This is a genomic window from Jeotgalicoccus meleagridis (genome assembly GCF_903994045.1).
Classification (GTDB): Bacteria; Bacillota; Bacilli; order Staphylococcales; family Salinicoccaceae; genus Jeotgalicoccus; species Jeotgalicoccus meleagridis.
In genome coordinates, this window is sequence record NZ_CAJEWD010000003.1 from 400,289 (window position 1) to 449,655 (window position 49,367).

Annotated in this window: 52 protein-coding genes and 1 other RNA gene (1 of these 53 cut by a window edge); 29 read left to right on the forward strand and 24 right to left on the reverse strand. The window is 36.0% G+C overall.

Going from position 1 to position 49,367, the window contains the following annotated elements; all coding sequences use genetic code 11:
• On the forward strand, positions 1 to 106 hold the 3' end of the coding sequence (locus JEOSCH030_RS02140) for a glycerate kinase family protein (protein ID WP_185124970.1). It extends 1,025 nt beyond the left edge of the window; the window shows 106 of its 1,131 coding nt (coding positions 1,026–1,131); the start codon falls outside the window, past its left edge; the stop codon is at positions 104 to 106.
• A gap of 46 nt (positions 107 to 152) precedes the next feature.
• On the opposite strand, the gene JEOSCH030_RS02145 is transcribed toward JEOSCH030_RS02140, so the two are convergent.
• From JEOSCH030_RS02145 to codB, 5 genes are all read right to left on the reverse strand, one after another.
• The gene (locus tag JEOSCH030_RS02145; RefSeq protein WP_185124971.1) at positions 153 to 992 is read right to left on the reverse strand and encodes a hypothetical protein; all 840 of its coding nucleotides are present in this window, start codon (positions 990 to 992) and stop codon (positions 153 to 155) included.
• Between the two features lie 180 nt (positions 993 to 1,172).
• Positions 1,173 to 1,817, reverse strand: a complete 645-nt coding sequence (locus JEOSCH030_RS02150) for a DsbA family oxidoreductase (protein ID WP_185124972.1) — start codon at positions 1,815 to 1,817, stop codon at positions 1,173 to 1,175.
• A 2-nt stretch (positions 1,818 to 1,819) separates the two neighbouring features.
• Complete coding sequence (locus tag JEOSCH030_RS02155; protein ID WP_185124973.1) at positions 1,820 to 1,975, reverse strand: hypothetical protein; 156 nt, start codon at positions 1,973 to 1,975, stop codon at positions 1,820 to 1,822.
• A gap of 96 nt (positions 1,976 to 2,071) precedes the next feature.
• Complete coding sequence (gene codA, locus JEOSCH030_RS02160; protein ID WP_185125033.1) at positions 2,072 to 3,331, reverse strand: cytosine deaminase; 1,260 nt, start codon at positions 3,329 to 3,331, stop codon at positions 2,072 to 2,074.
• Positions 3,321 to 4,601 (reverse strand): cytosine permease, encoded by a 1,281-nt coding sequence (gene codB / locus JEOSCH030_RS02165; protein ID WP_185124974.1) that lies wholly within the window; start codon positions 4,599 to 4,601, stop codon positions 3,321 to 3,323. Before codB ends, codA begins: the two co-directional genes overlap by 11 nt.
• A 358-nt stretch (positions 4,602 to 4,959) precedes the next feature.
• Between codB and JEOSCH030_RS02170 the strand changes: the two genes are divergently transcribed.
• The 3 genes from JEOSCH030_RS02170 to JEOSCH030_RS02180 are packed head-to-tail and all read left to right on the forward strand — an operon-like array spanning position 4,960 to position 7,723.
• Positions 4,960 to 6,348: a YfcC family protein gene (locus JEOSCH030_RS02170; RefSeq protein WP_185124975.1), complete on the forward strand. Its 1,389-nt coding sequence runs from the start codon at positions 4,960 to 4,962 to the stop codon at positions 6,346 to 6,348.
• A 30-nt stretch (positions 6,349 to 6,378) separates the two neighbouring features.
• Positions 6,379 to 6,825 carry an SRPBCC family protein gene (locus JEOSCH030_RS02175; protein WP_185124976.1) on the forward strand — a complete coding sequence of 149 codons (447 nt, stop codon included), beginning with the start codon at positions 6,379 to 6,381 and terminating at the stop codon, positions 6,823 to 6,825.
• A gap of 13 nt (positions 6,826 to 6,838) precedes the next feature.
• Positions 6,839 to 7,723, forward strand: a complete 885-nt coding sequence (locus JEOSCH030_RS02180) for an RluA family pseudouridine synthase (protein WP_185124977.1) — start codon at positions 6,839 to 6,841, stop codon at positions 7,721 to 7,723.
• A 28-nt stretch (positions 7,724 to 7,751) separates the two neighbouring features.
• Here JEOSCH030_RS02180 and JEOSCH030_RS02185 read toward each other — a convergent pair whose 3' ends face one another.
• Positions 7,752 to 8,222: a YbaK/EbsC family protein gene (locus tag JEOSCH030_RS02185; RefSeq protein WP_185124978.1), complete on the reverse strand. Its 471-nt coding sequence runs from the start codon at positions 8,220 to 8,222 to the stop codon at positions 7,752 to 7,754.
• A 304-nt stretch (positions 8,223 to 8,526) separates the two neighbouring features.
• Between JEOSCH030_RS02185 and JEOSCH030_RS02190 the strand changes: the two genes are divergently transcribed.
• Positions 8,527 to 10,179 (forward strand): BCCT family transporter, encoded by a 1,653-nt coding sequence (locus JEOSCH030_RS02190; protein WP_185124979.1) that lies wholly within the window; start codon positions 8,527 to 8,529, stop codon positions 10,177 to 10,179.
• Between the two features lie 104 nt (positions 10,180 to 10,283).
• Positions 10,284 to 10,679 (forward strand): hypothetical protein, encoded by a 396-nt coding sequence (locus JEOSCH030_RS02195; RefSeq protein WP_185124980.1) that lies wholly within the window; start codon positions 10,284 to 10,286, stop codon positions 10,677 to 10,679.
• Between the two features lie 126 nt (positions 10,680 to 10,805).
• Here JEOSCH030_RS02195 and JEOSCH030_RS02200 read toward each other — a convergent pair whose 3' ends face one another.
• The 4 genes from JEOSCH030_RS02200 to JEOSCH030_RS02215 form a co-directional block, all read right to left on the reverse strand.
• Positions 10,806 to 11,258 carry a hypothetical protein gene (locus tag JEOSCH030_RS02200; RefSeq protein WP_185124981.1) on the reverse strand — a complete coding sequence of 151 codons (453 nt, stop codon included), beginning with the start codon at positions 11,256 to 11,258 and terminating at the stop codon, positions 10,806 to 10,808.
• Positions 11,255 to 12,067: a DUF3100 domain-containing protein gene (locus JEOSCH030_RS02205; protein ID WP_185124982.1), complete on the reverse strand. Its 813-nt coding sequence runs from the start codon at positions 12,065 to 12,067 to the stop codon at positions 11,255 to 11,257. Before JEOSCH030_RS02205 ends, JEOSCH030_RS02200 begins: the two co-directional genes overlap by 4 nt.
• Before the next feature lie 13 nt (positions 12,068 to 12,080).
• Positions 12,081 to 13,259: a M20 metallopeptidase family protein gene (locus JEOSCH030_RS02210; protein WP_185124983.1), complete on the reverse strand. Its 1,179-nt coding sequence runs from the start codon at positions 13,257 to 13,259 to the stop codon at positions 12,081 to 12,083.
• A 132-nt stretch (positions 13,260 to 13,391) separates the two neighbouring features.
• The gene (locus JEOSCH030_RS02215; RefSeq protein ID WP_185124984.1) at positions 13,392 to 14,249 is read right to left on the reverse strand and encodes an SAP domain-containing protein; all 858 of its coding nucleotides are present in this window, start codon (positions 14,247 to 14,249) and stop codon (positions 13,392 to 13,394) included.
• Between the two features lie 69 nt (positions 14,250 to 14,318).
• Here JEOSCH030_RS02215 and JEOSCH030_RS02220 point away from each other — a divergent pair, with 69 nt between their 5' ends.
• From JEOSCH030_RS02220 to JEOSCH030_RS02255, 8 genes are all read left to right on the forward strand, one after another.
• Entirely contained in the window at positions 14,319 to 14,666 is a 348-nt protein-coding gene (locus tag JEOSCH030_RS02220) for a DUF2200 domain-containing protein (protein WP_185124985.1), read from the forward strand.
• 95 nt (positions 14,667 to 14,761) lie between these two features.
• Positions 14,762 to 15,856, forward strand: a complete 1,095-nt coding sequence (locus JEOSCH030_RS02225; protein WP_185124986.1) for an NAD/NADP octopine/nopaline dehydrogenase family protein — start codon at positions 14,762 to 14,764, stop codon at positions 15,854 to 15,856.
• A 27-nt stretch (positions 15,857 to 15,883) separates the two neighbouring features.
• Positions 15,884 to 17,287, forward strand: a complete 1,404-nt coding sequence (nhaC, locus tag JEOSCH030_RS02230; RefSeq protein ID WP_185124987.1) for a Na+/H+ antiporter NhaC — start codon at positions 15,884 to 15,886, stop codon at positions 17,285 to 17,287.
• Positions 17,288 to 17,331: 44 nt separating this feature from the next.
• A complete protein-coding gene (locus tag JEOSCH030_RS02235) occupies positions 17,332 to 17,802 on the forward strand; it encodes a nucleoside 2-deoxyribosyltransferase (protein WP_185124988.1) in 471 nt (156 codons plus the stop codon).
• Positions 17,803 to 17,940: 138 nt separating this feature from the next.
• Entirely contained in the window at positions 17,941 to 18,495 is a 555-nt protein-coding gene (locus tag JEOSCH030_RS02240; protein WP_235962193.1) for a helix-turn-helix domain-containing protein, read from the forward strand.
• Positions 18,496 to 18,512: 17 nt separating this feature from the next.
• Positions 18,513 to 19,220 carry an AzlC family ABC transporter permease gene (locus JEOSCH030_RS02245; RefSeq protein WP_185124989.1) on the forward strand — a complete coding sequence of 236 codons (708 nt, stop codon included), beginning with the start codon at positions 18,513 to 18,515 and terminating at the stop codon, positions 19,218 to 19,220.
• Complete coding sequence (locus tag JEOSCH030_RS02250) at positions 19,220 to 19,546, forward strand: branched-chain amino acid transporter permease (protein WP_185124990.1); 327 nt, start codon at positions 19,220 to 19,222, stop codon at positions 19,544 to 19,546. Before JEOSCH030_RS02245 ends, JEOSCH030_RS02250 begins: the two co-directional genes overlap by 1 nt.
• Before the next feature lie 376 nt (positions 19,547 to 19,922).
• Positions 19,923 to 21,815 carry an endonuclease MutS2 gene (locus JEOSCH030_RS02255; RefSeq protein WP_185124991.1) on the forward strand — a complete coding sequence of 631 codons (1,893 nt, stop codon included), beginning with the start codon at positions 19,923 to 19,925 and terminating at the stop codon, positions 21,813 to 21,815.
• Between the two features lie 74 nt (positions 21,816 to 21,889).
• On the opposite strand, the gene JEOSCH030_RS02260 is transcribed toward JEOSCH030_RS02255, so the two are convergent.
• From JEOSCH030_RS02260 to JEOSCH030_RS02285, 6 genes are read right to left on the reverse strand one after another with little or no spacing between them, the layout of a single operon-like run.
• A complete protein-coding gene (locus tag JEOSCH030_RS02260) occupies positions 21,890 to 22,558 on the reverse strand; it encodes a GntR family transcriptional regulator (RefSeq protein ID WP_185124992.1) in 669 nt (222 codons plus the stop codon).
• 24 nt (positions 22,559 to 22,582) lie between these two features.
• Positions 22,583 to 23,869 carry a TRAP transporter large permease gene (locus JEOSCH030_RS02265; RefSeq protein ID WP_185124993.1) on the reverse strand — a complete coding sequence of 429 codons (1,287 nt, stop codon included), beginning with the start codon at positions 23,867 to 23,869 and terminating at the stop codon, positions 22,583 to 22,585.
• Positions 23,851 to 24,324 carry a TRAP transporter small permease gene (locus JEOSCH030_RS02270; protein ID WP_185124994.1) on the reverse strand — a complete coding sequence of 158 codons (474 nt, stop codon included), beginning with the start codon at positions 24,322 to 24,324 and terminating at the stop codon, positions 23,851 to 23,853. The genes JEOSCH030_RS02265 and JEOSCH030_RS02270 overlap by 19 nt, the downstream gene beginning before the upstream one ends.
• 15 nt (positions 24,325 to 24,339) lie before the next feature.
• Positions 24,340 to 25,326 carry a DctP family TRAP transporter solute-binding subunit gene (locus JEOSCH030_RS02275; protein ID WP_185124995.1) on the reverse strand — a complete coding sequence of 329 codons (987 nt, stop codon included), beginning with the start codon at positions 25,324 to 25,326 and terminating at the stop codon, positions 24,340 to 24,342.
• A gap of 23 nt (positions 25,327 to 25,349) precedes the next feature.
• Positions 25,350 to 26,147 carry a carbon-nitrogen family hydrolase gene (locus JEOSCH030_RS02280; RefSeq protein WP_185124996.1) on the reverse strand — a complete coding sequence of 266 codons (798 nt, stop codon included), beginning with the start codon at positions 26,145 to 26,147 and terminating at the stop codon, positions 25,350 to 25,352.
• A 6-nt stretch (positions 26,148 to 26,153) separates the two neighbouring features.
• Positions 26,154 to 26,777 (reverse strand): DUF2848 family protein, encoded by a 624-nt coding sequence (locus tag JEOSCH030_RS02285; protein WP_185124997.1) that lies wholly within the window; start codon positions 26,775 to 26,777, stop codon positions 26,154 to 26,156.
• A gap of 220 nt (positions 26,778 to 26,997) precedes the next feature.
• Here JEOSCH030_RS02285 and JEOSCH030_RS02290 point away from each other — a divergent pair, with 220 nt between their 5' ends.
• The gene (locus JEOSCH030_RS02290) at positions 26,998 to 28,275 is read left to right on the forward strand and encodes an O-acetylhomoserine aminocarboxypropyltransferase/cysteine synthase family protein (RefSeq protein ID WP_185124998.1); all 1,278 of its coding nucleotides are present in this window, start codon (positions 26,998 to 27,000) and stop codon (positions 28,273 to 28,275) included.
• Positions 28,276 to 28,449: 174 nt separating this feature from the next.
• On the opposite strand, the gene JEOSCH030_RS02295 is transcribed toward JEOSCH030_RS02290, so the two are convergent.
• The gene (locus JEOSCH030_RS02295; RefSeq protein ID WP_185124999.1) at positions 28,450 to 29,217 is read right to left on the reverse strand and encodes an SDR family NAD(P)-dependent oxidoreductase; all 768 of its coding nucleotides are present in this window, start codon (positions 29,215 to 29,217) and stop codon (positions 28,450 to 28,452) included.
• 165 nt (positions 29,218 to 29,382) lie between these two features.
• On the opposite strand from JEOSCH030_RS02295, the gene JEOSCH030_RS02300 reads away from it, so the two are divergent.
• The 3 genes from JEOSCH030_RS02300 to JEOSCH030_RS02310 all read left to right on the forward strand — a co-directional run bounded on the left by JEOSCH030_RS02300 (position 29,383) and on the right by JEOSCH030_RS02310 (position 32,423).
• Complete coding sequence (locus tag JEOSCH030_RS02300) at positions 29,383 to 30,324, forward strand: agmatinase family protein (protein WP_185125000.1); 942 nt, start codon at positions 29,383 to 29,385, stop codon at positions 30,322 to 30,324.
• A 69-nt stretch (positions 30,325 to 30,393) separates the two neighbouring features.
• Positions 30,394 to 31,572 carry an Nramp family divalent metal transporter gene (locus JEOSCH030_RS02305; RefSeq protein WP_235962197.1) on the forward strand — a complete coding sequence of 393 codons (1,179 nt, stop codon included), beginning with the start codon at positions 30,394 to 30,396 and terminating at the stop codon, positions 31,570 to 31,572.
• Positions 31,573 to 31,655: 83 nt separating this feature from the next.
• Positions 31,656 to 32,423 carry an aspartate dehydrogenase gene (locus JEOSCH030_RS02310; protein ID WP_185125002.1) on the forward strand — a complete coding sequence of 256 codons (768 nt, stop codon included), beginning with the start codon at positions 31,656 to 31,658 and terminating at the stop codon, positions 32,421 to 32,423.
• Between the two features lie 36 nt (positions 32,424 to 32,459).
• On the opposite strand, the gene JEOSCH030_RS02315 is transcribed toward JEOSCH030_RS02310, so the two are convergent.
• The 3 genes from JEOSCH030_RS02315 to JEOSCH030_RS02325 are packed head-to-tail and all read right to left on the reverse strand — an operon-like array spanning position 32,460 to position 34,723.
• Positions 32,460 to 33,653: a CynX/NimT family MFS transporter gene (locus JEOSCH030_RS02315; protein ID WP_235962194.1), complete on the reverse strand. Its 1,194-nt coding sequence runs from the start codon at positions 33,651 to 33,653 to the stop codon at positions 32,460 to 32,462.
• 19 nt (positions 33,654 to 33,672) lie between these two features.
• The gene (locus JEOSCH030_RS02320; protein WP_185125003.1) at positions 33,673 to 34,191 is read right to left on the reverse strand and encodes a GNAT family N-acetyltransferase; all 519 of its coding nucleotides are present in this window, start codon (positions 34,189 to 34,191) and stop codon (positions 33,673 to 33,675) included.
• A gap of 10 nt (positions 34,192 to 34,201) precedes the next feature.
• Positions 34,202 to 34,723 carry a pyridoxamine 5'-phosphate oxidase family protein gene (locus JEOSCH030_RS02325; RefSeq protein WP_185125004.1) on the reverse strand — a complete coding sequence of 174 codons (522 nt, stop codon included), beginning with the start codon at positions 34,721 to 34,723 and terminating at the stop codon, positions 34,202 to 34,204.
• A gap of 91 nt (positions 34,724 to 34,814) precedes the next feature.
• Between JEOSCH030_RS02325 and JEOSCH030_RS02330 the strand changes: the two genes are divergently transcribed.
• From JEOSCH030_RS02330 to JEOSCH030_RS02340, 3 genes are all read left to right on the forward strand, one after another.
• Entirely contained in the window at positions 34,815 to 36,251 is a 1,437-nt protein-coding gene (locus JEOSCH030_RS02330) for an FAD/NAD(P)-binding protein (protein ID WP_185125005.1), read from the forward strand.
• Positions 36,252 to 36,314: 63 nt separating this feature from the next.
• Positions 36,315 to 37,502, forward strand: a complete 1,188-nt coding sequence (locus JEOSCH030_RS02335) for an MFS transporter (protein ID WP_235962195.1) — start codon at positions 36,315 to 36,317, stop codon at positions 37,500 to 37,502.
• A 93-nt stretch (positions 37,503 to 37,595) separates the two neighbouring features.
• On the forward strand, positions 37,596 to 38,387 hold the full coding sequence (locus tag JEOSCH030_RS02340) for a VLRF1 family aeRF1-type release factor (RefSeq protein ID WP_185125006.1): 792 nt from the start codon (positions 37,596 to 37,598) through the stop codon (positions 38,385 to 38,387).
• Between the two features lie 60 nt (positions 38,388 to 38,447).
• On the opposite strand, the gene JEOSCH030_RS02345 is transcribed toward JEOSCH030_RS02340, so the two are convergent.
• From JEOSCH030_RS02345 to JEOSCH030_RS02355, 3 genes are all read right to left on the reverse strand, one after another.
• Positions 38,448 to 39,725, reverse strand: a complete 1,278-nt coding sequence (locus tag JEOSCH030_RS02345; RefSeq protein WP_185125007.1) for a D-serine ammonia-lyase — start codon at positions 39,723 to 39,725, stop codon at positions 38,448 to 38,450.
• A gap of 108 nt (positions 39,726 to 39,833) precedes the next feature.
• Positions 39,834 to 40,235 carry a general stress protein gene (locus JEOSCH030_RS02350; RefSeq protein WP_185125008.1) on the reverse strand — a complete coding sequence of 134 codons (402 nt, stop codon included), beginning with the start codon at positions 40,233 to 40,235 and terminating at the stop codon, positions 39,834 to 39,836.
• A gap of 76 nt (positions 40,236 to 40,311) precedes the next feature.
• On the reverse strand, positions 40,312 to 40,743 hold the full coding sequence (locus JEOSCH030_RS02355) for a hypothetical protein (protein ID WP_185125009.1): 432 nt from the start codon (positions 40,741 to 40,743) through the stop codon (positions 40,312 to 40,314).
• A gap of 163 nt (positions 40,744 to 40,906) precedes the next feature.
• On the opposite strand from JEOSCH030_RS02355, the gene JEOSCH030_RS02360 reads away from it, so the two are divergent.
• On the forward strand, positions 40,907 to 41,695 hold the full coding sequence (locus JEOSCH030_RS02360; RefSeq protein WP_185125010.1) for a gluconate 2-dehydrogenase subunit 3 family protein: 789 nt from the start codon (positions 40,907 to 40,909) through the stop codon (positions 41,693 to 41,695).
• Positions 41,696 to 41,716: 21 nt separating this feature from the next.
• The gene (locus JEOSCH030_RS02365) at positions 41,717 to 43,453 is read left to right on the forward strand and encodes a GMC family oxidoreductase (RefSeq protein WP_185125011.1); all 1,737 of its coding nucleotides are present in this window, start codon (positions 41,717 to 41,719) and stop codon (positions 43,451 to 43,453) included.
• A 108-nt stretch (positions 43,454 to 43,561) separates the two neighbouring features.
• On the opposite strand, the gene JEOSCH030_RS02370 is transcribed toward JEOSCH030_RS02365, so the two are convergent.
• Positions 43,562 to 43,930, reverse strand: coding sequence for a DUF1801 domain-containing protein (locus tag JEOSCH030_RS02370; RefSeq protein ID WP_328794773.1), 369 nt, complete (start codon positions 43,928 to 43,930; stop codon positions 43,562 to 43,564).
• A gap of 138 nt (positions 43,931 to 44,068) precedes the next feature.
• Between JEOSCH030_RS02370 and JEOSCH030_RS02375 the strand changes: the two genes are divergently transcribed.
• From JEOSCH030_RS02375 to recR, 6 genes are all read left to right on the forward strand, one after another.
• Positions 44,069 to 44,878 (forward strand): ABC transporter ATP-binding protein, encoded by an 810-nt coding sequence (locus JEOSCH030_RS02375; RefSeq protein WP_185125012.1) that lies wholly within the window; start codon positions 44,069 to 44,071, stop codon positions 44,876 to 44,878.
• Entirely contained in the window at positions 44,862 to 45,896 is a 1,035-nt protein-coding gene (locus tag JEOSCH030_RS02380; protein WP_185125013.1) for a carboxypeptidase-like regulatory domain-containing protein, read from the forward strand. The genes JEOSCH030_RS02375 and JEOSCH030_RS02380 overlap by 17 nt, the downstream gene beginning before the upstream one ends.
• Positions 45,897 to 45,939: 43 nt before the next feature.
• Positions 45,940 to 46,206: signal recognition particle sRNA large type (ffs, locus tag JEOSCH030_RS02385), an RNA gene on the forward strand.
• Positions 46,207 to 46,318: 112 nt separating this feature from the next.
• Positions 46,319 to 47,950, forward strand: coding sequence for a DNA polymerase III subunit gamma/tau (dnaX, locus tag JEOSCH030_RS02390; RefSeq protein ID WP_185125014.1), 1,632 nt, complete (start codon positions 46,319 to 46,321; stop codon positions 47,948 to 47,950).
• A gap of 66 nt (positions 47,951 to 48,016) precedes the next feature.
• The gene (locus JEOSCH030_RS02395) at positions 48,017 to 48,340 is read left to right on the forward strand and encodes a YbaB/EbfC family nucleoid-associated protein (RefSeq protein WP_185125015.1); all 324 of its coding nucleotides are present in this window, start codon (positions 48,017 to 48,019) and stop codon (positions 48,338 to 48,340) included.
• Positions 48,341 to 48,937, forward strand: a complete 597-nt coding sequence (gene recR / locus JEOSCH030_RS02400; protein WP_185125016.1) for a recombination mediator RecR — start codon at positions 48,341 to 48,343, stop codon at positions 48,935 to 48,937.
• Positions 48,938 to 49,367: the final 430 nt, after the last annotated feature.

Consider the following 49,367-nt stretch of genomic DNA (forward strand, 5'->3'; position numbering starts at 1 on the left):
AGATCGACCAAGAGATATAGAAGCGGCTATGGATAATGATGTCACAGAAGATGGCATTGAAAAGCTAGCAGAACAAATTGCTAGAACCTTACACATAAATCTATAAAAAGAAGGGCTTGGATATCTATCCAAGCCCTTCTTAGTCTTAAATATTATTTATCATTGTAAGTCCAAGTCCAATTTTTTCCGTCAGATTCGAAGTGATAGACATACTTATCATCAGAGAAGGAAATATCATAGCTACCTTCTTTAACAGGTCGCTCGATTAGAACTTGTGGGTCATTATGAACGAGATTAATTAACTCTTCTTTTGATAATTCATCGTACTCATTTTCAAGTTCATCGTATGACCAAGTCCAATCTTGACCATCATAAGCAAAGTGGAATTCACGACCGTCATATTCAAAGTTGTAATCATAAGGTACGTTATGAAGCGGTGATTTATCCAATTTTTCTGGTGAGTTTAAAGCTAAGTCCGCCAGATATTCTTCACTTGGTGGATCTGTTAAAACGTCTTCATCACTAGTCTTATTTGCTTCTGCAGTATTTCCATCACTTTCATCATTACCATCATCTTCTAAAGATACTTGTTTATTATCCTGGAATTCTTCAGGTAGTGGTTGGTGTGGTCCGTCTGCATTAAATACTGTATCATCCGTCACTTTAACGGGACTGTTAACTAGAGCATCTTCTTCTGCAAAGATTTCAGCAACTTGTTCGTTATAATCCGCTTGTGATAATTGTCCACTGTCTTTTTGTTGTGAGAGTTCATCAATTTTATTTTTTTGATCTTGAGGTAACCATTCTGTAGAAAATCCACCGTCAGCCCAACCGTCTCCATCTAGGTCAAATTGAGGAGGTTCTAGAGTACCCCAAACTGTTTTAGCATAATCTTGATCAGCTGTTTCGTCCGCTTGTGCAGGCGTATTAAATCCGCTAAATGTAAGTGCACCGGCTACTAATGCTGTTGTGAATAAAGCTTTCTTTTTCATTAGAGAAGTCCCCTTCCTTAGATTTGAATCTTTATTCTACTGACACGGGAACACATGATTTATTATATTTCAAATATATTACAAAATAATAAGAAATCGAAATAAATCTGATAATTAAAGATGTCTATATAAAGCAAAAAGAATGAAACAGAGATTTCTGCTTCATTCTTTATAGTAGTTTTATTCAGCTTGTTCTTCAGCGTAAATTTTTCCTAAAGCTTCTTCAAATAGTTCGACTGGTTGTGCACCAGAGATTGAATATTTGTCATTGATTAAAAAGAATGGCACACCTTGCACACCAAGTTGTGATGCTTGAGAAATATCGACATTGACGTCTTGATCATAGTCTTTATTCTCTAGTATCTTTTTAACTTCTTCGGCATCTAGACCAACAGATTCAGATAAACGAATGATTGTATCGAAATCGTTTAAAACTTCACCATCTTTAAAGTGAGCTTGATAGAACGTTTTGAAGAAATCTACATCTTTGCCTTTTGTTTTAGCATATTGGAAAACTCTATGAGCATCTAGTGTACTTGTCAGCTTAGCATTATCATAATTGATTTCAACACCAGCATCTTTAGCTGTCTCTGTGACTTGTGACAACATACCTTGTGCTCTTTCTACAGGCATGCCTTTCATTTTAGAGAAAGTTTCTGCATATGCTTCTCCTGGTACATATTCAGCATCAGGCATCAAAAGGAAACTCTTATACTCTATGTTCACATCATCTTTATGCTCAAATTTACTTAAAGCATTGTCTAAATTAGCTTGCCCGATATAGCAAAACGGACATACGAAGTCTGACCAAATTGTAATTTTCATTATTACTTATCCTCATTTTCTGTTGTTTTATTATCATTGACTGGACCACAGATGCCGGTTTCAAAATCACAAACCATACCTGTTTGACCGCCAAAAGAAAGTGGCTCCACTTTTTGATCTTTTACATCTGTTTGCTTGGATTCTTTATTTTCGACCATCATGTGCACCTACCTATTACTTATATATTGTAAGTATATTTTAACAAGTAATTGATAATAATACGAAAAACTTGTCTGGATAAGCTATAGAATGTCTTAACGATCAAATGTAACATCTTCAATTTCTTCTAAGTTGATCGTAGTTTCGCTCGGTTTAGTACTTGCGATGAGTTTACCTTTTCTAAATGAATGCGTAACTACAGCTTGTTTACGGATAACTTCATATTCATTATTTGCATTTAAAATGATAAAATTCGCATCTTTTCCTACTTCTATTCCATACTTGTCTTCGATATGGAGTGTTTTTGCACTATTCTTAGTGACTAAATCTATTGAGTTAATAATTTCATCTTTCCCCATTAACTGTGCAGCATGAATACCCATATGAAGAACTTGCAGCATATTACCCGTACCTAACGGATACCATGGATCAAATATATCATCGTGACCAAAGCAGATGTTCATACCTGCAGCTTGAATTTCTTTTACTCTTGTTAGACCACGTCTTTTTGGATACGTATCAAAGCGACCTTGTAAATGAATGTTTATCAGTGGGTTTGAAACGAAATTAATATTTGATAATTTTAGGAGTCTGAACAATTTTGCAGTATAAGCATCATTATATGAACCCATAGCTGTTGTATGACTAGCAGTTGTTTTCTCACCTAAACCACGTTTTAGTGCTTCGTTGGCAACAACTTCAACAAATCGTGATTGTTCATCATCAATTTCATCACAATGGACATCGATGAGTGTATCGTATTTTTCAGCGAGATCAAAAGCGATTTTCAGAGATTCGACCCCGTACTCACGAGTGAATTCAAAGTGTGGGATCGCACCGACCACGTCAGCTCCAAGTTTAAGCGCTTCTTCTAAAAGTGTTTCTCCATTTGGATATGACAGAATCCCTTCTTGTGGAAAAGCGACCAATTGAATTTCAACAAAGTCAGCTAGTTCTTCCTTAACTTCAAGCATTGCTTTTAAAGCAGTGAGTTCTGGATCTGTGACATCAACATGGGTACGAATATATTGAATACCTTGGGCAATTTGCCATTTTATCGCTTGTTTAGAGCGTTGTTTAACATCTTCTATTGTTAATGACTCTTTTCTCTCAGACCATCTTTGAATTCCTTCAAATAATGTACCGCTTAAATTCCACTCAGGTTCACCAGCAGTCAGTGTTGTATCTAAGTGAATATGAGGTTCGATAAAAGGAGGCAAGACTAAAGCGCCATTGATATCGATAACATCTTCACCTTGAATATCTTCCTGGCTAATTTTTTTGAACTTACCATCTTCGATTAAAATATTCCATAAACCAACTTGGCCTCTTAAACTTGCATTTTTAATAATCACGTACAATTTCTTCCTCTCTATTTATTGGATTTTTAACTGATACCGTTTGACGATAGCTTGCTAGTTTCATTGTAATGATATAGATCACACTTGTACCAATTAAAGCATTCAGTGGCGGGATACCCGGTACAAAGTTCGCTAGGATAATACCACAGAGCCATGCGAATAAGGCTATAGGATTGACTGCTTTAAATTTAGTCGTTGAGAAGGCTTGGTATTCTCTCTTTCTGACAATAAAGTAATCTGCTAAAATTATTGCTCCAATAGATGGAAGTGCTGAGCCGAGCAGTGTTAAAAAGTCTACAAAGTTATTGTATAACCACATTGCGCTCAATGTACCTAAGATGCCATTAACAACGACAATTTGTTTCTTAGGTAATTTAAAAATGTTTGCAAAACCTAGTCCAGAAGCATACAAGGCACTGTCATTAGTCGTCCAGATATTTAAGCCGAGAACAATGATAGCTGGTATCATCAGACCCTGTAGCATCATGACTTCAGAAACATCGGCAACTCCAAAGGCCATTGCACCGATTGCACCAAATAGAAACATAAGAGAGTTACCGATGAAAAAAGCTATTACAGCAGAACTTACAGCTGATTTAGGGCTTTTGGCAAAACGAGTGAAGTCAGGTGTCAAGGTGCCAGCACTAATAAATGATCCAACACAAATGGTAAGTGCCAAAGATATACTCATTGCTTGACTTGGTTCATAAGCCATCAGGGCTTCCATACCGCCCATTGAGTCTATAGCGTTAGTCATTGAATAACTACCGAAAATTGTAATTGTAGGTACTGAAATAAAACCGAGTATGGCTAAGGCTTTTAAGCCAAAGATTGATGAGATTGTCATAGCGATGCCGAAGACGCCAATGAGGATATATACATTAATACCTGTGGCCATTGATACTGGTACTGCAAACATTGCTAGACCGACACCGAACCAAGCAACTTGAGTTGCTGCAAGTAAAAATGAAGTGAGATATGAGCCTTTTTCACCAAAGGCGTAACGAGCGAGTAGATGAGTAGATAGTCCTGTTTTTGCTGAGATATAAGCGAGGGCGCCTGTGTATAAACCAAGAATTAAATTACCGCATAGGACAATTAAGATGAAATTCCAAAAAGATAATCCTTGGCCAAGTGTGCCTCCAGACCACATGCTTGCAGAGAAAAAGCTGAGTGAAACCATTACAACTAAAATATTCCAAAAACTTTTGCGATTACTTTGAGGTACTGCCTCTAATGAAAACTCTGTGTCTTTTGTAGACATAATCATTCCTCCAGATTCTTAAATTAAGAAACTGGCGCCGAAGGGCACTTACTTGAATGTTTCTGACAAAAAAAGCTTCTTGCCAGAAACATGACAAGAAGCTTTTGTATATAAGAAAATATGACAAGATAAGGCTAAATAAGCCTAGACCTGTCCATTTTCATTATATCGCGCTGTCCTTGTCAGTCTCTCTGGACTGATTTAAAGGCACCAGTATTTGATTACTAAAAGTATTACATAAAAATCTCTAAATGTCACGTCCATATTATAATGATTAAATATACAATATTTAGGTTATTTATAACATTGATTTGTGGTAGTATATAAACAATTACATAAAACAAAGGGGGAAACATATTTGAAACACACAAAGACCAAGAAAAAATGGGAATTTCCTGATACATATGTCATAGTGTTTGGAGTTTTATTACTCGCAGTTTTGGCAACTTACATTATGCCGGCAGGTACTTTTGATCGTGAGGAGATCGATGGGGTTACTACGATTGTTCCAGATACATATGAAGGTGTGACACAAGCACCTGCAGGTTTAATGGACATCTTTTTAGCAATTCAAACAGGGATGATTGAAAGTGCAGATATTATATTTTTAGTATTATTTGCAGGAGGAATGTTTGAAGTCATCTCTAGATCAGGCGCAATTCAAGCAGGTATATATTCTGCGATTGATGTAATGCGCGGGAAGGAATTTTTACTACTAGCAACAATTATTACAATTTTTTCTATAGGTGGGGCAGTTGGAGCGCTCGGCAACTCAGTTATCGCTTTTGTCGCGCTTGGGGTCATGTTAGTTAAGGCCTTGAAGTTCGATGCAATTGTAGCAGTAGCAATTACCTTTAATGCGGCTTTTATTGGTTTTGCGGCAGGTTTTTTAAATCCTTATACAGTCGGTATTGCACACAATATTGCAGAACTGCCTTTATTTTCAGGTCTTGGTTTTAGATTGATTGCCTTTGTAATTTTAACAGGTGTCACGATTTGGTATACTTGGCGCTATTGTAAAAAGATTTTAGAAGATCCGAATAAGAGTCTTATTGGAGTAGAAGATAGTGAAGAATCACTTGAGTTAGATAATGAATTTACCGCTCGTCACAAGTGGATACTTGCTATTACAGCTTTAGGTTTGATTTTCTTTATTTTTGCAGTGATTAAGTTTCAGTGGACGACTAATCACATGGCTGCATTATTTATCCTAATTGCCATCATTACAGGTTACATTGGCAAAATGAACTACAATGAAATTGCGATTACTTTCATTGAAGGGTGTAAAGGCTTAATTTACGGTGCTTTAATTATCGGATTAGCAAGAGCTGTCTTAGTTATCATGGAAGATGGTTTGGTTTTAGATACACTTGTTAATGCTTTATCAGAGCCACTTTCAGCACTACCACCCGTGGCAACAGCACTAGGTATGTTTATCATGAACTCTATCTTCAACTTCTTTGTACCATCAGGGAGTGGTCAAGCAGCAATTATGATGCCAATTCAAACACCGCTCGCCGATATGATTGGGATTACGAGACAAGTATCGGTTTTAGCTTTTCAATTTGGTGATGGCTTTTCGAACTCCCTTTTCCCAACTTCAGGTACCTTAATGGCGAGTTTAGCAGTGGCAGGTGTGCCGTGGGTTAAGTGGGCAAAATGGTTCTTACCTTTATTTATTATCTGGTCAATCATTGCTATGATATTATTAGCTATAGCAGTTATGATTAACTTAGGACCGTTTTAAGACAACATTTTAGGAATAGGAGAGGGCACAATGGAAATTTACAAATACAAAAATGAAGACATCGCAGCAAGCCCAGAAGATATCTTTCGTTTTGTTAATGATGATAAAGCGTTAAAGAGGATTTTTTCTATCTTAAAAGATGTTGAATATCATACCAAGGGTAGACGTGTGAAAGGTTCAAAGTTTCGTATAACGCTAGGCGTTAGAAATAAGACCTATCGTTTTAGAAATGAAATCGTAGAAGCAGTTAAAGACCGCAGTATTACAATGAAAACGAAACTAAAACAGGGCGTTATAACGACGGTATTTAATGTTACCCCAGTAGGTGAACATTCAAAACTAACTGTACAATCTAGTATTGAGAGTGGTATGGGTGTTAGAGTGTTTGTAATGACGACTAAACCGCTAGTAAAGGTTATAATGAATAAGGAAATGAACAAATTTATTGAAGAGGTTGAAGAATATTCAGCTTCATAAGTGGGGATTTAGAATGCACAAAAAGAAGAGAGAAAGTAATGAATGGTCTGTAGAAAGTAAGACTACACTGTTAGAATTTCTGTTTACAGTTATGCCGAAGAAAAGCCGAAGCACTGTAAAAGGGATTTTAAAACGTGGACAAGTCACAATTAATGGTAGACCAACGACTCAGTTTGATGAACCTTTAAAAAAAGGTGATATCGTCACTGTCAAAGACAGAGCAGCATCATCTGATATAAAACTAAAAGGTATCGACATTGTCTATGAAGATGATGATTTGATGGTGATCGATAAGATGCATGGTCTATTAACGATGGGATCTAAAACTGAAAAGAAACAAACCGCTTTTCGTATGTTGATGGATTACGTTAAGAGTATGCATGAGAATAATAGAATTTTCATTGTGCATCGACTGGATAGGGATACTTCTGGACTGTTGATTTTTGCGAAATCCAGAATGATTCAACAAAAACTACAAAACACTTGGACAGAGACAGTTGATAATAGAAGTTACGTCGCTTTAGTAGAAGGTAAGGTTGAAAAAGACGGTAGTATTACATCTTGGTTAACTGAAGATAAGATTTATAAAATGCATTCTAGTCCTAAACCAAATAAAGAAGGACAAAAAGCAGTTACTCATTATAAAGTAACCAAATCAAATCGTAGATTTACCTTATTAGAAGTGAAATTAGAAACGGGTCGAAAAAATCAAATTCGTGTGCATATGGAGACAATCGGTCACCCAATTGTTGGGGATAAGAAATACGGAGCGTCTACCAATCCAATTAATCGACTGGGCCTTCATGCAAGCGTACTAGAATTCACTCATCCAACGACTGGTAAGAAATTAAAATTCAAATCGAACGCCCCTAAGAGTTTTACTAGAGGGTTTAAGTAAAAAAAGATGAGCATTTGCTCATCTTTTTTTAATTCATTTCTTTAGAAATATCTACCCATTTAGGGAAGTTTGTAAAGGTTTCTAATTCTTCTATAGTGATTTCAATGGCACTATTCGCACTGCCACAAGCAGGATAAACGGTATCAAATCTTCTCAGTGATTCATCTAAGTAAACTGTGACATCATTCTTCAAACCAAATGGACAAACACCGCCAGGTGGGTGGCCAGTTAATGCTTCGACTTGGTCACCTTTAATCATTTTAGCTTTAACTCCAAATTCAGCTTTGAATTTAGCATTTGCTATTTTTACATCTCCAGCCATAACGACTACGACGGTCTGATCATTTACATGAAATGCCATAGTTTTAGCAATTTCTTCCTCTTTACAATTCAGTGCTAAAGCAGCATCCTTAACTGTTGCACTTGATTCTCCCAATACTTGAATTCTATCATCAGCTTGATGCTTTTTAAGGCTTTCTTTAACGGATTCTATTGTCATAATTATCCTCCATCTAACTTTCAAATAATTCACACGGTTTTCAAGTTGAAATTTGTATGTTAGTATACCATATTGTCTAATGCTTTTATATAAAGCTTAAATAACTTCCGTTTAGTTAGTGAGTTTTTCTCACTGCGTTTACCTATATGCATTTGCATATAGCGATTACTTTCATTTTTTGTGCAATTTTTTTAAGGGATGGTTTATTCCCAAATTTTCACCAGCAACAAGCATCATAAGTGCTGATAGTTTTTATGTGTATTTGATGATGCCAATTTTACAGTATTATAGGAGGGTATTTTTTATGAGAGAAAAAAGATCAGTCCTCACACCGGTCTTTTATGTTTCGATCATAGCAGCAGGTATCTTCATTTTATGGGGTGCGTTTTTCCCGGGAAATGTTGAGTCTGTTTTAAGCATCGTCAACGACTTTATTTCGAATAAGCTCGGTTGGGTTTATATGTTAGCGATGACGGCATTTGTAGTATTTGCAATCTATTTAATCTTTAGTCCCTACGGAAAAATCCGTTTAGGTAGACAGGATGAGAAACCACAATATAGTTACTTCACTTGGTTCTCTTTCTTATTTACAGCAGGTATGGGTGTTGGACTTGTCTTCTATGGAGTCAATGAACCTGTCACTCACTTCCATAACCCACCTTCAGCGGAACCAGCATCAGTTTTAGCTCAAGAAGAGTCTATGATGCACACATTATTCCACTGGGGATTACATCCATGGGGTGTATACGCAATAGTTGGTTTAACACTTGCATACTTTAACTTTAGACATAACGCGCCACTTCTAATGAGTTCAGCGCTATCTCCATTAATTGGTGATCGTTCTAAAGGATGGTTAGGTACAGGTATTGACTCACTTGCAGTGTTTGGAACAATTTTTGGTATTGCTACTTCTCTTGGACTTGGTGCGACTCAAATTACAGCGGGTCTAAGTTATAGTTTTGATGGTATTGAAAATAACGTTTGGACTCAAACGATTATCGTTTTAATTATTACAGTGGCTTTTGTTATTTCAGCTTCTACAGGCGTCAACAAGGGAATTCGCTATTTGAGTATAGGGAACGTCATCATAGCAGTTGCATTGATGGTCTTTGTATTTATATTTGGTTCATCTGTACAGATGATTGAATCATTTATGACTAACTTAGCGAACTACTTAAATAACATTGTCAGTATGACGTTAGGTATGAATTCATTTACAGGTGATCGTTCATTCTTAAATGACTGGACACTGTTCTACTGGGCATGGTGGATCGGTTGGTCAGCCTTTGTAGGTAGCTTTATTGCACGTGTATCACGTGGTAGAACTATTAGAGAGTTCATCATCGGTGTGATGGGTGTACCAGTATTATTCAGTGCAATTTGGTTTGCGATTTTCGGTGTTGCAGGAATTGAATCGGATAATCTTTTAGGTGGAGGTATATATAGCCTAATCGAATCTCAAGGGAATGAAGTTGCATTATTCGCATTCTTAGAAAACTATCCAGCTGCACCAGTGATTATGGGTATTGCAATTCTACTTATTGCATCATTCTTCGTCACTTCAGCAGACAGTGGTACATTTGTATTGAGTATGCTAACAACAGGTGGTTCTCTCAATCCACCACTTAAAGTTAAGTTAATTTGGGGTGCTATTTTAGCAGGTACAGCAATCGTGCTATTATGGTCAGGTGGTTTATCAGCCTTAGAAATGGCAATGTTAATCGCTGCCTTCCCGTTCACTTTCATAGTACTCATGCTTGGGATATCTCTGTTCAAAGCATTGCGGAGCGAGTATGGAATTATCAAATTAGAAAGAGAACAACTACTTTATGAATCTTCTTATAGAGAAGAAACTAAGAGAAAACTTCAAGAACAAAGAGAATCTTTCGAAGAAACATTACCAGAAGAAATTGCACCACATCTTGCGGATGATGGTAGTGGAGAAGATAATAAATAAGTGATTGATTAAGCCGGCCAGATGGTCGGCTTATTTTTTTATGATTAAAGTTATAAAAAAAGGGGATAGTATAAAAATATAGAAATTCACTAGGAGTGTGTGTGATGGGAATATTTGATTTCCTAAAAGGTGAAAATAATGAAGAAGACACATTGCCAAAAGAGAAATTTATAGAATTATCCACTGGTTTAGACGATTTTGAAGATCCATCTTGGGCTCAAGTTGAAAGTGCACTAAAAGATGTTGACGAAAGTGAAGATAGCTTTGCGACTTTATCTTTTAATCATTATGGTCTAGCGATTGATGCGATTCAATGTGCCATGGTGGATGGAGAATATGTTTTTGAAGCATTGCCTGCTCAAGAGTCCGAAGAATTTGGTAAGATTTATCACCGAGATGATTTGACCTATGAAGAGGTACTGGAACGTTTTAAATTATTCTATGAAGAACAAAAAGTTAAGGATTACCATACATTTGAAGAAGATTCATTTAATTCATGAAGAGAGATAGAAGATTTAGTGACTAAATAAACCCGTGCGTTAGCTTCTCCCCTTGAGATCTAACGTACGGGTCTTCAAACTGTTTTAAATGAGATACTAATGTTGAAAATAATATGTTTTAAATTTTTAAACAATACCCTGTATTCTTAAAATGATTTCTGCAATTATTGCAGAACCGAGGTAAGTGCCAAGTAGCACTAACATGCCAACAATTATCGTTTTCCATCCCATCTTTGCAAAATCCACCCAAGAGTTACCGATAGAAATTCCAGCATAAGCTAGAATAGGTGTAGTCAATGAAAGTAAGTTTACTTCGGATGTCCACTCTGAAATTTTTTCAGCTCCTGGAACACCTGGAATAGTAACAAAGAAGGCTAATAAACCAATATATGCTATTGAAGGTAGTTTGAATGGTAAGATCTCATGAATAACCATACCTATCAAAACAATCACCATAAGTGTAATGATACCTGGTAAAGCTGTCACAGGCATGACTTCGTAGCCAATGAAATTCCCGACTAGAGTCATGATAGCAACAATACTTAAAGTTAATGTCCAATCTATTAATTTACTAATCATGACTCTGAGTCTCCTTTAATTTTTCTGTTTTTAAATTTACTTACAAGTTGATAATATTTTTCTGTCAGCGGTAGTCCAATAAATATACTCATGTAAAGTCCAGTAACTGAGGTGAGTAAATTACTTGCACCAGAATAAGCAGTGATTAAGTCAGCCTGTTCAGGATACATGGCAACCAGTGGTCCGAGTGAAGCCGCGGTCATACTCCCACTACCAATTCCTGTTGCCATAGCGAATGATAGAGGACTGATTGGTAATATGGAAGCAAGTAAACCAGAGGTAAGACCTAGGAAAATTGCACCAAAAATAGTTCCGAAAATATACATTGAAACTACTCCGCGACCTTCTGGAGAAGAGATACCATATTTTTCTGAAATAAGTGCCAAGTTTGCCTCACGTCCAATAGAGTGAGTCATTCCTATAGTTTCTCTTTTTAGACCTAAAAATACTGCAACAGGTAAAGCAACTAAGATAGTTGCTAGGTTACCAAACTCTTGAAAGATGAGTGCTGGTCCAGCCTGAATGAGCTCAGGTAATGCGGGTCCTGCTTGAACACCAAATTTCGCGATTAATAATGTCACAGACATAAACACTAGAGATTCAGCTTTACTTGACTGAACTTTGTTAATTAATGGAGTGAAAAAAGTAAGTAGTCCAATAATAACCGCATAGAGCATTGGAAGTAACAAAATTGTTCCGGGACCAATTGAAATTTCATGTGTACCAATCAGTTCAGTGATGATGACAATTGCGAAAACTACAAAGTGTAAGCGCCAGTCAGTCCATAGATTAGTTTTAGTATTTTCCATGTATGATCCTCTTTTATTTGTTTTTATTCATATACTCGACAGTAGTTTTGGCTAATATCTTTGCAGCCACACCGAGTGCACGTTCATCAATGTCGAATTTTGGATGATGGTGAGGGTATGGTTCTTCACTTCCTTCAACTTGTGCGCCGGTAAAGAAGTACGTCCCTTTCACTTCTTGCAGATAATAAGAGTAGTCCTCGCCGCCCATAATTGGTTCGGTTTCATTAATTTCTTTAACTTCAGGTACAGTTTTCGCAACATCGACTAAGAAGTTTGTTTCATCTTCATGGTTTATTAAAACAGGATAACCTCGCTCATAGTTAAATTCAAAATCGGCACCAGATAAATGACAAGTACCTTCAATCACTCTCAGCATTTCTTCTTCCATCAGTGCTCGTGTTTCTTCATTTAATGTTCGAACAGTTCCCTTAATTTTTGCAGTATTAGCAATTACATTGTATGGTCCGATAGCTTCAAAAGAGCAAACTGATAAGACAGCAGATTGAAGTGGATTCACTCGTCTACTTACTATTTGTTGGAAGTTGCTGACTAGTTGTGAGGCAATCAAAATGCTATCTTTAGTATCTTGAGGATAAGCACCATGTCCACCTCTGCCAAGAATAGTTACTTCAAACGAGTCTGAAGAAGCTTGTAGTGCGTCTGTTCTGTAGTTGATTTCATATAAAGGCATTTGAGCTTGAAGATGTGTTCCAAAAATTACATCTACCCCTTCTAAAGCGCCGTCTTCAATCATTGGTCTAGCACCACCTGGTGGTAACTCCTCAGCATGTTGATGAATGAAAACAACAGTTCCATGTAGCTCATCTTTATGCTTATTTAAGGCTTTAGCAACACCGAGTAAAGTTGCAGTATGTCCATCGTGACCGCAAGCATGCATCACACCATCATTGACTGATTTAAAATCAAGTTCAGTCTCTTCCTGAATCGGTAAGGCATCAAAGTCAGCACGTAAGGCAACTGTAGGGCCGTCATGACTTCCTTTTAAATATGCAACTACACCATTACCCCCAACACCAGTTTTTACCTCATGACCTAATTTTTCATGAAATGAAGCAATAAATTTTGGTGTTTCAACTTCCTCAAAAGATAATTCAGGATGTTTATGTAAGTGTCTTCTTATCTCGATTATCTCCTCATTTAACCCCTCAATTGTTTTAAAAAGTTCTTCCACAGTAACAAACCCCTTTCTTAAATGTCTATTATAGTGTAAAAGTATAAACTTAATTATCTTTCAAGTCAAAATAGTTTGAAATAAATAAGTGATAAAAATATACTTACCAAAATTTATGATAAGTATATCTTTTCACTTATTAAGTTCCTCTAATAATTTTGTTTCAGCTAAGGGACTGTCGATAATACTTCTAATAATATACTGAGCTGCCAAGGTATGGTGATGGCTATCGCCTTCTAAGTCACTTAATAAATATTCATATAATTCATTAATAGAATATTGTTTCATGAGTAACAAGTTGCGGTATTTATCTAAGGTGTAGTGATCGATATTAAAGAATGAGTCAAGATAGATGTCATTTTCTAAATATCTATTGATGGCATTTAAAACAAGTGACATAGCAAAGTGGTTTAAATGTCTTAAACTTTCTCTCTGGTCATTAAGTTTTTTATAGTAATCTGAGAGAAATAAGTGACATTTAATTATGAGATAAGTATTCTTGGATTGTGCAATCTTTTCTTTATATAGATTGATAATTAAATCTTCATTCGACATAGCTTGATGTTTTAGATAAAAGGCATAACCTTCTTCAATGCTAAGGGGGCCATTCATGCTGAGGTAGACTAAGAAAGTAGTGTATTTTATAAGTGGTAGTATATCGTGATTAGCTGTGTAGACAGGCTTGATAGTGAGATTTTCAAGACTTAAACTTGTTTCATGTTCACCTAATCTTTGGAGCAATTCATTTTTGTTACCTGACACTTTCAAATGATGTGCTTTTAAAAGTTTTTTCAAAGTAGGTATAGTGAATTGTGATAATCGAAGGGTGATGTCATTTGATTCGTATAAGTATTCATGATCTAGCAATCTATGAAGACGAGCATCGTTAGGTTCTTCATGATTTTGTAACCAATAATCGTAGACACTTAGCTGATCAAAGGTTTTATTGTTAATCTGTTGGATAAATAAAAGATCGCTTGCACTTATCATGACACCACCCCTTTTGCGAACGTACGTTTGATATAAGTATAAACAAAATACAGAGTGAGGTGAAGAAATATGGCAGGACATAAAATTTATTCTATGAAGTTCAGTGGTGTTTATCCTCATTATGTTGCTAAGGCAGAGAGGAAAAACCGAACACAAGAAGAGGTAGATGAAATCATTACATGGTTAACTAATTATTCAACAGAAGATTTACATAAACAAATTGATAATGGAGTAACCATGGAAGAGTTTTTTGACCAAGCACCAAAGATGAATCCAAATCGCCGTGAGGTGAAGGGGGTAATTTGTGGTGTGCGTGTTGAGGATATAAAAGAACCTTTAATGCAGGAAATTCGCTATATGGATAAAATGATTGATGAGCTCGCTAAGGGTAAAAAGATGGAAAAAATATTGAGATAGCTATGAGTATGCCTTACAAGATTATTTCTTGTAAGGTGTTTTTATTAGAGATATATTATATGTGAAATAAAATTTTTAACAAAGGGGAACTTGCAATGACGATTTCGAACGTAACAATAATTGGGGCAGGAAACGGTGGTATTACTGCAGCAGCAGACTTATCAGACAGAGGATTTAAAGTTACTTTATATGAAAATGAAAAATTTGCGAGTAATCTCGAGAAAATTAATGAATTAGGTGGAATCTACTTACAAGAAGATGGTAAAGAAAAATTTGTGAAGGTAGAAAAAGTAACAAGTGACATTGAAGAAGCGGTAAAATCTGCAGAAGTGATTATGTTAACTATTCCCGGTTTTGCTATTGAAACAATGGCAAAAGACCTAGCACCAGTTGTAGATGAAAACCAAGTAATCTTATTAAATGGTGCAGGAGCCATGGGAACTCTAAGATTTGTAAATGAGATGAAAACTTTAGGAATAAATAAGAAGCTTAAGATAGGTGAAACGAACTCACTGACTTATGGTACGAGAGCTTTTCCTGAAACCGCAAAAGTTGAGCTTGGTTTAAGAGTGAAAAAACTATTTTTCTCTGCCTATCCAGCTGAGAATACAGCAGAATTAATAAAAGTATGTCGTCAATTATATGACTGCTTAGTACCTGCTCAAAATATTTTACACTCAACTATGGAAAATGGTAATCCAGAAGTGCATCCAGGACCATCTTTATTGAATTCAGGACGCATTGATTATTCTAATGGTGAATTTTATCTCTATAAAGAAGGGATTACTGAACATACGGTGCGTTTGTTAAGAGGAATTGAAGCAGAAAGAATCGCAATCGGTAAAGCTTTTGGTTTTGAGCTAGAGGATGCCATTACAAGTCGCTATAACAGAGGATACTTTGACCGTAATGATTTAAGCTTACAAGAATTATTTAATACGAGTAAGGTATACGGCGATATCAAAGGACCGACTGCCGTTGATTCTAGATATTTTACTGAAGATATCTCCGAAGGCTTGGTGTTCTGGTCCAACTTAGGAAGAATTGTAAATGTTTCAACTCCAAATATAGATTCGGTTATTACTATTGGTGGCACTATCTTGGATAGAGACTTTTATCAAGAAGGATTAACATTAGAAAAAATAGGTTTAGCAGATCTGTCTAAGGATAATTTAATTAATAGTCTTTAAGATTTTGAAAAAACAAAGGGGAAATTTATGAAAAGAAAACCAACGCTATTTGAATCGATTTCATGTTTTGTAGTTTTAGCAATAGTTATTGGAGCTGGTTTTGGATATTTTGAAATTCCGATCCAACCGCTTCTACTAATTTCAGCAGCTTACGCTGCCTTTATTGCCCATAGAGTGGGTTTAACTTGGGAAGATATGGAAAAGGGAATTGTTACACGATTAAACACAGCCATGCCAGCAATTTTTATTATTTTTGCAGTCGGTGTCATCGTAGGGACTTGGATATATTCTGGTACAGTTCCGATGTTAATTAACTATGGGCTCTTAATCATTGATCCAAGATATTTCTTAGTGACGGCCTTTATTATTACAGCAATAGTTTCTGTAGCGACAGGTACTGCTTGGGGCTCATCTGCCACAGCTGGTGTTGCCTTAATGGGAATCGCAGTAGAAATGAATCTTCCTTTAGGAATTACCGCAGGTGCAATTATTTCAGGTGCAATCTTTGGTGATAAACTATCGCCGTTATCTGATACAACTAATCTTGCCCCTCTTGTGGTTGGCGTAGACTTATATGATCATATAAAACATATGCTATGGACGACAATCCCTGCCACTATAGTCGGTATGATAGTGTGGTTTGTCGTTGGTCTTGGTTTTGAACCAGACAGTACTTCAGGAGATAGTGTTGGAGGATTAACGGCAGAGCTGAGCTCAATCTTTAACTGGAATATATTTATGTTACTCCCATTTGTAATTATTCTTTGGGGTGCCTTTGCTAAAAAACCTATTGTTCCAATCATGCTCTTGTCTTCAGTCGTTGCGGTCTTTATTGGAGTATTTTCTAACGGCTTTTCTTTTGTAGATGGAATTACATCTATGGCCAATGGTTTTTCAGTAGATATGGTTGCTTCTAATAGTGACTTCTCTGAAACCGTTAATTCACTACTGAACCGTGGTGGAATCTTCTCTATGGTCACCATTGTTGTCACTATTTTTTGTGGTTACGCTTTTGCGGGAATTGTTGAAGCTGCGGGTTGTTTAGATAGAATTTTAGAAGCATTTACTAAGATGGTTCAATCGACATGGCAGATTATAGGCTCAACGATTATTGGTAGTATTTTAATCGTCTTTACAGCAGGTGTCGCTTCGATTTCTATCATCATGGTCGGTGTCTTAATGAAGGATGCCTATGTTAAAAAAGGTCTAGATCCGTTGAATCTATCTAGAACACTTGAGGATGCAGGTACTATGATACTCGGATTTGTTCCATGGGGGGTATCGGCAATCTACTATTTAGAAGTTCTCGGTGTTGGTGTCGGAGATTACTGGATGTGGGCTGTACCATGTTACTTATGTATTGTCTTCGCTATGATTTATGCTATAACAGGTATTGGAATTAAGAAGATTGACCCAGAAGAAAGTAAATAATATCTTGTATGTGATATCCTTAAAATAAAAAGAGGAGTATTATTATGAAAATTTATTTAGCAAGTCCATTTTTCGATGCAGAGCAAGTTGAAAGAGTGAAACGTGTTGAAGCGGCTTTGGAAAAGAACCCAACAGTTGATGAGGTGTTTTCACCACGACTTCAACAAGATGACCATCTTGAACATGGCTCTGATGAGTGGAGAGAGACTATCTACAATAATGACATTAAACATGTAGAGTGGTGTGATGCGGTTGTTGCTGTACATGATTATGTTGGTGAGCATGTTGACCCAGGAACAGCATTTGAAATTGGTTACGGTAAAGCCTTAAATAAATTTATTGTCTTGTATCAAGAAAAAGATCCAATTGAAGAAGCGCCTGTGAACTTGATGCTAACAGACTCACTGAACGCTTATCTTCAAAGTATTGATGATTTAGCGACTTATGATTTTAACAAGAAAACACCAATCCGTTATGAAAACTATACACATGCACCAGTTGCAAAAGAAGATTAAAACTTTAAGACTAGAAATCATTGATTTCTGGTCTTTTTTTATGAATTGACTAACAATTCTATTTTTTTATCATTTTTGTATGTTATAGCATACAAAAATATGTTATGTTACTAAAAATGAATTTTGAGGTGATAAATTTTGCAAGAAAATATAGATGTGATTGGTCAGAATTTACAAGTGCTCAGAAAAGAACGGGGACTTAGTTTAGAAAAAGTCTCAACCTTAACAGATGTAAGTAAGGGAATGCTTGCCCAAATCGAGCGTGGAGATTCTATACCTACTGTAACAACCTTATGGAAGATTGCCAAAGGGTTAAAAGTATCATTCTCCTCTTTAATCACTCAACAGCAAAAAGCCATGAAAGTCATTAAGAAAGCAGATATCCAAACGGTCACTGAAGAAGATGGAGCTTATAGAGTCCATAATATTGTCCCTTTCTCACCTGAAAAATTATTTGAATTATATATTGTAGAAATTGATGGTGGAGCGAGCCATTTTTCAGATGCACATCCTAATGGAGTTGAAGAACATATCTATGTTAATAAAGGAACATTAAAGGTGGATGTGAACGGTAAACTTACAGAATTATGTGAAGGAGAAGGACTGATTTTTGATGGTAGTCAGCCTCATACATATATCAATACAACGGATGAACTCGTCAAAATTACTTTAATCATGTACTACAACAAATAAAAAGAGAAGGTGCAAGCATGACATTTGATGAACATATACAAACAATCAAATACGTTTTCCCTAAGACCATTCCCATTATGGCAGGTTTTACTTTTATTGGTTTAGCTTATGGAATATATATGGATTCTTTAGGATTTGGCCCAGCCTATGCAATTTTAATGAGTATTTTTATATTTGCAGGTTCTATGGAATTCGTTGCAGGAAGTATGCTGATTGGTGCCTTTAATCCAGTCAGTGCATTTTTACTGACCTTGATGATAAATGCTAGACACTTATTTTATGGTATTGCTATGTTAGATAAATTTAAAGAGACAGGTAAGAAAAAATTCTATCTGATCTACGGTATGTGTGATGAAACTTTTGTAATTAATAGTACGGAAAAAGTACCAAAACACATTAATTCCGGTTGGTTTATGTTTTATGTAACAGTGCTCAATCAAATATATTGGGTCGGCGGTACAACGATAGGAAGCTTCTTTGGAACTGCAATACCGTTTAATACTGAAGGAATTGAATTTGTCATGACTGCCTTATTTGTAGTGATCTTCTTAGATCAATGGATGAAAGAAAGATATCATGTGAGTTCAGTCATTGGAGTTTTAGCTTCTGTAATCAGCTTAGTCGTATTTGGCCCAGAGAATTTTATCATACCGGCAATGGTGATTATTTTAATTGCTTTAACTGCGATTAGAAAAAGCATGGCTAAAAAAGAGGTGATCTCGTAATGACTTTGACCGAACAGATTATTATTATTGCGTGTGTCGTCCTTGGGACGATGACGACGAGATTTTTGCCCTTTTTAATTTTTAATAACGATAAAGAAACACCAGCTTATGTAAAATATTTAGGCTATATGTTACCACCAGCAGTTTTTGGTCTCTTAGTGGTTTATGCACTCAGAAATGTAGAATTTACTTCTGTAGAGGGCTTCTTACCAGAAGCTCTAGCAGTAGGATTGATTGTAGTTTTACATTACTGGAAGAAAAGCATGTTGATATCGATCGCAGGTGGAACGATATTTTATATGATTTTAGTGCAGATGGTGTTTTAGAAGTGTATTTAGCTATTAGTATTTACATCACTTAGAATGTAGCTTATACTCGCAGTACATAAAGTCAAATTCAATAAGTAAAAATATAATATATATGAGGTGCTTTTGTGAGCGCGGTAGTGTCTAACTAGGAAATACAAGTACATGAAAAAATAAAAGGGCAAGCCCCTTTATTTGTTGTACCCTTATTTCCCATATTGAGATACCTACCGACTTTAAACAAGCACTCTATTCATGGATATTACATAAAAATATCTATGGCTTATTTATGCTTGTTCAAAGCTACGGTGGAAACCGTAGCTTTTTCTTTTTCTCATACTTATTGAAAAAAGGTTTCTTCAAATATGGATAATTATATACATTGAGGAGAAAAAATATGAATGAAAATACTTTTGAAAAATTAGAATATAACGAATTAAAGGAACTAGTAAAATCATACTGTGTCAGTAGTCTTGGTAAAGCTCTTTTCGATAAACAAGCACCAAGTTCTAACTTAAAAGTCGTAGAGCATAGATTAAAAGAAACTACAGAAGCAAGAAAAATATTGGATAGTGGGGCAAAGATGCCTTTTATGAATGTTTCTAATATTGATTTTTTAGTTGATAAAGTAGAAAAAGGTATCATTTTAACAGCAGAAGAACTTGTGTATGTGAATGATTTTCTTAGAGGATGTCGAAGAATAATAGACTTTATGTCTACTAAAGAATTTCTTGCACCGACTTTATCATCCTATGTGAATTCAATGACAGAGCTAAGAAGCTTGGAAGAAGAAATTAGCATTGCGATTAAGAATAATAGAGTGGATTCACACGCAAACAAAGAGCTTAAACGCGTTCGTAGTTTTATTGATGGAAATGAAATGAAGATAAAAGACAAGCTTAATAAATATATAAATAGCAATAAGAATTATGTTCAAGAAGGGATCATCAGTGTTAAAAATGATCGTTATACAGTACCGATTAAAGCATCTTATAAAAACCAGGTAAACGGTACAATTATTGAACTATCATCTAAGGGTACGACTGCTTATGTTGAGCCGAGTGTGGTAAGAAAACTAAGCGATGAGCTAGAGGGCTTAAAAGCAGAAGAATCAATGATAGAGTATCAAATACTTGCGACACTTACTGGGATAATAAATGACAATCTGCATACAATCAACATCAATATCGACTTAATAGCACAATATGACATGATTAATGCAAGAGCAAGGTTCAGTAAGAGTATTGATGGCATCTCACCTCACATTAATGATTATGGGAAGATTAAACTCTTAGATTGTAAACATCCTCTACTAACAGGAGATATTGTACCTTTAGATTTTGACATTGGTAAAGATTACCGTAGTTTAGTAATAACTGGCCCTAATGCTGGAGGCAAAACGATTGTCTTGAAAACAATTGGACTCATCACCTTAGCGACAATGTCGGGTTTTCATATCTCAGCTTCTGAAGATACTGAAGTTGCAGTATTTGATCAAATATTTGTTGATCTTGGAGATAATCAAAGTCTAGAAAATGCACTCAGTACATTTTCATCTCATATGAAGAATCTCTCAGATATACTTCCCAAAGCTAATAATAATACACTGCTCTTATTTGATGAGATTGGGAGCGGAACAGAACCAAATGAAGGTGCTGCTTTAGCAATTGCATTGTTGGAAGAGTTTTATCATAAAGGCTGTATTACCGTAGCAACGACACATTATGGTGAAATCAAACGTTATTCTGAGATGCATAGTGATTTTATGAATGCTGCTATGCAATTTAACCAAGAAACTTTAGAGCCTTTGTTTCAACTGCAAATTGGAAAATCAGGAGACAGTAATGCTTTATGGATTTCAAGGAAGATGAAAGTTCCAGAACATGTTTTGACTCGAGCGGAAAAATATATGGTGGATAAAGAATATGGATTAGAAGTTTTAGATCAAAACAAAGTTAAGAAGGAGAAAATAATCGAGACCACACCAACAGATACAACCTTGTATGAAAAAGGGGACCGAGTGAAGTTACTGGATTATAACGATTTTGGATTGGTGTATGAACTCCAAGATAAATTTTCTAATGTCACAGTTTACTATCAAAATGAAATGATAGATGTAAATAAAAAAAGACTTAAGTTAGAACAAAAGGCAAAAGACTTATATCCCGATGATTATGATTTAGATGCTTTATTTACAGATTATCAAACGAGAAAATGGCAGCATGATATAGAGAGAGGGTCGAAAAAAGCACTACGTAAAATTGAAAAAGAGATTAAAAAGAATAAGTAAATAATTTATTGTAGCCCGACAAACTAAATAATTGTCGGGCTTTCCTATTTCTACTTTTAAGTTATGATTTAAATTTAAGATAAGTAATCTATAGAACCTAGCGCTTCTAAAGTCATGGACAAGTGCTTGTCTATCTTTTCTTCAAACGATGCTTTATTATTTGTTTCTATTGTTTCTACAATATCTAAATGTTCTTGAATAACATCTTTCATACGGCCTTGTTTTGTGATGGCTTTGGAACCAATGAGTATGGTTAAGTTATGAAACACGTCATAGGACTTCAGGAAGATATTGTATTTAGCAATCATAAACATATTTCTATGGAATTCTTTATCCAGCTGCATGAAGTGATAACTATTATTTTCTTCCATAGCTTGTTTTTGATCGTCAATAATATTTTTCAGCTTTTGGACATCGTGAGACCCAACATTTTCGAATAATGGATCTTTAATTCCCTTTTCAATAATCGCTCTTAAAAGGAATATTTGTTTAACTTCTTCATTAGAATGTTGTTTTAAGCGATATCCTTTTCTTGGTCTAAACTCGATTAAATCCTCGTTTATTAAATCATACATTGCTTCTCTTAAAGGTGTTCTAGAGACGTTGAGTTGAGTTGCCAAGCTTTGCTCATTTATATAATCGTCAGAAGGAAATCCATCGTTTAGAATAATGTCCTTTAAAGTAGAATATATAGTATCCTTTAAAGTTTTATGTTTGATGCCTTTAATTTTGAAATCTTCCATACGTATCATTCCTTCTGATATTATCTAGCCATTTAAAAATTTAACTGGTGCCATAATAATGCTTGGTAAATAGGTAACCGCAAGCAGTACTAAAATAAGAATACCGACTTGTGGGAAAAGATGTTTGAACATCGCTGGAATTTTTTGTTTTGCAATGGAAGAAACAACGAATAGGCAGACACCTAGTGGCGGTGTTACCATACCGATAGTTAAGTTCACTGCGAGAATAATTCCAAAATGAACCGGGTCAATGCCTGCTGCTACAATCATTGGTGCGAACAATGGTGTGAAAATTGTCACTGCACTGATTGTATCTATAAATGTTCCAGCAAGTAACAAGATAATGTTTATGATGAGCAGTAGTAATATTGGATTTTCTGCTGCAAAGCCAAGTACACTCATTAGTTGATTAGGAATATTTTCATAGTTGATGTACCAGATAAAGATTGCAGCTGATCCAATTAAGAAAATAATTCCTGTTGAAGTGTAAGCGGTACTTTTTAGGACATCTAGAATGTCCTTCATAGTGATTTCTCTATATACAAATATACAGATGATTAAAGCGTAAAATACAGCGATTACACCTGACTCAGTGGCTGTAAACATACCTGAGACGATACCACCGATAATAATTACAGGCATGAGTAAAGCGAGAATTGCATCTTTAAAGTATTTAAGAAAAACTCCAACCGTAATTTTTTCATCTCTTTTAATGACATAATTATTTTTCTTACCAATATATATACTGTAAACCATTAAACCTAGAGCCATCAGTATACCAGGTATGAATCCTGCTATAAACAAGTCACTAATTGAAACTCCCGCGATTACTCCATAAAGAATGAGTACAATACTCGGAGGAATAATAGGGCCAATTGTTGAAGCACATGCAATTAGAGAAGTTGTGAACCCTTTATCATAGCCTTCTCTCAGCATAGTTGGAATTAACATACCACCGATAGCTGCTGCAGCTGCTAATGCAGTACCTGTCAAAGCAGCAAAGAACACACTACTGATGATTACTACTAAAGCTAAACCACCAGGTATTGGTCCAACTATTATTTTAGAGAAATTGACAAGGCGCTCAGATATTCCACCTCTTGCCATAATTTCACCAGCAAGTACAAATAGTGGTATGGCTACAAGTGTAAAACTATTTGTACCACTAAAAATACTTCTAGGTACGTTCGCTAAGAGTGATACATCACTAGCCATAATACCAAGTAATGAGATAAAGGCCATTGCGAAGGCGATAGGGACACGCATGATGATGAGTATAAATAATAAAATAATCAGGAATATCCAAAGCATACTTTATATAGCCTCCTTACATAAAAATAAATCATAAACAGTGATGATATTGGCACGGCCATATACAAATACGCTCTTTGTAAAGGAAGTAAGCCAAGAGTTTGTCCTGAAATTAGGTTTTGACTCACTAAAATGCTGCCATAGATTGTTAATATTGATAGTACAAATAGGGCGACAAAACACTCTACTAATCTAAAAAGCACGTCGTATTTTTTAGGTAATTTTTCGAATAAATCAACAACTAAGTGTTCATTTTTACTAACAAGTACAGCGGCTCCGGAGAACACGCTATATACAAAGCAAATCATCAAGAATTCTTGAGACCATGGGATGCTTACTTTAATGAAGTAACGGAGAATTACCTGCACAAAGGTCACTATTACTGTCACTGATAAGCTGAAAATCATTATGAACTCTAAGAATTTTGTGATTGAATTATCGATTTTCTCAAACATTTAACCACATCCTTATTATTGTGCATCTACGAAACTTTGAATAATTTCTTTAGGTACTTTGTCAGAGATTTCATCTCGAACAGAAAGCGTCGCTTCTTCAAATGCTTTTCGATCAGGTTCAGTAACAGTAATACCTTCTTCATCTAACATAGTAAGAATTTCATCTTCTTGAACACTTAGTTCATCTCGTTGATAGTCTCTTGCTTCTTCAATTGCCTTGTTTACTGCTGTTACTTCTTCTTCAGATAGAGAAGAATAGAAATCATCACTCATCAAAATTACTGCAGGAGTGTAGGTGTGTGAAGTAAGAGAAATATATTGTTGAACCTCATATAACTTCATGGAGTTAACTGTTGGTAATGGGTTCTCTTGTCCATCAACCACACCCTGATCTAAAGCAGAGTACAGTTCATTGAAATCAACAGGAATAGGGTTTGCACCGATTGCTTTAAAATACATTGCCCAAACTGAAGCGGGTTGAATTCTTACACTGAGATTTTCAGCATCTTCAGGTTTGACAATTTCTCTTTCGTTATTGCTTAGGTGTCTAAAGCCAACTTCCCAGTAACCTAGACCTTTCATTCCTTTTTGATCTACGTATTCCAACATTTTTTTACCTGGCTCACCATCTAAAGCCTTATAAACATGTTCTTTATCTTCGAAGATAAAAGGAATACCGAATAAGTTCATTTCAGGAACTGTATTGGCTAAATTACTATCCGCTGCAACTGTTGTCATTTCTAACGACCCATTAATTACCTGCTCAATAGCATCCCCTTCTGAACCAAGAGCAGAGTTTGAATGGATTTCAACTGACAAGTCTACAGAATCATCTGCTTCGAGAACTTCTTTAAACTTTTCAGAAGCGATGTGATATTGGTGAGTTTCAGAGCCTGTATGAGCAAGCTTAATCACTTTTTCGCTTGAATTCTCTTCAGGTGCTTCGTTACTACAAGCTGATATAAAAACTAGTAGAAACAAGAGCAGAGAAAGTTTTTTCATATTTGATCCCCCTTTGCTTGTGCTTAAAGATTTTTATATAAATCTTTACGACGGCTATCAAAAATCGGTATTTCTTTTCGAATTTTTTCGATATATTCTAAATCGAGATCAGCTGAGATTACAGCTTCTTCATCACTAGGCGCTTCGCTCAGAACTTCACCAAAAGGATTAATGATGATGGAATGACCGGCGAAAGTAGTTTGGTTACTCTGTGTTCCGACAATGTTTGATGCTACAACATAGCATTGACTTTCTATTGCTCTCGCTTTTAGTAATGTGAGCCAGTGATCAGTTCTTTCAATTGGCCACTCTGCTACTACAAAGATAACTTTAGCGCCAGCCATAGCAAGGTCACGGAATAATTCTGGGAAACGTAGATCATAGCAGATAGCAAGTCCTACATTCTCACCATTTAAAGTGAACGGCTTCGCTGATTCATTACCAGCTTCTAAATATTCTGGCTCATTTAACATAGGTACTAAATGCATCTTAGAGTACTCATGGACAAGTTGACCTTTGGAGTCCACTACAAAACCTGTGTTATAAACTCCTGGTCCTTCCTTGATATTAGGTACAGAGCCAGCAATGATATATACATCATTTTGCTTCGCTAATTCTGACATTATGCTAAAAATGGACTCTAAATTACGCTCTGCATATTCTTCAATGTTTGGAAGGTCATAGCCTGATGTCCACATTTCTGGTAAGACAACTGCATCAGTTTCAGAAAGATTTTCTGAATCAAACATATTTTTAACTTTCTTGATATTTTCTTGAACCTTTCCATCTTTTACATCGAATTGGAAAACTTTAATTCGCATTTATAACTACTCCTTTAATTTGTCTAATTTATATTCAATACTGATTGTTTTATTTAACTTGTCTGAATGGATACCACATCTATAACCATCGCCATAAACAAAGCCGTTAATAAGTGGGACAGTACCTGAGTAAACTATCGCGTCTTTTTTTGGAACATCATGTTTTTCTAAGAAATTTAATATTTCAACCAACGGAATGATAGAGGCAAATGTACCTTCCTGATATTTTTGCCATTCTCCATCTACAAGAACATCACAATATAGTTTGATATCGTCCCATTCATCTTCAATATCAGCTAAATCAATCGTTTCTTTGGCTAAAGGTTTATCGCAAATTTGTTTAGATTTTTGAATCGATACAGTTTCTAAATCTCGATCCGTATGATCACTACCGACTGTTACTTTTACGTCGCCATTCTCATCAAAAATTAAAACTATTTCCGCTTCACCGCTTGTTTTGTTACCAACTACTGATATTTCCTCAGATTGATCGATGAGAGAAGGGCTTAAGGCATACAGTTCTGGGACACTTGAAGGTTCTGGAACACCAATTTCCTTCAATTCTTCAATGTGTTCCCATGTTTTTTCTTTATCTCTACCTGCGTATCCAATTGCAAAAAGTTTTACCATTAAAACATCCCCTTTAATGTATTATGTATACATTATACAAAATATATATAGTTTGTAAAGGCTTACATTATGGAAATTTCAGATTATTTAGTTGAGATATTTTTAACTTAGAAAGTAGGTTAGAAATTTAAATAATATCCCTTGTAATAATCATAGTGTTCTAGTATGATTTGGAATAAGTTAAATTCAGAAAATTCAAGCTGATTAATGGAGGATGACTATGACTAAAGATAATTGGAATTTAGAAACCTTAGCAATTCATGCCGGACAAACTGTGGGGGATACAAAATCTCGAGCGGTACCAATTACCCAGACGACGAGTTATGTGTTTGATGACACGCAACATGCCAAAGATTTATTTTCACTAGTTAAGCCGGGGAATATTTACACAAGAATCATGAATCCAACACAGAATGTCTTTGAAGAGCGAATTGCAGCACTTGAAGGTGGTGTTGGGGCACTGGCGACATCTTCAGGTCAAGCAGCTATTCATTTAGCTTTACTAAATATTGTCGAAGCTGGTGATGAAATTGTTGCTTCTGCAAATTTATATGGTGGTTCATACAATCTCTTGAATGTCACTTTTAAAAAGATGGGAATTACAGTTCATTTTGTAGATCCTGATGATCCTGAGAATTTTAAAGCAGCTATTAATGATAAAACCCGAGCAGTTTATGCGGAGACTATTGGTAACCCAAGAATTGACGTTCTAGATATTGAAGCAATTGCGAATGTTGCTCATGACAATGGCTTACCTCTTATTGTAGATAGTACTTTTGCAACACCTTATTTACTTAGACCGTTTGAATTCGGAGCAGATATTATTGTTCATTCAGCAACGAAATTCATCGGTGGACATGGTACATCTATCGGTGGAGTGATTGTAGATAGTGGTAATTTCAATTGGGATAATGGAAAATTCCCAGGTCTAGTTGAATCAGATGAAAGTTATCACGGTGTATCTTACGTTAAAGATGTTGGGGCAGCGGCCTACATTACCAAAGCTCGAGTACAACTATTACGAGACATAGGATCTGCGATATCACCATTTAACGTTCAGCAGTTTATCCTAGGTCTTGAAACACTTCATCTTCGTATGGAGCGTCATTCTGAGAATGCACAAAAAGTGGCAGAATTTTTAGAAGCACATCCAAAAGTGACTTGGGTCAATTATCCTGGCTTGAAGAACAATCCTTACTATGAACTCGGTCAAAAATACTTACCAAACGGTCAAGGCGCAATGCTAACCTTTGGTATCGATGGCTCTATTTCAGAAATCTCAAGCTTTGTTGATGGACTTGAACTATTTAGTCATGTTGCCAATGTAGGTGACTCTAAATCACTTGTTATTCATCCAGCAAGTACTACACACCAACAGCTATCAGAAGAAGAACGACTGGCTTCAGGAGTTTTACCGGAATTGGTGAGATTATCAATTGGTACAGAAAATATAGATGATATTATTGCCGATTTAGAAGAGGGATTAAAAGGAATATAGAAGGCGCAAGTAGGTTCAATTAAATTGAACCTACTTTTTTGTTTTCTGTACTAGTAACTGAGGGTATTAAAGACTAATTAATAAAAAGCAGGTGAAGCTGTGATTAATAGTGAGATTGAAAAGAGCACCAATTATAATCTACCAAAATGGAGATTAAATGGTGCTCTAATTTATTTACATAAACTTACTTAAATCAGGATAACCTGTGATTTCCCAGCCGCCATCAACAACTAAACTAGTGCCATTGATGTAAGAGGCATCGTCAGAAACTAAGAACACAGAAGGTGCAGCAACTTCAGCAGGTTCTGCTGGGCGCTGTTCTGGAATTCTTTCCATAAATGCCTGTTCTAAATCCTCATTTTTGAAAAAGTCTGCAGTTAATGGGGTTCTAATTAAACCTGGTAAAATAGTATTCACTCTAATGCCATACTGAGCTAATTCTAAAGCAGCATTTTTAGTGAGCATTTCAACCCCCGCCTTAGCAGATGCATAAGCACCTCCAAAGAACATTGGGACGTGAGAGTTAAGAGACGCAATATTCACTATTGCACCACCATGTTCTTTCATCGCTTGAGCTTCATGTTTAACTGATAAAAATACGCCATGGAGTACTACATCAACTGTAGCCTTCCAATCTTCAAAAGACTGGTCCATAATTAAACCAGACTTGCTCATTCCAGCGACGTTAAAACCGTAATCCAGTTTACCGAACTTTTCAACTGCAGTAGTGAGAAGCTTTTTAATATCTTCTTCTGATGTAACATTTGTTACAACTCCAACAACTTGATCAGGATAGTTGTCTTCAATTTCCTTAAGTCTTTCTTCGTTTAAATCTCCAATAGCAACTTTAACGTTACTTTCTAATAAACGTTCCACAATGGTATATCCAATTCCAGAAGCACCACCAGTCACCACAGCAACCTTACCATCTAAACCTTTCATATTTCTTACCTCCTATAATATTGAATATTCTATCAATTTCAATTATACGCCTTGATTCACGCACTACCAATGAAAAGCATTAGGTAGATTTTATCCTAAATATAGATTAAGATATGTTATATATACGAATAATCGAAATATTAAAAATATAAAGGGGTTATTTAAGTGAAAGATAATATTTACGGTAACATTCCATGTTTTTTAGACGCTGAAAACTTAGTGCAAAAAGGAGAATATGACACTGATGTTATTTTTTACGGTGCACCTTTTGAAGGAGAGAGTACCTGGGGTGACTATACAGGAGTAGAGCTTGGACCTAAGCAAATAAGGGCGTCTTCTGCTCGCTATAGTGGTTACTTACCTGAACTAGATCATATTGATGTTAAAGAACATTTATCTTTCGGTGATGCAGGTGATGTCCCTTTTGTAGCGCATGATAATGATCAGTCTTATCAAAACATTGAGGATTTTGCTAATGAACTTTGGAAAACTGGTAAATTCCTTGTTGGTTTTGGAGGAGAACATGGTGTAACGTATCCAATTTTAAAAGCACTTGCGGATAGTGGAAAAACTGTCGGAATCATTCATTTAGATGCGCATTATGATAATATGCCGGACTATGAAGGAGAAAAGTATGCGAGAAACACACCGTTTATGAGATTGTACGAAACTGAGGGTGTGAGAAATGAGTCCATTATACATACCGGTATTCATGGACCACGAAATAAACCAGAAACTGGGAAGTATGCTAAAGAAAATGGTGCTGTAACGATTGGAATTAATGAAATTAAAGAGTCTAAGGATTTAAGAGCCTTAGCAAAAGAAATATATGCCCAAGCTGCTAAAGATGTAGATGTTGTGTACTTATCAATTTGTAGTGACGTTTTAGATTTTGCTTACAATCCAGGTGGGCCAGTTGATGGTAATGGTTTAACATCTTACGAATTGCTTACGCTTATTCATGAATTTGGAAAGCTTGGTTTAATTGGTATGGATTATGTAGAAGTGTATCCAATGATGGATGCTAACCAACAGTCCGCTCATTTTGTAAGCTATGCAGTGCTTTATGTTTTAGCTGGTCACATTAAACATTTAGGGAAGATCTAAATTGTCACGACAAAGGGGATGGTGAATATTAGTAAAGTCTTGAATGTGGTTAAAGCACTTGGTCCTGGAATGATTATTACAGCTTCATTTATTGGACCTGGGACAGTTACAGCCATGACGCGTGCTGGTGCGGGCTTTGGTTACAGTTTGTTATGGGCCGTATTATTTTCAGTAATTACGACTATTGTATTGCAAGAAATGATCATTAGATTAACACTTGTTACCAGAAGAGGTTTAGGGGAAGCAATTTATGATTTATTCAATCATAAAGTCGGTAAGTTTTTAACCGTCTGGATATCTATGATTGCAGTTGCGGTAGGCTGTGCTGCTTATATGAGTGGAGACCTATTAGGTACATCACTCGGTTTAGGACACTTACTTAACATACCTACAAATATTCTAGCACCAATAGTTGGAATTATTATCTTTATCATCGGTATTCAAGGAAGCTATAAGTTAATCGAAAAGATTATGATTGGACTCATGGTCATAATGGGTCTCACCTTCATCACGACTATGTTCTTAGTCCAACCAAACTGGGGAGAAGTATTTAAGGGAATGTTCGTTCCTACAATTCCAGATGGTTCAATTATTATGGTGATTGCCTTGATTGGAACTACAGTAGTACCTTATAACTTTTTCCTACATGCGACGACTGTTCAAGAACGTTTCAGCGGTATGAAAGACTTAAAGTTAGCCCGTTGGGATACTGTAATTTCAATCACTATAGGTGGAATCATTTCAGCCGCAATTCTAATATCTGCTGGTGCTCTAATTGTCGGTCAAGAAATTGATAGTGTGATTGCCTTAGCTGGTCCGCTTGTACCTGTACTAGGTGATACATGGGCACCGATATTCATCAGTGTAGGCTTATTCGCTGCAGGTTTTTCATCAGCTTTAGCGTCACCAATGGGTGCAGCAGCGACAGTCAGTTCCTTTTTTAAATGGGAAGGTGGCATGAAAAACACTAAATTTAAGATTATTTTTGGTACAGTCATACTAATTGGAGTCATTACTTCAGCAATTGGTTTTGAACCGTTAGAAGTTATTCTTTTAGCTCAAGCTCTAAACGGTATTATCTTGCCGTTAATCGCTATATTAATCTTTGTTATCATTAACAAAAAAGGATTGATGGGCCAATATAAAAATGGTCCATTAATGAACATCATTGCTTTTCTAATTGTTGTTGTTGTCTCATTTTTAGGTGTTTACAGTGTGGTTGATGCTGTTAGTGGATTTTTAGCATAATAAGAGATATGACAGTATGACTTAAAGCTGTCATATCTTTTATTTTTTTAGATATTTATCATTTATAAATAAGGAGCTTTCAAATGAAAATAGGATTAATTGGTGCAGGTGCGATTGGCCAATATTTATTGAAGTATATTAACGGTAAGCATCATGAAAAAATGGAAATTACGAGCGTGCTTGTACGAGATTTTGATAAGTATGCGAATTTACAGAAAGAATATAGAGTGAAGCTGTACACAGACATAGATGAATTTATCGATAGTGAGATAGATATTATTGTTGAAGCGGCTAATGTTAGTGTGGCAGTTGACCTACTTCCTAAGATAATCAAGCGTAAAGAAGTGATGTTAATCAGTGTGGGAGCATTAGCGAATCAAGAAACTTTAAAGTTAGTGGGGCAGTCAGATAATCGTACATTGCACTTACCATCTGGTGCGATTGGTGGTTTAGATTTAATCCAAAATGCCAAAGGGCTTGGAAATCTTGACTCTGTTTCACTAACGACTCGTAAACCAGCCCTGTCATTAATAGATGAACTGCCAGACAAGGAAATGATCGTTTTTGAAGGTCCAGCAAGTGAGGCGATTGATAAGTATCCTAAAAATATGAATGTGTCTATTGTGCTTTCTTTAGCGGGACTTGGTATGGAGCATACCAAGGTGACTTTGATTGCGGATCCTAATGTCGATAAAAATATTCATACGATTCATGCCACAGGTAATTTTGGAGAAATGGAGCTCACAGTTAAAAACGTTCCACTTTTAGAAAATCCAAAGACAAGTAGTTTGGCTGCTTTGAGTGTATTTTCTACTTTAGAACGGTTAGCAGAGAAAGTAAAAATTGGTTAAAAAAATTGACCTAGATTTTAAGTCTAGGTCACTTTCTTATTCTGAAACTTGTCTGTTTTTTCCTGCTTCTATTCCTGTATATACCATGGCAAATGAAACGATGATCATTAAAGTGAGTGGCAGCATCCAAGAGCCTGATATGTCTTGAAGCCCTCCGACTAAGACTGGTCCAAAAGCAGCGAGTAGGTAACCTATCGATTGTGCCATTCCTGATAACTCAGCAGCTTGGTAACCGTCTCTTGTTCTTAGAGTGTAGAAAATCATGGACAGTGAAAAAGCACTACCGTTACCAATACCCAGTAAAATCACCCACAGTATCGACAAGTCAGTGAAACCAAACAGTAAGCCTGCAATTCCGATCAAGATAGTGATACTGCTCAGGGCTGCGATAAGCACTTGATTTTTCATCTTATCTGCAATAACTGGAATGATAAAAGTAAATGGAATACTAGAAAGTTGGAAGATAAAGACACCCCAGCCCGCTAAGTGAATATCATAACCATTGGCAGTCAAAATGGTCGGTAACCATGTGATTAAAGTATAGAAAATTAAGGATTGTGCACCCATAAAGACAGTAATTTTCCAGGCTAGAGATGACTTAAAGAGCCCACCTAATTGCTGATTTTGTAGACGCACTTTTGATCTATCTCTGTTTTTTAATTGAACGAGCCAAACTAAGAGCGCCAAGATTGATAAAGTGACCCAGATTAGTAGAGCACCACGCCAAGTGAAATAATCTGATGTTGCAAGAGGTATACTCAAACCTGATCCAAGTGCACCAAAGACATTCATGACAATAGCGTAAATACCGGTCATGAGACCAATCTTTTGAGGAAAGTTCATCTTCACAATCCCAGGCATTAAAACATTACCGATAGCAATTGCTAAACCGACAAGTAAAGTACCTGTAAACAAGAGTCCAATACCACTTGCAGAACGGATAAACATCCCTAAAATCAACAGGACGAGTGATAAGGCAATCGTTGTTTCCATACCAAGACGATTAGCAATTTTAGGTGCAAAAGGCGACAGGAGAGCGAATGCTATTAGAGGTAAGGTTGTAATACTACCTGCTAGAGCATTGCTAATTCCAAAGTCATCTCTAATAAACGACACCAAAGCCCCAGCAGAAGTCAAAGGGGCACGCAAGTTTGATGCGACTAAGATAACACCTATAACTAAAAAAACCATTAAATTTTTATTATTCTGTTGTTCCAACTGCTTATTCAAAGTCAGTCCTCCTAAAATCTTAAATCAATTCTTTCTTGAGAATTAAATCAGTTTGTTCATCATCACCCATGAAAAAGGAATGTGCACCGACTTCTTTAAAGTTTTGTTTTTTATAAAAGGCAATGGCATTACTGTTATATTCCCAGACACCTAGCCAAATGTTCTTTTTGCCTAGACGCTGAGCCTCATCGTGAGCAAGCTTCAACAAAGCCTTGCCAAGGCCAAGTTTTTGAAAGTCATTAAGAATATAAATTCTTTCAACTTCTAGAGCATCGTCACCCATGGGCTCAGATTGAGCAGATAAAATATTTAACTTTAAAAAGCCAGCAAGTTCATCTTTATAAAAGATATAGAAAAATTGTGAGTGTGGATGCTCAAGTTCACTAATAAATTTTTCTTTTTGATAAGTTTTTTCAGAGTAGGCACTCATATTTTCTTCGGTATTTTGTTTCTCAAAAGTTTCATAGAATGTCTTTTTGCTGATGTCTAGTAGACTGTCTAAATCACCAATCGTGCACTTTCTAATATGTATTGTCATGTCATCACTCCTATAAGTGTGTATTTTGCCACTTATCCTCATTTAAAGTATACAATAACCGCTCGTAACCACCTTGGTTCTTTGCCTGATAAAACTCCACTCTTGAAGGAATAATCTTATATACCATTAAATCACGAGTCTTAGCATCAAGATAGTCTTCTACGTGGTCAAAGTTTGCTGTAGAATCAGCTATCCCTTGTATACGGATTTGTCTACCTTGTTCTCGCCAGTATATATTAATGGCTACATGTTGATTGTAAGCAATTTGGTCCACTTTTGCTTGTTCTTTATTTGTTTCTATGAAAAAACCTTGATCATCCATTGCTTTAATTATCATGACTCTAGAGTCGGTGATTCGTTCTTTATCATAAGTTGAAACAACCACACTCGTTGGTTCTTTCACTTCACTGTTAATTGCATCTTTAAACCACTCTTTAAAATGCAACAAAGGATTTTCATAGGAGCGCTTATCGAAGTCAGGAAACGGGCCAGTCATAATTTTAGATTCTTGTATCATATCGTTAATGTTCATCGTGACACCTCTATTTATATTATGGTTGGATTTTACCACATTAAGGTATATAGATATGTAGTGAAGTTTTTTAAGTATAAGGAGTGAAGGTATGAATAAGAAAAAAATTGCCATCATTGGTGGTGGAGTGGCAGGGACGTCTTTAGTGAAATTTTTCGTCAACGATGGACGTTTTAATGATGATTATCAAATCGATATGTACGATAGAAAAGAAACCTTAGGACGAGGGTATGCATATCAAGAAGATAATGAACATCTAGTAGTAAATTTACCAGCAGAACAAATGTCATTAAATGATGATCCATCAGATTACTTAAAATGGTTAGAGAATAACGGGTATAAAGTTGAAAGTTATACGAGTAGAAGTATTTTTGGTGAATACATTCATGATACTTTAATGAGCTGTATAAAAGAGCGCGACAATATACATTTAATAGAATCTGTTGTCGATGACCTAGTTTTTGATGAGGATAAAAAATCTTATACTGTATTTTTTAATGAACAAAAAAATTCTTACGATGCGGTATTTTTAACGAGTGGTGAAATGACTTACAGTGACCCTTATGATTTAAAAGGTGAGACAGGTTATATATACAATCCTTATCCTATAGAAGAAAATTTAAATACTGTTAAAGGTAAGATCGGTATCATAGGAAGTGGCTTATCTGCCATTGATTGCTTTAGATATTTGATTAAGCACAATCACTCTACAGTTACTGTCTTGTCTAGAAGTGGAGAGCTACCGTCAGTCAGGGGTACATATTATGAAATATCTTGTCAGTATTTAACCTTAGAGACTGCTTTTTCTTATCAAGAAAATGGTTTAATTCCCCTAGATGATATAGTGAAATTATTTGAAAAAGAACTAAAAGCTCAAGGAATCGATAAAAAACTAATGGATAGAAAAACGGATCGTCCTGAAATTGATTTAAAGTTTGATTTAGAGCATCTTGATGAAGTGGGTAAAATACAATATCTAATCAGTAGCTTAGAGGATACTTTTAAAATAATTTATAAATATCTTTCAAGAGAGGATAAGAAAAGATTTTTATCGGACTACCATCATCTAATACAAAGCAATCATTCTCCTATGCCCCCAGAAGCGGCTAAACAGATTCTGGATTGGATAGACGAAGGACATTTAATCTTTATAGATGATATGGCAAGCGCAGAGGTAAAAGATGACTTCATAGTCGGCTTTAAAGATAGAAGAGATGAGCATTTTGATATTTTAATCAATGCGACAGGCCCTGTATCTGATATTAGAAAGGATGATACAACACTCATAAAGAATCTGTACAACCGTATGTTGGTAGAGCCTGATGAGTTTGGTGGTGTTTTAATAGATAAAGATCATAGAGTGATTAGTCCGCGCTTTGGCACTCTAAATAATTTTTATACGATGGGGGCTTTAACTGTTGGTTCAGACTATTTAATTAAGGGAGTTAACATGCTCAGTCATGAAACTTATGATTTAGTTAATCATTTTTTAACTTATAACAATCAAGATATTTCTCATAAGAACTAGACAAGTGAAGAAATTAGGCGGAAAATATTATAGTCAATTAAATTATAAGGAAGTGCTATTGTTTTGTCTGAAGTATTTAAAGAAAGACTATGGACTAAGGATTTTATCAATACCTCAGTTGTTAACTTTGCCTTGATGATGTCTCAGTATCTTCTACTGGTGACCATAACGATGTATGCCATTGAAGAATATGGTGCATCGATTGGCTTAGCAGGATTAGTATCCAGTTCATTTATTATTGGTTCTTTAATCGGTCGGCTTTTTGGTGGTCGTTCAATTGCGAGTGTCGGCAGTAAAAGAATGCTCGTCATTTCTTCGGTTTTCGTTTTAATCGCCGCACTCACATATTTTATTCCAATGGGTGTTTATCCCTTAATCTTAGTGCGTATATTTCATGGTATTTCCATGGGCTTTGCCATGACAGCTACTGGTACCATTATTGCCCAGGTAATACCGCCAAGTCGTAATGGTGAAGGTATCGGCTACTTTAGTATGTCAGTTGTTTTAGCAACTGCTGTCGGTCCTTTAATTGGAGTATCACTCATTAATGCTTATGGTTTTACAAGCATCTTTGTCTTTTCTACTATAATGGCAGTGGTTGGTCTCATACTAGGGCTTACAGTAAGAGCACCTCAGATGAAACTTGCAAAACCTACAGGTGGAAATGCATTTAGTCTAGGGAATTTCTTTGAGAAAAAGGCAATACCAATTTCTATTATTATGTTCTTATTAGCTGTGGCATGTTCAGGCATATTATCATATATGACTGCCTATGCAGATAGCATTAATCTTACTCAAGCAGGTAGTTTGTATTTCACTGTTTACGGGATTACAGTACTCTGTTCTAGACCAATTACTGGGCCATTACTTGACCGTAAAGGTGCCAATATTGTAATGTATCCAGCAATTATTTCATTTGCCATTGGTCTTTTTGTAATTGGCCAAGCAAACATCACTTTGACTTTCCTCTTAGCAGCTGTCTTTATCGGTTTTGGTTACGGTAATGCTCAATCAATTACTCAAGCTTTAGCGATTAAAGTAACACCTCCAGAACGAGTAGGCTTAGCTAATACAACCTACTTCATCGCCTTAGACTTTGGTCTTGGTTTTGGACCATTTATTTTAGGTAGCATCGTTGGAATGTTTGGTTATAACGGTATGTACCTCATTCTTTCCGTATTTGTACTTCTAGTGATACCAATCTATTTCCTTTTACATGGTCGACGCGATAAAGAAATCAATCAGCTTTAATTCACTTTAAAAATTTCTTCTACTGTGTTTATACAGATATGCTCAGGGTATTGTATTGGAATTATCTGTTTAATAATGAGGAGGAGATTACTAATGTCTTTAGCTGAAATTATTGAAGAAATCCAAGGAAAAGAAGACGATACAGGCGTACTGACGATTTATTTAAATACAGATGCAAGTGAAGGTAACGTAAATAAAAGTGAATGGAAAATTCACTTAAAAAATGGTTTGAAAGAATTAAAAGAAGAAGCTAAAAATAGAGATGCAGAACAAGAAGTGAAAGCTCTTAAAAAATTACAGGATAAGGTAGAGAAAGAAATTACCTTACATCAACGTGAAATGCGTAAAGGCTTTATTTTAGTAGCCTCTGCAGATGGTGAACTCTGGCGTGCTAGAGTATTACAAGTGCCAGTCACTACAGCTTTCCACTGGGGAAAAAAGGCTGAGACTGAACAGATTGAAGCGCTTGAACAAAAATTCCCTGAAACTGCGATCATAGCCGTTCAATCTCATGATGCGACTTTCATTGAAACATCTTTAGGTATTATTAGAGATGTGAAGAAATATAGTTGGGACGTAGATAGTGAGAGTTGGTTGGATTATGAAGAGGCAGCCCAGCAGCAAACTAGAGGTGGCGGAAAAGATGAGTTCCAAAGACGGTTTGAAGAAAATCAACATCGCTGGTACAAATCTCTTGCTGAGGATTTATTGAAAGAAGTAAAATCTAGAAAACTTGAAGGTGTTTATTTGGTAGGATCTAAAGAAACAGTTCAAGAGATAGAGACACATATGGATTCTAATAAATTACTCGGAGTTGTTACTAAAAACTTAGGTTCCAATTCTGCTCATGATATTGCAAGTGAAGTATTTGAAACATTAGTCTAAAAAGGATTTTAATAAGGCTCTTTATTTCCGGTGAGATACTGGAGATAAAGAGCCTTATTTTTATATTGATTTTCCTAAATCATAGTACTCCTGATAAACCTCATCAGGCACCATATTACCACCCGTTGCCCAAGCGAGATGTACACCTTTTTCTTTAGTTTTAATAGGACCGACTATACCTACAAGCGCTGAAGGCTCGAGTTTTATACCTTCTGAATCATATATTTGAGTTAATAGTTTAAACATATTTTGATCACTAACTGTATATACACCCTTAACGGCATGCTCAAGTAGTTGACCTACAAAACCAGATGGTCGACCAACTGCAAGCCCATCTGCAGCCGTTTCATTATCTAAACCAAACTCTTGAACAGAAATACCGTCGTGATAACCTGTCATCATACCAAGTAACATACAAGGAGAGTGAGTAGGTTCTGCAAAGTAGCAGTTTACAGCATCCTTAAAAATTACTTTTAAACCAAAAGAAATCCCACCAGGTCCACCACCGACGCCACAAGGGAGATAGACATTTAATGGATTATCTAGACTGATATGGATATTTTCTTGTTGAAGTTGTGCTTTAAGTCGGATGGCAGCGACAGCATAACCTAGAAATAGTGTTTTGGAGTTTTCATCGTCGATAAAATAACTATTACTTTGTTTTTGACTATCTAGACGTCCTTGGTCAACGGCTTTAGAATAATCATCTTCGTGTTCAATGACTCTGACACCTTTGGAGCGTAGTAAATCCTTTTTCCAAAGTCTAGCATCTTGTGACATATGAATAACGACTTTAAAACCGAGTTTAGCAGCCATAATGCCAATGCTCAAACCTAGATTTCCGGTAGATCCACAGACAAGTTCGTATTTAGAGAATACGGACTTAAATTCATTGCTATCAAATTTTTTATAGTCATCTTCAACTGTGATCATGCCTTTTTCCAAAGCGATTTTCTCGGCAAAGGTCAAGACTTCATAAATACCACCACGAGCTTTAATAGAACCAGAAATAGCTAGTAGATTGTCTTGTTTTAAGAACATAGGACCATCGATAGGTGTGTTTAGAAGTTTAGGCATGTGCTCTAGTTTAGTTAAGGGAGACTCAATAATGCCTGCATGCTCAATGGTCTCTGGAAATACATGGGCGATATAGGGAGCGAAGCGTTTTAAACGGGCTTCAGCATCTAAGATGTCTCTTTCTGATAAAGAAGCGTGAGCTAAAGCCTCGTCAGTATTGACTAGTTGATTATTAAACCAAGTGGTTTCTTCATAATTAATTAAGTCTTTAATCTTAGGGAAGGATTGTATCCATTCTTCCATAGTCTTGTCTTGAATCATGAAATCTACTCCCATACAAAATGTCTTTCTTTAAAAATAACACAGATAATGATTAAAGTAGGCTATATGTAAAAAATCCCTAAAAGATTTTAGGGATTTTGATATCACTTATTCATTTAGTTTGTCCATATCGATAACTACTGTACCTGGGTCGTAATCAAGGTCTTTAAGTTCAGTCGTTTCCGCGCCTTCATAAGCCGGATTATCAATGAAGAGAACTGATTGATGATTTTTAAGAGCGAATCTATAGGCTTCTTCTTGCTCATGAGTTAAATTCATATTTTCAATTCTTCTATCCTCAGGACCACCAGCTGAGAAGTAACTAACGAACTTATCTCCAGCTGTTCCATCAATGGTTTTCGATTGTACATCTTCATTAAGTTCTAAGCTTTCAAAAGTATCATTAGAGTATACGGTTAATTGACTACGATCTACATTGTCAGTATCCTTTAATTCCTGAATTCTTTTTAGTAAATCTTCTTCGTTTACAAAAGTTTCTATTCTTGACATCAGAAATCCTCCTCCGAAAATCATTTACTATATATCTACCCTGTAGTGTCTACTTAAAACAAAAAATATCTGACAATTAAATCAGATATTTTTCGTTAAAGGTTTTATAAAGTTGATTTTCAAAGTAATGGCTACTTGCTTCTATATAAGCTTCAACCAATAGGTAAGCAAAGAATGAGTAATATGCAGCGCCGATAATTACCCAGTTATTTCCTGAGCTCAACCACATGAAAAAGCCGAGACCGATAATTAGAGCTAAGAAAGCAATGATGGAAATAAAACGATATAAATTATTCACTCTTCTTTGGTCTCTCACTGAATCTCCAATTTGATTCATAAACATTTTGTAACTTTCTTTTTCTTCAGAGTTCAACTCACGCTCTTTTTTATTAGTCAGAAACTGACTAACTTCAATATCACCACTAAAACGTTCTTCTTTAAACTTAAGGTTTACGTTAGGGTTATGCTTAAATAAATACTTGAAAAATTGATTAAATGGTATGTTCACTTTTATAGCCTCCTGAATATTTTAATTGTAATAAAGAGTAGACTTATTGTCTAGATTATGAAACAATATTGTTATTAAAAAAGCACATATAAGTAAGAAGTAACTACGTTACTTTTAGTTAACTTAACTATATGTACTCACTATAGCTTAAGGAGAGAACAAGATGGCAGACGAGTTTGAAAAAGAAAAATCCCTTTCCAGACGTAGCTTCTTAAAAATGTCAGGTGTAGCTACAGGATCACTTGTCGCTGGTACATATCTAGGATCTTTAATTCCGACAGATGAACCAAAGGAGTCAAAGGAATCTGAAGCACCTTCAGAAAATGAAGGGGGAGAACAAGCTTCAGCACAACCAACAGAGGATTATACGAGAGCTTATAAATACTTTATGAATGCTGATCACTTTAAGACAATTGAAGCTGCAGCAGAGAGAATCTTCCCAGAAGATGACCTTGGTCCAGGTGCTCTGGCTTTAGGTGTAGGTTGGTTTATTGATCATGAGTTAGCAAGTGGTTATGGAGATAATAAACGAGAATACATGAAGGGACCTTTTAAGGAAGGAACACCATATCAAGGGCCACAATATCCTTTATTACGTCGTGATTTATACGATGAGGGTATCCGTGTTATGAACGAAATTTCTCAAAAAGATCATGATGCTCTATTCCATGAACTCGAAGCGGAACAACAAGATGAAATTTTGACGAAATTAGAAAGTGACGAACTTGAACTTCGTGGCGCTAAAGCAAGTGACTTCTTTGAAGAATTAAGATTAGCAACACTATCAGGTGTGTATGCTGACCCACTTTATAGAGGTAATAAAGATATGCAGGGTTGGGAAATGAAGAAATTCCCTGGAGCTTATATGAGTTACATCAATGAAGTAGAACAAGATGGGGCAGTTGAGTTAGAACCTACTCCGTTATCGAGCCATGCAGAATCAAGCGAGTAATTTAATACAGGAGGAAACTTAATGGCAAAACGACTAGATAAAACAGATGTTGTCGTTGTAGGACTAGGCTGGGCTGGTAGCATTGTTGCTGCAGAGCTCTCAAAAATAGGACACAACGTTGTTGGATTAGAACGTGGTAAAGAAAAGAAAACAGAAGACTATTTGACTGCCCATGATGAATATAGATATGTGATTGGCCATGAAATGATGCAAGATTTATCGAGAGAAACTCTTACATATCGTAATAGTACTGATGAAGAAGCACTACCTATGAGAAGATACGGTGCCTTTTTAATCGGTACAGATGTCGGCGGTGGTGGTGTTCACTGGAACGGAGATACGTGGAGATACCATCCTTATGATTTTGAGATAAAATCCCAAACTGATGAAAAATATGGAGCAGATAAGATATCTGATGAATATACTATCCAAGACTGGGGCATTACTTACGAAGAACTTGTGCCATATTTCTCAAAATATGAAAAGAACTCAGGTGTGAGTGGGGAACAAAATCCTTTAGGTCCTGAACGTGAAGAAAGCTATCCAACGCCGCCTTTAAAAGAAACACCAGTCTTAACAGAATACAAAGAAGCTTGTGAAAGATTAGGTTACCATCCTTTCATGGTGCCTGCTTCAACAATTTCACAACAGTATGTGAATCCGGATGGTCAAACTATTAATGCATGTCAATATTGTGGTTTTTGTGAAAAATTTGGTTGTGAGTGGGGAGCTAAGGCGTCTCCAATTGTAACGACGATTCCAACTGCTAAAGAGACAGGTAATTTTGAGTTAAGAACAGGGGCAAACGTTGTAGAAATCGTCAAAGAAGACGGTAAGGTCACAGGTGTTTTATATGTTGACTTACTCACTCAAGAAGAAGTGATGCAGCCTGCAGATGTTGTAGTGGTAACAAGTCATACGACAAACAACACAAAACTGTTATTACATTCTAAACTTGGTACACCGTATGATCCTGAAAGTCGTGAAGGTAGCGTAGGCAAAAACTATTGCCTTCATATCACACCTTCTGCTACTGGTTTCTTCGATAAAGAATACAATACAGTGACAGGTGCCGGTGCGCTTGGTATTGTTATAGATGATTTTAACAATGATAACTTTGACCATACTGATTTAGACTTTATCCATGGTGCGAGTATTGCGCTTAAGCAAACAGGTAAAAGACCGATTGAGCAAAACACTGTTCCACCAGGTGTCAAAAACTGGGGAGCAGAGTTTAAAAAAGAATCAATTAAAGCATTTACTCAGTCTTTAACTTCACATGCTCAAATGATTACTTTACCTCATAGATATAACTATTTATCTTTAGACCCGACTTATAAAGATGATTATGGTAGACCACTTTTACGTGTGACATATGACCTTACAGAACATGATAGAGCTGCACACGAATTCATAGGTGGGAAAATTGAAGGAATAATGGAAGAAATGGGAGCAACACAAGTTGTTAGATCCGAACTTCCAGATCACTTTGATATTTATCCAGCACATAATGACCACATTGTAGGTGGTACAATTATGGGAGCAGATCCTGAAACTAGTGTTGTAAATAATTACTTACAAATGTGGGACGAAGACAACGTCTTTGTTATTGGTGGTTCTAACTTCCCTCATAACGGAGGTTACAATCCTACAGGAACAGTGGGTGCTTTAGCTTACCGCGCTGCTGAAGGTATCGATATGTATTTAGAAGATAATAGACAACTTGCTTCAGCTGGAGAAGTCGCTGGAGCTAATTAAAGAAAAACTCGCGAGAAATTCGCGAGTTTTTTTATGCTTTTGGTCCATTTGGTCTCTCTTTGTAAAGTCTCACCCAATCATCGACTGTCATCTTTTCTGCTAGTTCGCCTAGTAATGTATAGGGAATTTTTTAGGATTAGTAAATCGAATACAACTTTTCCCCATGTTTAATTTTGTCGTCATATGATTTTTATATTCATTTGTAAACCACTCATACAAATTAGAGTCTCTATACATGCTCATATGATAAACTGCTAAATGTCTTTTCTGAGCAGCGATTCCAATGAAAGGTAATGGTGCACCGTCAACATGATACCCTTCTTCGAAGGTAGATAAAGGTACATCAAAACCCGGCATACCGTGTGAAACATTAACTTCAAAACCAGGAGGTAAATGCTGTTCTATGGTTTCCCATGTCTTTAAAAATGCTTCTTTCCATTTCTCATCTAGCTGATCCACATACTCATCAAAGGTCATAATAGGCGCTCCTTTTTCTTATGATTTATTCAATCATACCCTTTTTATTTATTTAATACGCTTAATTCTATTTTCTGGATGGATTGAGCGTGGAATATCGTTATAATGGACATAAGTACGAAGCTTAGGAGGACAATCGTGAAGAATATTATAACTTTAAAAAACATAATTTGGCGGCGCGATGGTTCAGAAGTACTTTCGGATATTAATTGGCAAGTAAACGAAGGTGAGCAATGGGCGATTTTAGGATTGAATGGTGCAGGTAAAACTTCTCTGTTAGACATTATTATGGGTTATAATTATCCAACTCAAGGTGAGGCTACTGTTAATGGGACAGAATTTGGCAAGATGAGTTTACCTGAGATGCGAAAGCGAATTGGTTATGTTAGCTCAAGTCTTGATAAGTTTAATCAAACTCTAAATAGGGAAACTGCTTTAAGCATCATCCTCAGCGGCAAATTTTCTTCTTTTGGTATTTATCAAGAAGTAGATGAAGCTTCTAGACATGATGCTGAGAAAATTCTTCATCAATTAGGACTTACATACTTAAAAGATCGAACATATGATAGTTTTTCACAAGGAGAAAAAAGACGTATTTTAATTGGACGTGCTTTGATGGGACAACCAGACTTACTAATTTTAGATGAACCTTGTAGTGGTTTGGATGTTAGGGCAAGAGAAGATGTGTTGAACATTGTTAGACAGATTCCAAACGATAACAGACATTTAATTTATGTAACACATCATATTGAAGAATTAATTCCGACTATTAGTCATGTCTTGTTGATTAAGGATGGAAGAATTTTATCGGCTGGTAAAAAAGAAGATGTTCTAACCGATAAAAACTTATCTGAAACATACAAGACAAATGTCGAAATTATTTTTAATAATAATCGACCGAGCTTAGTTATCAAAGACCTGGAGGATAAGGATGAAAAAAATATATAAGATACTTATTCTATTTAGCATAATGCTGCTACTTCCTAGACCAACCTATGCAGTCGAAGGCGAAGGTGAAACTAACCAAGGCTATTATGATGCTAATGGAGTATGGGTTGAAGAGGGACAAAATAACGATACATATACAAATGAAGAAGATACTAGTAATTGGGATAATGGTAATCAGTCTAGTGGTTACTATGATTCAAATGGTGTCTGGATTGAAGAAAATCAAGAAGCTACAAATTCTAATAACAATACTGATAACTGGAACAACAATAATACTGATGAATATAATAACAATGGTTATTATGACTCAAACGGGGTCTGGGTTCCTGGAAACGCAGAATCTAATAACTATAATGAACCGTACACAGAAACAGAACCTTACACTGAGCCATACGAAGAAGAGGAAACATATTATGAGGAACCAGAAGTATATTATGAAGAACCCGAGCCTTATATAGAAGAAACAGAACCGATAGTAGAAGAAAGTGAGCCAGTAGTCGAAGAAGAACCTGTCGAAGAGAAAGATGAAGATGGCGTTTCGATCAAAGCGCTTGAAGGTGAAGGTCATACGATTAGTGGTTTTGTTACTAGTGACTCAAAACCAGTAAGTGATGTAGCCGTTACTTTATCTGATGGACAAGAGAGTTTAGAGATGGTGACGAATGAAGAAGGAGAATTTTTCTTCGAAGACATATCTGAAGGAACGTATACTTTAAATATTAAAGAATCAGATGATTATGAAGTTGTGACTGATGAAGTAGAAGTTGAAGTGGGGAATAGAGATAAGCTCGGTTACAAGTTAGAAATAAGTGAGCCTAGTCCTCCAAGTGAAGAAACATCCGAGGAAAACGAGGAGCCTGAAGAAGAAACAAGTGATAGTGCAGAGACAAAAAATAAATCGGAAACTACAGCGGATGAGGGTATGACGAGTGTAGAACTCATTTTAATTTCTGCAGGGGTAATCCTTTTGTTAGCAACAATCATCATCTTATTATTTAGGAAATTTAGTAACAGATAAAACTTCTTGCAAGCTAATCTGTAATTTGATATTATATAACTTATCGTGCTAAGCGGGGAGGTAGCGGTGCCCTGTACTTGCAATCCGCTCTAGCAAGGCTGAACTCCATCTTTGAGGGTTTGAAGTGTGAGGACTGCCTCGAAATTCTCGGTGTTGAGATCGCGGTCCTATGCAATAGAACGTCATGAATCATGTCAGGTCCGGAAGGAAGCAGCATTAAGTGGCCCATTCTATGTGCCGTAGGGTTGCCGTGGTTGAGCTGAGTTTTCGAGTAACGCTTGTGCATTAGATTCGATTAGATGGTGCACGATATTTTTGACTTCAATTATGAAGTCTTTTTTTATGCTCAAAATCAAGTAAACATAAAATGTCCTATGGTATAATTAGGCTTAGAAATCATAAAAAGTAGAGGTGCCATATTCATGGAGTACCAGGCGTTATACAGAGCTTTTCGGCCTCAAAGCTTTTCCGATGTTGTGGGGCAACAGCATGTAACTAAAACTTTGCAGAATGCAATTCAACGTGGTAAAGAATCTCACGCTTATTTATTTAGCGGTCCGAGAGGTACAGGGAAAACTAGTATCGCTAAAGTATTTGCCAAGGCACTGAATTGTCCTAACGTACATGACGGTGAACCATGTAATGAATGCGAACTCTGTGTGTCAATTACGGATGGTAGTGCCAATGATGTCATAGAAATTGATGCGGCGAGTAATAATGGTGTTGATGAAATTCGCAACATCAGAGACAAGGTGAAATATGCACCAGCTGAAGCGAAATACAAAGTATATATTATAGATGAAGTTCATATGTTAACGACTGGTGCTTTTAACGCACTCTTAAAAACTCTAGAAGAACCGCCAAGTCATGCAGTTTTTATCTTAGCAACAACAGAACCTCATAAGATTCCTGCAACTATTATTTCTAGAACTCAGCGCTTTGACTTTAAGTCCTTAGACTTACAAGAAATCACAGATAGACTTAAACTCGTTGCCGATAAAGAAGGCATGCAATACGATGAAAAGGCATTAAAATATATTGCGCGTATTGCCGAGGGTGGTATGCGAGATGCTCTATCTATTATGGACCAGGTAATTGCCTTTAGTAATGATGAGATTACTATGGAAGATGCAGTCATGATTACCGGAGGTATAGAAAGAGAAGAACTCAACGCGTGGTTAAAACTAATAGAAGAAAAGAATACAGAAGCGGCTTTTAAAAAGTATCAAGAATTTATAGATGAAGGTAAAGACTCAACTAGATTGATTCATGAGTTAGTTTATTTCATTAGAGATGTTATCTTAATGAAGCATTCAGGAGAAGATTCAGAAGGCACAGCTTTTTTACATACAGCGAATGAGTTGCTGTATGAAATGATAGATGTGTTAAACGATGCCATGGTCAGTATGAGGTTTTCTATCAATGCGAGTGTGCATTTAGAGATTGTCATCGTTAAGTTAATCAGAATACTAGAAAAAGAACAGCCGTCAGGTAATGTTATTGCTGAATCATCACAAGAAATTGATGAACTCAAAGAACAGATTAAAGCATTAGAAGAAAAAGTGAGTCAGGGTGTTCCTGTCAAAGCTAAAGCGAAGCGACCTGTAGGTCGAAACAAGCAGGTTTTTTCAGTTGAAAAGATTGAAAGAGTCTTAAGTAAAGCGAATAAGGAAGACTTGGTAAAACTAAAAGATGCTTGGCCTGGAGTTTATAAATATATAGAAGATAAAGGATTCCAGTCATTAAGAGCTTTAATAAAAGATTCTGTTCCAGTTGCAGCTAGTGATACACATGTATTGATTAAGTTTGATAATGATCTGCATTCAGAATTAATTAATCAAAATGCTGAAAAGAAAGAGGAACTAGAAAACCTTATTCCAGAAATTATCGGGAAGAAAGTCCAGGTTGTGGGTGTCCCTGATTCAAGCTGGAAACAAGTGAGACAAAACTTTATTGATCAGCACCGAGAACAGCTGCAAGCTAAAGAGGAAAAAGAGAAGTCTTCAGAAGTTGCAAAAGAATTATTTGGAGATATCGTTGAAGTCAATGATTGATACTTTGTAAAAAAGACATAATCGTTTATAATATGTAAGAGAAAATATGTATCGGAGGATGAAAACATGCGCGGTGGTATGAATAACATGCAAGGCATGATGAAACAGATGCAGAAAATGCAGAAGAAAATGGAAGAAGAACAAGAGAAATTAAAAGAAGAAACAGTTGAAGGAACTGCTGGTGGCGGTATGGTCACTGTCGTAGTATCTGGACATAAAGAAGTTTTAGATGTCGTTATTAAAGAAGAGGTTGTAGATCCAGATGACATCGATATGCTACAAGACCTCATCGTTGCTGCTACTAATGAAGCAATGAATAAGGCAGACGCTTTAACAAGTGAGCGCTTAGGTAAGCATACAAAAGGGCTTAATATCCCAGGGATGATGTAAATGCATTATCCTGAACCGATATCTAAGCTAATTGATAGCTTCATGAAATTGCCGGGTATTGGGCCAAAGACAGCCCAACGTCTGGCATTTTATGTTCTTAATATGAAGGAAGACGACGTTGTAGACTTTTCTAAGAGTTTAATGGAGGTCAAGAGAGAGCTGACTTTCTGTAGTGTTTGTGGTCATATTACAGATATCGATCCTTGCTATATTTGTTCAGATAAAAATAGAGACCGTTCAACTATCTGTGTAGTTCAAGACACAAAAGATGTCATCGCTATGGAAAAAATGCGTGAATACAAGGGACTATATCATGTTCTGCATGGAGCAATCAGTCCGATGGATGGTATTGGACCTGAAGATATTAACATACCTCCATTACTAGAGCGATTAAAAGATGAAGAAGTTAAAGAATTGATTCTAGCAACCAATCCAAATATCGAGGGTGAGTCTACAGCGATGTATTTAACAAGGCTGATTAAACCAATTGGTATTAAGACGACAAGGCTCGCACACGGACTTCCTATTGGTGGAGATTTAGAATACGCAGATGAGGTTACCTTATCTAAAGCAATCGAATATAGAACGGAATTATAAGAGCCGAAAGGCTCTTATAATTTTTTTAAAAAGAATTTTAAATAAAGTCTTGCATTCATTTTAATTGTCCTGTATAGTTATATCTTGTTGAGCGACAAACACACACTAAACAAAACACAACAAAGCATTTAACAAAAATAAACAAATTAATGCTTGCATCCAAATCGCCAACATGTTATGATAGTTAAGCAGTCAACGAGAGATACACAAACATAACAAAACTTTACAAAAAGAACATTGAAAACTGAATGACAATATGTCAACGTTTAATTCCGATAAAAACAGACTTCTTTAAGGAGTTACTTGAGGCGCACAAGACAAACGCAAAACAGTGATATTGAATTATCACACGAGAGCTTAGACAAGTTTTCCAATCATGGAGAGTTTGATCCTGGCTCAGGATGAACGCTGGCGGCGTGCCTAATACATG

Bases quoted from the DNA above. Each gene is read 5' to 3' on its own strand.
- JEOSCH030_RS02215 (WP_185124984.1), bottom strand. From the start codon at position 14,249: ATGATAAGTGCAAGCGATCTTTTATTTATCCAACAGATTAACAATAAA.
- JEOSCH030_RS02255 (WP_185124991.1), top strand. From the start codon at position 19,923: ATGAATGAAAATACTTTTGAAAAATTAGAATATAACGAATTAAAGGAA.
- JEOSCH030_RS02260 (WP_185124992.1), bottom strand. From the start codon at position 22,558: ATGGAAGATTTCAAAATTAAAGGCATCAAACATAAAACTTTAAAGGAT.
- JEOSCH030_RS02145 (WP_185124971.1), bottom strand. From the start codon at position 992: ATGAAAAAGAAAGCTTTATTCACAACAGCATTAGTAGCCGGTGCACTT.
- JEOSCH030_RS02225 (WP_185124986.1), top strand. From the start codon at position 14,762: ATGACGATTTCGAACGTAACAATAATTGGGGCAGGAAACGGTGGTATT.
- JEOSCH030_RS02380 (WP_185125013.1), top strand. From the start codon at position 44,862: ATGAAAAAAATATATAAGATACTTATTCTATTTAGCATAATGCTGCTA.
- JEOSCH030_RS02330 (WP_185125005.1), top strand. From the start codon at position 34,815: ATGAATAAGAAAAAAATTGCCATCATTGGTGGTGGAGTGGCAGGGACG.
- JEOSCH030_RS02250 (WP_185124990.1), top strand. From the start codon at position 19,220: ATGACTTTGACCGAACAGATTATTATTATTGCGTGTGTCGTCCTTGGG.
- JEOSCH030_RS02265 (WP_185124993.1), bottom strand. From the start codon at position 23,869: ATGCTTTGGATATTCCTGATTATTTTATTATTTATACTCATCATCATG.
- JEOSCH030_RS02150 (WP_185124972.1), bottom strand. From the start codon at position 1,817: ATGAAAATTACAATTTGGTCAGACTTCGTATGTCCGTTTTGCTATATC.
- JEOSCH030_RS02270 (WP_185124994.1), bottom strand. From the start codon at position 24,324: ATGTTTGAGAAAATCGATAATTCAATCACAAAATTCTTAGAGTTCATA.
- JEOSCH030_RS02290 (WP_185124998.1), top strand. From the start codon at position 26,998: ATGACTAAAGATAATTGGAATTTAGAAACCTTAGCAATTCATGCCGGA.
- JEOSCH030_RS02320 (WP_185125003.1), bottom strand. From the start codon at position 34,191: ATGACAATACATATTAGAAAGTGCACGATTGGTGATTTAGACAGTCTA.
- JEOSCH030_RS02245 (WP_185124989.1), top strand. From the start codon at position 18,513: ATGACATTTGATGAACATATACAAACAATCAAATACGTTTTCCCTAAG.
- JEOSCH030_RS02365 (WP_185125011.1), top strand. From the start codon at position 41,717: ATGGCAAAACGACTAGATAAAACAGATGTTGTCGTTGTAGGACTAGGC.
- dnaX (WP_185125014.1), top strand. From the start codon at position 46,319: ATGGAGTACCAGGCGTTATACAGAGCTTTTCGGCCTCAAAGCTTTTCC.
- JEOSCH030_RS02205 (WP_185124982.1), bottom strand. From the start codon at position 12,067: ATGGAAAATACTAAAACTAATCTATGGACTGACTGGCGCTTACACTTT.
- JEOSCH030_RS02155 (WP_185124973.1), bottom strand. From the start codon at position 1,975: ATGGTCGAAAATAAAGAATCCAAGCAAACAGATGTAAAAGATCAAAAA.
- JEOSCH030_RS02350 (WP_185125008.1), bottom strand. From the start codon at position 40,235: ATGTCAAGAATAGAAACTTTTGTAAACGAAGAAGATTTACTAAAAAGA.
- JEOSCH030_RS02195 (WP_185124980.1), top strand. From the start codon at position 10,284: ATGGGAATATTTGATTTCCTAAAAGGTGAAAATAATGAAGAAGACACA.
- JEOSCH030_RS02305 (WP_235962197.1), top strand. From the start codon at position 30,394: ATGATTATTACAGCTTCATTTATTGGACCTGGGACAGTTACAGCCATG.
- JEOSCH030_RS02200 (WP_185124981.1), bottom strand. From the start codon at position 11,258: ATGATTAGTAAATTAATAGATTGGACATTAACTTTAAGTATTGTTGCT.
- JEOSCH030_RS02235 (WP_185124988.1), top strand. From the start codon at position 17,332: ATGAAAATTTATTTAGCAAGTCCATTTTTCGATGCAGAGCAAGTTGAA.
- JEOSCH030_RS02340 (WP_185125006.1), top strand. From the start codon at position 37,596: ATGTCTTTAGCTGAAATTATTGAAGAAATCCAAGGAAAAGAAGACGAT.
- JEOSCH030_RS02180 (WP_185124977.1), top strand. From the start codon at position 6,839: ATGCACAAAAAGAAGAGAGAAAGTAATGAATGGTCTGTAGAAAGTAAG.
- JEOSCH030_RS02275 (WP_185124995.1), bottom strand. From the start codon at position 25,326: ATGAAAAAACTTTCTCTGCTCTTGTTTCTACTAGTTTTTATATCAGCT.
- nhaC (WP_185124987.1), top strand. From the start codon at position 15,884: ATGAAAAGAAAACCAACGCTATTTGAATCGATTTCATGTTTTGTAGTT.
- JEOSCH030_RS02220 (WP_185124985.1), top strand. From the start codon at position 14,319: ATGGCAGGACATAAAATTTATTCTATGAAGTTCAGTGGTGTTTATCCT.
- JEOSCH030_RS02395 (WP_185125015.1), top strand. From the start codon at position 48,017: ATGCGCGGTGGTATGAATAACATGCAAGGCATGATGAAACAGATGCAG.
- JEOSCH030_RS02185 (WP_185124978.1), bottom strand. From the start codon at position 8,222: ATGACAATAGAATCCGTTAAAGAAAGCCTTAAAAAGCATCAAGCTGAT.
- JEOSCH030_RS02325 (WP_185125004.1), bottom strand. From the start codon at position 34,723: ATGAACATTAACGATATGATACAAGAATCTAAAATTATGACTGGCCCG.
- JEOSCH030_RS02345 (WP_185125007.1), bottom strand. From the start codon at position 39,725: ATGATTCAAGACAAGACTATGGAAGAATGGATACAATCCTTCCCTAAG.
- JEOSCH030_RS02370 (WP_328794773.1), bottom strand. From the start codon at position 43,930: ATGACCTTTGATGAGTATGTGGATCAGCTAGATGAGAAATGGAAAGAA.
- JEOSCH030_RS02295 (WP_185124999.1), bottom strand. From the start codon at position 29,217: ATGAAAGGTTTAGATGGTAAGGTTGCTGTGGTGACTGGTGGTGCTTCT.
- recR (WP_185125016.1), top strand. From the start codon at position 48,341: ATGCATTATCCTGAACCGATATCTAAGCTAATTGATAGCTTCATGAAA.
- JEOSCH030_RS02280 (WP_185124996.1), bottom strand. From the start codon at position 26,147: ATGCGAATTAAAGTTTTCCAATTCGATGTAAAAGATGGAAAGGTTCAA.
- JEOSCH030_RS02360 (WP_185125010.1), top strand. From the start codon at position 40,907: ATGGCAGACGAGTTTGAAAAAGAAAAATCCCTTTCCAGACGTAGCTTC.
- JEOSCH030_RS02175 (WP_185124976.1), top strand. From the start codon at position 6,379: ATGGAAATTTACAAATACAAAAATGAAGACATCGCAGCAAGCCCAGAA.
- JEOSCH030_RS02285 (WP_185124997.1), bottom strand. From the start codon at position 26,777: ATGGTAAAACTTTTTGCAATTGGATACGCAGGTAGAGATAAAGAAAAA.
- JEOSCH030_RS02190 (WP_185124979.1), top strand. From the start codon at position 8,527: ATGAGAGAAAAAAGATCAGTCCTCACACCGGTCTTTTATGTTTCGATC.
- codB (WP_185124974.1), bottom strand. From the start codon at position 4,601: ATGTCTACAAAAGACACAGAGTTTTCATTAGAGGCAGTACCTCAAAGT.
- JEOSCH030_RS02310 (WP_185125002.1), top strand. From the start codon at position 31,656: ATGAAAATAGGATTAATTGGTGCAGGTGCGATTGGCCAATATTTATTG.